The sequence below is a fragment of the Elusimicrobiaceae bacterium genome, from assembly GCA_017520185.1.
Classification (GTDB): Bacteria; Elusimicrobiota; Elusimicrobia; order Elusimicrobiales; family Elusimicrobiaceae; genus Avelusimicrobium.
Genome location: JAFXGO010000030.1, coordinates 1 through 56,773 on the forward strand (window position 1 = coordinate 1; position 56,773 = coordinate 56,773).

A 56,773-nucleotide genomic window follows, 5' to 3' on the forward strand; every position below is an offset into this window, starting at 1 on the left:
CGGAGATGTATGAGCGATAAAATAGAAGTAGAAGGCAAAGTCTTGGAATCCTTGCCCAACGCAATGTTCAAAATTGAAATTCCGGGCGGCAAAGTGGTTTTAGGACACATATCCGGGAAAATGAGAGTTCATCATATAAGAATTCTGCCCGGAGACAAAGTAAAGCTTGAATTGTCCCCGTATGACTTAACCAAAGGCAGAATCACTTATAGGGAGAAATAAATGAAAGTCAGAGCTAGTGTAAAGAAAATATGCCAAAAGTGCAAAATCATTAAGCGCAACGGCGTGGTACGTGTAGTGTGCGAAGTCGCCAAACACAAACAACGCCAAGGTTAATTTAGAGGAGTTCTATAAAATATGGCTAGAGTCGCAGGTATTGATTTACCGAAAAATAAAAGAATTGATGTAGCGTTGGAATACATCTATGGTATTGGCAAAAAGAATGCGAAAGAAGTACTCGCTAAATTGGAAGGCCAAATTGACCCCGCTACCAGAGTAAAAGACCTTACCGAACAACAGGCCGGTCTTTTGAACACCATCTTGCAAAAAGAATACAAGGTGGAAGGTGAATTGCGCAGAGAAGTAGCCCAAAACATTCACCGCTTTATTGAAATTGGTTCCTACAAAGGCCAACGCCACCGCAGAAACTTGCCGGTCCGTGGTCAACGTACCAAAACCAATAGCAGAACCCGCCGCGGCAGAAGAAAAACCGTCGGTTCTAAGTCTAAATAACTTTAAATTTTAGGATTTAACATATGGCAGAAGAAAAAGAAATTAAAACCGCCTCTGCTGCTCCTGCGGCAAAAGGCAAAAAGAAAAACGCCAAAGCTCCTGCATTCGGCGTGGTGCATATTTATTGTTCTTTCAATAACACCATCGTGACCGTCAGCGACGACAAAGGCAACACCATTGCTTGGTCCACCGCCGGTTCTCATGGTTTCAAAGGCACCAAAAAAAGCACTCCGTTTGCTGCTCAAATTACCTGCAACAAAGCTGCTGAAAAAGCCGTTGCTTTGGGCATGCGCGAAGTAGCCGTAAAAGTTTGTGGCCCCGGTCAGGGACGTGAAACCGCTGTACGTGCTGTACAACAAGCCGGCCTTACGGTTTCCTCTATTAAAGACGTGACCCCCATCCCGCACAACGGATGCAGACCCCCTAAAGCCCGGAGAGTATAAGATTTATGTCTAGAAATACTGAAGCTAGCTGCAAAAAATGCAGAAAATTAGATTGCAAATTGTTCCTTAAAGGAACCAAATGCTACACCAACTGCGTTATTGATAAATTGGCCTCTGCCAAAGTACGCGGTGGTAAAGGTGCCGGCAAAGTGCGCCGTGCCAAATTGTCCGAATATGGCATTCGTTTGCAGGAAAAACAGAAAGCCCGCTTTCAATCGGGTATGTCTGAAATTCCGTTCCGCAATATGTTTGATAAGGCTTCCAAATTGCAAGGTCAAACCGGTGAAAACTTCTTGCGCTTGTTGGAAACCCGCTTAGATAATATCGTGCGCCGCTTAGGTTTTGCCGTATCTTTGAAAACGGCCCGCCAAATCGTATTGCACGGTTATGTGACGGTAAACGGAAAACCTGTCAATGTGCCCTCTTTCCAAGTAAAACCCGGTGATAAAGTGGCCTTGAGTGCTGCTTTGGCCGAAAATACGCAAGTAAAGCAAGGATTGGTAGAAACGGAAAAACGCAACCAACGCCCCAGTTTCTTGGAATTTGATGCAGAAAAATTGACTGGTAAGCTTTTGAGATGGCCCGACAGAGCGGAAATGTCCTACCCTGTCAATGAGCAGCTCATCGTAGAATACTATTCTAAATAGTGCGGAGGCTGAAATGGCTTTTAATGAATTAGTTCTTCCCCAAAAGATACAGCTGGACGAAAAAACTGCTTCGGATCGGTATGCAAAATTTACCGCCGAACCGTATGAAAGCGGCTATGGTCACACCGTAGGCAATTCTTTGCGCCGCATTTTACTTTCCGGTATGGAAGGTGTTGCGGTGACGGCTGTGCGCATTAAAGGCGCCGTGCATGAATTCTGTACTTTGCCCAACGTGCGGGAAGACGTCATCAACATCTTGCTCAATTTGAAACAGTTGCGCATTAAGATGGACGGCAAAAACCGTGAATATGTCACTTTAAACGCTGCTAAACCCGGCGCAGTGACCGCTGCTGATATCGAAGAAGTAGACGGTGTCAGCATCGTAAACAAAGATTTGCAGTTGGCCACTTTGGAAGTGGGCGGCAGCATTGAAATGGAAATTGAAATTTCCCGCGGTAAAGGCTATGTGCCGGCTGAAGACTTGGCCAAGATTCAACGCCCTGCCGGTTTTATTCCGGTGGATGCCTTGTTCTCTCCCATTGTCAAAGTCCACTATGACGTTGAACCTGCTCGTGTTGGTCAAAAAACCGACTACGATCGCTTGATTTTGGAAATCACTACCGACGGTACTTTAGAACCTTCTCGTGCTTTGCACCGCGCTGCGGTCTTGCTCTCTGGTTCTTTACATATCTTCACCATCGAAGGTGAAGAACCGGGTACTGTGGCCGTCAGCACGGCCGCCGATATGGTTGAACCGATTTCCACCACCGGCAGCGTCAGCGGCGCTACTCCCGTCAATTCTAAACTTGACGAAGTGCTTAACCAGTCTATTGAGTTCATTGAACTCTCTTCTCGTTCCATTAATTGTTTGAAATCCGAGAACGTAAATACCGTTCGCGATTTAATCAAAATGACGGAAGATGATTTGAAAATGGTCAAAAATTTCGGTGCCAAATCTATGGACGAAATTAAAGAAAGACTGGCCGAGATGAATTTGTCTCTGGGCATGAAAATTTAGGGTATTACCCGTTATAAGGACTGTAAAAGATGATTAAGAATACTGGATACCGTAAACTCGGCAAAACTTCTTCTCACAAGAATGCCATGCTTAAAAATATGGCTACCAGCATTATCTTGCACGAAGAAGTAAAAACCACTCTGCCCAAGGCCAAAGAAGTTCGCCGCGTGGTGGAAGGTTTGATTACTTTAGCCAAAGCCAATGATCATTTGGCCGTTAAAGATACCTTGAAAGATAAGAACGCCTACAAAAAATTGTTTGATGTGTTGGCGGCTCGTTATCAAAATCGCCCTGGTGGTTTCACTCGCATTTATCGTGCCGGTGTACGCCAAGGTGACAATGCCCAAGTGGCTATCATTAAATTGGTGGACTAAATGGTTATTGACTATCTGGGGGGGCTGTTTTCCTCTGACCTCGGCATGGACCTCGGCACTGCCAACTGCTTGATTTACGTCAAGGATAAAGGCATTGTGCTCAGAGAACCCTCTGTCGTGGCTGTGGAACGCGAAACCGGCGAGGTAAAAGCCGTCGGCGCGAAGGCCAAGCAAATGTTAGGTCGCACGCCCGCGAATATCATTGCCGTTCGTCCGATGAAAAACGGTGTAATTGCCGATTTCGAAGTGACGCAGGAGATGATTCGCTACTTTATTCGTAAGGTACATAGCCGCAGCAGTTTGTTGCGCCCTAGAATTGTCATTGGCATTCCCTCTGATATTACCGGTGTAGAACGCAGGGCCGTGGATGACGCGGCCCGGCAAGCCGGTGCTCGGGAAGTCTACTTGATTGAAGAACCTATGGCTTCAGCCATGGGTGCAGATTTACCTATTGCAGAACCCCACGCCAGTATGATTGTAGATATCGGTGGTGGTACCACAGAAGTGGCTGTGATTTCCTTGGGCGGCATGGTGGTGGCTAAATCCATCGATGTGGCCGGTGATGAGTTGACCGAATGTATCGTGCAGTATTTCCGCAAGAAATACAATTTGATTATCGGTGAAACGACTGCTGAAGAGGTAAAAATCAATTTAGGTTCTGTCTATCCGCTTAAAGAAGAAAAATCCATGGAAGTAAAAGGACGTGATCAAACACAAGGGTTGCCGCGTACATTGACGGTGACTTCTGAGGAGATCCGTCAGGCTTTAATGGAACCTGTTCGTTTGATTATTGATGTAATCAAGAGCACCCTAGAAGAAACCCCACCCGAACTAGCGGCCGATTTGGTCGATCGCGGTTTGGTGGTTGCCGGCGGTGGAAGTTTGTTGCGCGGTATTACCGATTTGATCCGCAAAGAAACGGATATTCCGGTGCATCGTGCTGCAGACCCCTTAAGTTGTGTGGCATTGGGGACGGGTAAATTCTTGGAGCAACTGAACGAAAAAGGATCTCGTTTCTTTGGAAGCAGAGGTAAATCTTACTAAGTTTTTTGCTACAATGAGCGGACAGGGTTCTTAAGCCTGAGAACTTTGTCCGCTTTTTTTTGAAATTTTATTTATGCAACGAAAAAATAAACGCAAAATGAATGTGACTCAGGGAAGCCGCAGACGTAAAATTCTGCCGGTGGTTTTTTTGTTGCTTTCCTTGTTTTTGATGATTTTGCCTTTGGAAAGTCCCGTTGCTTCTGTAAAGGCTATTTTATCTTATGTCTTTATCCCTCAAATTCGTGCCGCTCATGGAACAGTAGAATATGCCGGAGAAGTAAATCAAACGGTACAAACACTTTTAAATGTTCATCAAGAAAATGAACGTCTGAAAGAAGAAATGGAGCAATTACGCTTAGAAAATGCCCAAGCTAAGGAGATTATGGCGGAAAATGAAAGATTGACGGCCTCTTTGCAATTGAGTTCTCCGCAGGGGTGGAGCGGCATTTGGGCAAAAACTGCTTATCGTGAGCCGACACAGTGGAACAGTGTTATTATTGATAAAGGCACTTCTGCAGGCGTGCAAGAAAGGGCGGCTGCTATTGCTTTAAAAGACGGCGTACCCGTGTTGGTGGGGGTCGTTATAGAATGTGCAGAAAATACGGCTAAGGTGCTTCTTTTGCAAGATGAAGATTTTTCAGCTGCAGTGTATGCGTTGCCTTCAAAAGAAGAGGGATTGATCAGCGGAAGCGGAAGCGGTCTGTTGAAAATGCAATATTTATCTGTCTTGTCCCAACTTCAAAAAGGAGAAAAAGTGTATACTTCTTCTTCCAGCACTATATTTCCTTCCGGAATTTTGGTAGGAGAAGTAGAACAAGTGGAAAAGGAAGTGGAAGGTGCCACTGCCCCGTTGGCTAGGGTGATTCCTGCGGCCAATGCTTCTTTGGTGCGGGAATTATTTATTTTGATTGATCAGAAAAAGAAAGTGAACAAATGATAACGATTATTAAACTTTTAATTTCATTTTTTTCGGCCACTATTTTTCATTGGGCATTTATGGCCATTTTCGGTGAAGTGGGAATCACTGTCAATATTATGCTTATTTTTGCTATGGTGATTTGCGCCTATTTAAAACCGGAGTTTGGATATCCGACGGCCTTTTTGAGTGGTCTGTTTTTAGATTTTTTCGGAGTTAAACTATTTGGTTGTAATGCTTTTATTTTTACCTTATGCGCTTGTGCAATTTACGGTATGGAGAAGCGTTTGGATTTTGACGGAGTAATTCCGCAGGTTTTTAGTATATTCTTTTTAACAGTAAGTGCTTCTTTGCTTAATTTGTTATTGCTCAAAGTTTTTACCGGTTTTTCGGCTTGGAGTGGTTTTTGGCCATGGATAGGCGGGATAACTTTAAATGCGGTACTGACGCCTTTTGTCTTTAAAATTTTGCACCGCATTTTTGCTATAGAAATCAAAATTTCCTAATGGCAACTACTAAAATTTGTTTTAATAACCGCTTAAAATCTTTGCTCATCGTGGCCTTTTTGGCAGGAGCGGTGGTGGCATTGCGTTTGGCGGATATACAGTTGATACGTCATACGCATTATCTTCAATTGGCGGAACAAAACCGTACGCAAGTATTGTATCAGACGGCTCCTCGCGGTCGCATTTTTACTGCAGATGGCAAAGCCGTAGCCGCCAATGCCCCTTCTTTCAATTTGTATTACTTATCCGCAGGTCCTAAAGATAAAGAATATTTAGAGCGTTTGTCGCAGGATTTTGCGCCCTTATTGGGGGCTGAACAGAAAGTCTTGTTGGAAAAATTAAACAAAGGGGTCCGCAGCGGAAAAGCATTGGCTTTGGCGGAAAATCTCTCTCCCAAAACGGCTATTTCTTTAAAAGAATTATTGCTTTATTATCCCGGTCTTTATTTAATCGAAGAAAACAAACGTGTTTATCCATACGGTGCTTTTGCCAGTCATTTGGTGGGGTATCTGGGGAGTATGGAAGGAAAAGAATGGAAAAATAGAGATTTGTCGTTGGATTATCGTTTGAATGCCAAAATCGGAAAGAACGGGCTGGAAAAAAAGTTTGAAAAAGAAATGAAAGGACGTGACGGGGGCGTATATTTAGAAGTAGATTTTCGCGGACGGGTGAAAAGGGTAATTGAAGACCGCAAATGGCGTGCTGGACATGATGTGTATTTGACGTTAAATCACAATGTGCAGCAAGCAGCAGAAGAAGGATTAAAAAAATCTAAAACGGGACGTGGAGCCGCTGTGGCAATGGACCCGCGTACGGGGGCTATTTTGGCTTTGGTTTCAGCACCGGCCTTTAATCCGAATATGTTTATCCCCTACTCCGACGAGCCGGAAGTGAAATCCAAAAGAATCAACGAATATAATTTGGCCGTACAAGGGATTTATCCTCCCGCATCCACCTTTAAAATCATTACCGCTATCGCCGCGATAGAAAAAGGCGATTTTGATCCTCATAAAATTATTGGTTGTCCCGGTCATTATGATGCCGGATCTCGATTATTTCGTTGTTGGAGTACACATGGTCCGGTGGATTTTTTTGGCGCCATGGCCGGATCTTGTGATGTTTATTTCTACACAATTGCCGCTCAAATGGGTTCTGCCGTGATAGAAAAAGTGCAAAGGATGTTTCAGTTCGGGCAACCGACCGGAATTGACTTGCCCGGTGAAAAAGCAGGCAACTTATATGGTCCTACCAAACGTGCGCGCAACCGTTCATATTGGTTTATCGGAGATACATTGAATTTATCTATCGGACAAGGAGAATTGTTGGTGACTCCGATTAAAATGGCTCAGTTTGCCAGTGCAGTTGCCAGCAAAGGAAAATTATGGAAACCCTATTATTTAGACCGCTTAGTGCATAGTCAAACGGGTAAAGTGTTAGAAATCGGAAAAAGCCGGCAAATAGGAACTGTAAGTATCCAAAAAAGTACTTGGGATTTAATTTTTAAGGCCTTGAAACATACAGTGGATACCGGCACAGCCGCACGTGTAAAAATAAAAGGGTTGGACGTTTATGGCAAAACAGGAACGGCCCAAAATCCGCATGGGCCGGATCACGGTTGGTTTATGGCTTTTGCCGCTCCTGAAGGGAAAGAGCCGGAGATAGCCGTAGCGGTATTTGTGGAATATGGAGAGGGTGGATCTTCTGCGGCAGGCCCGATAGCCAGAGAAATGTTAAAGGCATATTTTTCTATTCAAGATCCCGTTAGGAGATTGAAAGTCGCCCCCGCTCAAAAGGAACAGGTGGCAGGAGGAAATGCATGATAGGATATAAATCTTCTTCCCGCAAAGGAAAAATAGATTGGGTTTTATTGGGGGCCATGTTGGGGTTGGCCTTCTTGGGGGCTTTGTGCATTATGTCTGCGGTGAATGCTTTGTCTTTGTCTAATGCCGTAGTGCGGACTCATTTGGTTGCTTTGCCTTTAGCGTTGGGCGTTTTTGTGACGGCTTGGAGTTTTAATTATCAAATTTTTGATGAACAGTGGAAGCCTTTGTATGGAGTTATTATGGCTTTACTGATAGGGGTATTGATTTTTGGTACCTATCAGCGGGGGAGCAAATCTTGGTTTGTTTTGCCTTTCTTTTCCATGCAACCGGCGGAAATTTGCCGCGTGTTAACTATTTTGGTGGCAGCGGCTTTTTTGGATAGACAGGGCAGGCGTATCCGCGATATGCGCACATTGATTTTATTGGGGGTATTGGTGGGGCCGATTTTTGGCTTGATTATGATGCAGCCGGATTTTTCTTCTATTGTTATTACCTTTCCGGCTCTGATTGCGCTTTTGTACTGCGCAGGGATTAATGTCTTTTATTTGGCACTGATTGCCGTTTTTGCTTTGGTAGCCGGATTTTTTACCATTACTTGGACATATTTATACTTGCATCCTGCCTTGTTGGATTATAAGATTCTTTCTGTTTTTTATAAACTGTCTTCCTCCGTATGGTATATGGGAGGATTTTGTTTGTTATTGGCGGTGGGGGGATATGTTTTTTGGTGGATGTTTAAGCAGTTGCGCGTTTTCTTGCCTTCTTTTTATTTTGTATTGGCTACAATGGTTGTAATGGCCGGCTTTTTTGCAGGGGTTTTTGTGGACCACCAAATGAAACCTTATCAACGTAAACGTGTGGAGGCTTTTTTGGCACCGCAATCAGATCCGCAGGGGGCCTCTTATAATGTTTTGCAGGCTCAAATTGCGATGGGGTCCGGCGGGGTATTGGGAAAAGGATTATTTTCCGGTACGCAATCGCGCTTGGGCTTTGTGCCTGAAAAACATACTGATTTTATTTTGGCGGTAGTGGGGGAAGAATTAGGCTTGTGGGGGACGTTAACGGTGCTGGGTTTGTATTTGTTGATTTTATGGCGCATTGCCATGATTGCCTATTTGTCCAGCGATCGGTACGGTTATTTGGTGTGTAGCGGCATTTTTGGTATGTTTTTGACGTATATGTTGATTAATTTTGGCATGTTGATTGGTCTTTTCCCGGTGGCAGGAATTCCGCTGCCGTTTATTTCTTACGGGGGGTCCAATTTAGTGTCTAGTATGCTGGCTTTGGGTGTAGTACAATCAGTATATGCCCGCAGGATTACTTTGGTATAAGAAAAGACTATGAACAATGCCCCAAAAATTTATAAAATGCGAGTAGTGTTTACTGTGTCCGGCACGTGGGATCATAAGCGTATTTTTGCAGCTTTACGCAATATGGTTTTGCGCAGCGGATTGCCTTTTGAACCGGCAAAAGTGAACAAAAATTGGCCCAGACTTGCCTATGGCCCTGCTTTAGGATATGGGCAGTTTAGTTTGGCAGAATATGCGGATTTATATTTTTCTTCCCCCGTCAAGGAAGAAGCCGCCTTATCCGCATTAACCAAGTCAGCGGCAGGGATTCGTGTTTTGCATGTAAAAAGAGTTCCGTATGCGTTGCCTTCGGTTAGTCAGTTGGCGGAAGTAATGCAATATGCGGTGGAGGGGGATTTTAGTCGCTATACTCCCGTTCATTCGCTCGAAGCGTTTTTTGGCGGAGAACATATATATTTAACCGCACAAGCTCCTAATTCTATGACGGTTGTGCAAGATTTAAAACCGTTTGTTTTATCGGTTAGGCAGGTGCGTGCGGACAGGTTGGAACTGCTTTTGCAACGGCATTTTGACAAAACGGCTAAGCCGGAACATCTTTTGGCGGCATGGCTGAATATGGTAGTGCCAACGGAAGCAGAATTTACAATAGAAGGTTTAAAATTTACCAGAGAAGAGTTGTACTGGCGTGACGGACAAGGAAATTTACACGTCATATAGCTAAGAGGATTTGTATGAGCAATATTTTAGAAGAAGCGCCGAAGGTAGAGGTGATTGTAAATACCTCTTTTGAAGAAACGCGCATCGCTATTTTAGAAAATGACCGTATCAATGAACTGATGTGGGAACGCAGAGGTTCTTTGAATATTGTGGGAAATATTTACAAAGCAACCGTAGAAAATGTGTTGCCGGGTATTTCCAGTGCTTTTGCCAATATCGGATATGAAAAAAATGCCTATTTGTATATTTCCGATATTTTAGGTGCAGACCGTAAAAATATTGAAAAAGTACTCAAAAAAGGCCAACAAATTATGGTGCAAGTGGTCAAAGATGCCATTGGTACCAAAGGTATGAAAGTGACGATGGACGTCACTTTGCCGGGTCGTTATTTGGTGTTAACTCCGCATCAAAGTTTTGTAGGAGTATCTAAGAACATCGAAGATAGCGAAGCCCGTCACAAACTTAATGAAGTTATGCAAGAATTGGCCGAAAAACATTTGAACGGAATGGGTTGTATCGTGCGCACAGAAGCCGAAGAAGCCACCAAAGAGGAATTGGAACGGGAAGTTAAATACTTGTACCGCCAATGGCAATCGATTTTAAAGAAGTTTGATAATTTGCCGTCTCCGGCTTTGTTGCACGAAGATATGGATGCCGTTTTGCAGGTGGCGCGTGACGTGCTGAGTGAAAACGCCAAAATTTATTTATTAGACAATAAATCTGATTATGAACGCGTGCGCGATTTCGTGAAGAAAAATTCTCCGGAGTTGGAAGACAGAGTACAACTTTATAAAGGGAAAACCCCTATTTTTGAGGCTTATGGAATTGAGCCGGAAATTGATAACTTGCGCAAGACTAAACTTCCGCTTCCTAACGGGGGCAGTATTATCATACAAGAAGCGGAGTCTTTGTGTGCTATTGACGTCAATACGGGCAAATTTACCGGAAATAAATCTCAAGAAGAAACCGTCACTCAAACCAATATTGAAGCGGCGCAAGAAATTGCACACCAATTACGTTTGCGCAATATCGGCGGGATTATCGTGATTGACTTTATTGATATGCGCAAAGCCTCCAGCCGTCACCGCGTGGTAGAAGCCTTAGCCAATGCCGTACATGGGGACCGTGCCAAAATCCGCATTTTACCGATTACCCGTTTGGGGCTAGTGGAAATGACCCGCGAAAGAAAACGCGAAAGTACGGGCAGTTTTATCAGTGAGGAATGTCCGCAGTGTCATGGTTCGGGACGGGTGCTTTCCGCGGAAAGTATGCGTATTAAAATTCAGCGTGAAGTGTATGATTTGACCAATGGCCGACCCGGTGGTACTTTGCGCGTGGTTTTACATCCTGTTTTGGCAGAAGCCATTAAACAAAAACAGGCCGATATTGAGGAAAATATTCATCGTTCCCTCAAAATACAGTCTGACCCGCAGTTGGCTTGGGAAGACTATAAAATTGTCTTAGAGTAGTATATTTGTCTCCGCGCAGAGAAAGATCTGCGCGGAATTTTATGAAAAAAATCCTTTTATTTTTACTTTCGTTTTTTTTCTTGTCTGCTCCGGCTCTTTATGCACAGGGGAAGACGGACGTGTCCGTGCTGGGTAAAAATAAAGGGGTTGTATCTTCTATTCAAGTCAATGGTAAAGTGTTGGTGGATGCCAGAGCAACTGCCAAAAAATTGGGTGGGAGTGTGGAAGTTTTTTCCGCTGCCAAACAAATTAAAATTGCTTTTCCGGGCATGTATGCCATTTTAAGTGCACCGCTTAAAGAGGCCATTGTTAACGGAAATACGGTTGCTTTAAAAACGGAAGTGGTGGCTTCCGGCGGTAAAATTTATGTTCCGGTTTCTTTCTTTACCCTTCCTCAAATAGAAAAAGCCTTAGATCGCCAAATTACTTTTGAAAACAATACACTTATTGTAGAGAAAAATTATAATTTGGCTTTTGTAAAGAAAGAGCAAAAAGATAAGTACGACCGTTTGATTTTTGATCGTAAGGGGGATATTTCTTTTTCTTCTGAGCAGCCCAATAAACATACGGTGAAAGCTCTTTTCCCCAATACCGTTCTAAAACGCAATATTACACAAAGAGTAAAAGACGATTTTGTGCGTTCTTTCTCTTTGATTCAGCGCGGAAAAGATGTGGAACTTAAAGTTATTTTAGCCAAACAAGGTAAGCAGTGGGCTTTGCAAGAGGAAGGGGGAAAACTTGTTCTGTCTGTAGCGGCCCAAGCCTTGCCTGCAGAGGCACCTGTGATATCAGCCGTTTCGGAAGAAGCGGAAGAACTAGATTTAGAGGAACCGCAGTTGGTCCCTTCTGTGATAGCAGAGGCCAAGGAGTCACCTGCCGAGCCGAAGATGGTGTTAAAACCTGCTCCTGTACCGGTTATGACGGATGCTTCTCCTATTTTGAAAGGACCGCGTAAAATGCGGATTATGATAGATCCCGGACATGGCGGAAAAGATCCCGGTGCCGTTCGCCGAAAAAGCCTGAAAGAAAAAGATATCAATTTGACAGTAGCAAAGCACTTATACGACTATTTGAAAAAACAAGGCTTTGAAGTTAAAATGACCCGCGACAATGATTCTTTTGTCACATTAGCAGGCCGTAGCAAAATGGCTAACGAGTTTAAGGCAGATTTGTTTGTTTCCATTCATACCAATGCCGCCAAACGTACGGCTGCGCATGGGTTTGAGGTTTATTTCCGATCTGACAAAGCTACCGATAAAGAAGCCGCCGAAGTAGCCTCTTTTGAAAACGAAGCCTTACAATACGAGGAAACACATTATAATTTTGTGGATATGTTGTTGCAATCTTTGGCCAAAAACGAATATATGAATGAAAGTTCTAAAGCGGCAGGGCACGTGCGTAATTATGTATATAAAGAGCCGGGAATCGGTATTGCTGTGAGTCAAAACAATTCTATTCGCCAAGCAAATTTCTATGTATTAAAGGGTGTACAATCTCCGGCTATTTTGGTGGAAATGGGTTATATCAGCAGTCCGAAGGACATTCTTCGTTTAAACAATAAATCAGCACAAAAGAAAATAGCTGTTGGCATCGGAAAAGGCATTTTATCTTATGCTAAAGCAGAAAATTGGATAAAGAAATAGTAGATTTAAATAAAAAAGCCGAGTCGTAAGACTCGGCTTTTTGTTTGCTTTTTTATTTTATAAGAGAGGCTAAAATTTTTTCTATTTCTTTTTCTGCTTTATCTTTTGCTTCTGCTTTTTTTTCTTGTTCCGGCTGTTTGTCATCGGCTGGATAACCCTCTTGAGGGTAGCCTTCTTGAGGATATCCCGCTATCTGTTGAGGATAACCCTGCTCAGGAGTGTTTGCTTGTTGAGAGGGTTGCTCTTGTGTGCGATCTTCGCCCTGCCATTCTTGAGATAACTTTTGGGCCGGCGCCGGAGTTGGAGAGCCGGGGCAGACTGTAAATCTGTTGGCTTTATTTTCTGCTCCTTGTACTGCAGTTTTAGCAGGGCAAGTTTCTGCTTCAGTGCCGGCAGGCCAAGTATCCTGTGCAGAAGGCCAAGTGGAAGCGGTGTTTTCCGCAGGCCAAGTTTCTGTTTTTGTGTTAGCTGGCCATGTTTGGCTTTGAGCAGCATAAACAGTAGTGCCTAAACCGATCATTAATAAAAATATCCAAAATTTTTTCATAAGAAATCCTCATCAAAATACAAAAGGTATCTTTATAGTATAACATAAAACGAAGCAAAAACAAGACCCTAAAATAGTAAAATACAGATATGAAATTTTATTGGGAACTTTTTTTTATTTTTTTTAAAATCGGCGCTTTTACTTTGGGCGGCGGATATGCCATGTTGCCTTTGATGGAGGCCGAATTGGTGAGCAAACATAAGTGGATCAGTAGAAAAGAATTTTTGGATATAACGGCTATGTCCCAATCAGCACCCGGTATTTTGGCGGTCAATATGGCTATTTTGTCCGGATACAAACTGCGCTCTTATTCGGGGGCAGCAGTCTGTGCATTGGGCGCGGTGCTGCCTTCTTTTGTCATTATTTTAATAATTGCTCTATTTTTTAAAAATTTTAGGCAAAACTTATGGGTAGAGCGTATTTTTGCCGGTATCCGTCCCGCGGTGGTGGCTTTGATTGCTGTGCCGGTATTTCGCTTAAGCCGTTCTGCCGGTATCACTTGGAAAAGTCTCTGGTGGCCTGTATTGTGCGCTTTGATGGTATGGCTGGGCAAAGTATCCCCTGTTTATGTGGTATTAGTAGCGGCAATAGGGGGATATGTTTTTTGTCGTGGGGGGAAGAAATGATTTATTGGCAAATTTTTAAGACTTTCTTTAAAATCGGCCTATTTAATTTTGGCGGCGGATACCCCATGATTTCTTTTATTCAAAATGAAGTAGTGTTGAAATATGGTTGGCTTTCCAATGGCGAATTTACCGATATTGTGGCCGTAAGCCAAATGACTCCGGGTCCGGTAGGAATTAATATGGCTACTTACACCGGATATGCCGCCACTGATACCGTGTGGGGTGCTTTTTTAGCCACATTTGCCGTATGTCTTCCTTCTTTTATTGTCATGATTTTAGTGGCTCGCTATTTTTTGAAATATCAGGATAAACCTGCCGTACAGGCCGTATTTAAAGGGCTTCGTCCTGCTATTATAGGGTTAATTGCTGCTGCTGCCTTAGTCTTATGCGACGGGCAAAATTTTATAGATAACAAAAGTTATCTGATTTTTATTATTTCTTTTCGTCTGCTTCTGCGTTTTAAACTGCACCCGATAGGGCTGATTTGTTTGGCCGGCATAACGGGAATCATATTTTATTAATCCTCAAAATATATTGTGAAATTTTTGTCGTCGTGTAAAAAGTTAGGCAAACCTAAAAATATTTGTTAGTTTGGCCTAACTTTTGGTATAATATGTAATTAAAAGGAGAAAAAGATGAAAAGAATTTACATGAATATATTGTTGGGTTTTATTGTCATTACAACCCCTGCTTATTTGACGGCAAACGAAAACCAAACCCCCTTGTTAACTAAAGTTTATGCTCAAGTGGAGCGCGCTTCTGCTCAAGCGGCTCAAGAAAAACGAAAGGAAGATGAAAGAAAGAATGGATATGTTTCTGTTGTGTGGTCTGTGCAAAAAGCCAAACAATATCGCATCAGACGTTTTGGAGGTTTAGGCGGAGGCAAGATGAAACTCGGTTGGGGGGCTGCTAGGCAAGAAAAACGAAGATGTTTGGGGGAGATTATAGAAAACAGAGGGGTAGTGGTAGAAAAAGACTGCATTTTGCCGGAGAATTATCAAGATAAAAGTTTTTCGTTGATTTCGGCTCAAGTGCAACACAAAGAAACCGGAAAAATTGTACGTTTAGGGAAGTTGAAGCGTCATGCAAACAAGCAAAATCTAAGAGTTTTTTTGTTTGAAAACTAAAGAAAATTTGTCATGGAGTAGAGGCGTTGGCGCGTTGGCGCATGGGATCTGCGCCTCTCCTAAGAATATGCCGCACTCTTTTCAGGGGGGTGCGGCATTTTTATTCTGCCGGTTTTTCTTCCTGCGCAATGTATTTTAAATCCAAATTGGCAAATATAGCCCCACGATTGTCATTAAGCCACTTGCGGCTATTTTTATATTCGGGGCAGAATTGAGCCACCAACTGCCAATATTCCGTACCGTGATTCATGTGTACTAAGTGGGAAAGTTCGTGTATGATTAGATAATCTCTAATAGCCTCAGGCATCTTAATAATGCGGTAAGTATAATTGATGTTTTTTTTGGCAGAGCAACTGGCCCAAAGCGTTTGTTGGTCTTTTACGACAATATTATTATATTCAACACCCATTTTTTGGGCCCACTGAGCCGTTTTGGCACGCAATACTTCGGCTGCTTTCTCTTTTAGCCATTTTTCCGCCATAGCATTGACGTCTGTTTGCGGATTCTGGATATAAATATCAAACGAATCCCCGGCGAAATCAACCCCTTCTTCTTGGTCGGGAGTTAAGTGAATGCGAACCGGCAATAAACGGCCTTGATACAGGATTTTACCGGATTCGGTTTCCGCATTGTCAGACGTAGTGCCAAAAACTTCCGGCAAGTCTTTTTTTAGCCGTTCAATAAATAATTTTACATCACTGATAACGCTTTGAGTATCGCTCATATTTTTATTATAGCAATTTCATTTTTCGGACGGAAAAACAATCTTGTAGTTTTGAAGGGAATATTTATACAATAATCCTATATCAGGAGGCCATGTTGTGACTTTAGATACCCTCAAGAAAACGCCCTTGTGGCAGGCTTGCGAAAAAGCAGGCGGAAAGATGGTGGATTTCCACGGGTGGTACTTGCCCGTGCAGTTTAACAGTATTATTGCCGAGCATAAAGCCGTACGTGAAAAAGCGGGAATGTTTGACGTGTCTCACATGGGGCAAGTATTTGTAGAAGGCCCTGATGCTTGGGCTTTTTTGCAATACATCGGCACCAATAATATCAAAAATACTCCTCCTTGCGGCACTTATTTTCATATTACCAATGAACAAGGTTGTATTATTGATGATGCTATTTCGTTTTGTTTAACGTCCGAAAAATTTTTAGTGGTAGTCAATGCCGCTTGTATTGATACGGATGTGGCTTGGTTTGAAAAACATGCCGCTAAATTTAATGTTAAAATCACCAATGACAGTGCCCGTTGGGGTATGATAGCCTTACAAGGTCCTGAAGCGGTTTGCCATGCGGAAAAGTTAATTGCCGGTGTGGAGGCTATGCCGCGTTTTACCATTAAAGAGGTGGAACTTTTCGGTGCAAACGGCTACGTGACGCGTACCGGCTATACCGGAGAAGACGGTGTAGAAATAATGTTGCCGCAGGACCATATTGTAAAAGTGTGGGATTGTTTGCTTCAAGACGGGGTCCTTCCCTGCGGATTGGGTGCCAGAGACGTGTTGCGTTTGGAAGCGGGCTACTTGTTAAACGGGGTGGATGCTGAAGGCACTCAAACCTCTTATGAGGCAGGTTGTGGCTGGGTGGTAAAACTCAGTAAAGAAAATTTTGTAGGAAAAGCCGCTTTAGAAGCGCAAAAAGCCGCCGGCTTATCTAAACGTCTGACGGGTTTTGTGCTGACGGGGGCCGGTGTCCCCAGAGGCGGTTGTAAGATTTGGCAAAATGGAGCAGAAATCGGTTATTTAACCAGCGGTACGTACTCTCCGCTTTTTAAAGGAATCGCAGTAGGCTATGCTCCGGCAGATTTAGCCGAAGGAGCCGAAGTAGAGATAGAAGTGCATGGGCGGAAAATTCCGGCCAAGAAAGTGAAAACACCGTTTTATAAAAATCGGGTATAAAAATTAAGGAGAATCTTATGCATACAGCAGAAAACAGTAAATATTCTAAAACCCATGAATGGGCTTATTTGGAAGGGGACGTTGCTACCGTAGGTATTAGCGAACATGCCCAACAAGAAATTGGAGATATTGTTTTTGTGGACTTGCCCAAAGTAGGCCAACAAGTGACGGCCGGACAGAATTGTTGTGTTATTGAGTCCGTTAAGTCCGCCTCTGAAATTTATGCACCGATGAGCGGTGAAATTGTGCAAGTCAATGAAGCCTTAAACACAGATCCTGCTTTGGTCAACCGTTCTGCTCATACGGACGGCTGGCTCTTTAAAATCAAAGTCTCCGCTCCGGCAGAGTATGATGCTTTGTTAGACTTAAAATCCTATCAAGAAACGCTTTAATGTGTTTTTATTTTCCCCCGTCTGATCGGCGGGGGTTTTTTAGAGGTGCTTATGTTTACGTCCAATACCCCCGAAAATGAGAAAGAAATGCTGAAAAAAATAGGTGTTTCTTCTATCAAAGAACTTTTTAAATCTATTCCCGAAAATTTATTATATCCCTCTTTTTCCATGCCGTCTGCTTTGACGGAGGATGCCTTGCACAAACATCTGCATGCTTTGGCTGGCAAAAATAAGTCTTATCTTAATTTTATCGGTGCAGGCTGTGAGGAACATTTTATCCCAGCTGCCGTTAATGCTTTGAGTTCACGTGGTGAATTTTTGACGGCGTATACTCCTTATCAGGCAGAGGCCAGTCAAGGCACTTTGCAAACTATTTATGAGTTTCAAAGCAGCATTTGTGCTTTGTTTAATATGGATGTGTGCAGCGCTTCCCATTATGACGGAGCCACCGCTTTGGCAGAGGCCTGTTTGGCTTCTGTGCGTGTAAATAATAGAAAGAAAATTTTGTTCTCTGCCGGTCTTCATCCGCATTATAAAGAAGTTTTGCACACGTATCTGAAAAATGTGCCTGAAACTGTATTGCAGGAAGTTCCTCTTAAAGATGGACTGACCGATATTCAATCTCTGCAGACGGCTTTGGGAGAGGATACGGCTTGCGTAGTCATAGCCGGCCCTAACTTTTTAGGACAGTTAGAACCCATGCAGTCTTTAAGTGATATGACGCATCAAGCGGGAGCTTTGTTCGTGGCGGTAGTAAATCCTTTGTCATTAGGTGTCTTGCAAACACCGGGTGAATATGGAGCCGATTTTGCCGTAGCCGAAGGCCAAAGTTTAGGAAATGCTATGCATTTTGGCGGTCCCGGATTGGGTATTTTTACCTGCAAACAAGCCTATGTGCGTCAAGTGCCGGGCCGTATCGTAGGTATCGCCAAAGATAAAGACGGCAAACGTAGTTTTGTCTTGACCTTACAGGCGCGTGAACAACATATTCGCCGCGAAAGAGCAGCCTCTAATATTTGTTCTAATGAAGCCCTATGTGCGCTCAATGCGGTTATTTATCTAACTTTGGTCGGTCCGGAAGGGCTGAAAGAAGTATCCTCTTTGAATTTATCGCATGCGCACGAATTAAAAGAAATGCTTGTAAAGGGTGGTCATAAAATAAAATTTACGGGTCATTTTTACAATGAGTTTGTAGTGGAGCTAAACACTTCTGCCCAAGAAGTGATTGAAAAATTAGAAAAGCAAGGAATTGCTGCCGGTTATGATTTGGGGCAAATTTGCGATAGTCTAAAAAACTGCTTATTGGTATGTGTGACGGAAACCAAAACTGCAGAAGATTTGCAGAAATTTGCAGAAGCATTGAGGGGGTTTTAATATGCAAGAAATCATGAAAAAAAATACCTTAAGCATAGAAAAATCCGTTGTGGGGCGTCGTGGAATACGCTTTGAAAAAGCTGCCCTTGCTCCCCAAGATATCCTGCCAAAAGAACTTTTGCGTCAACACGCACCGAGACTGCCCGAAATGAGCGAATTGGATACAGTGCGCCACTTTACCAATCTTTCCCGACAGAACTATTGTTTGGATAGCCACTTTTATCCTTTGGGGTCTTGTACGATGAAATACAATCCCAAATCTTATGATGTTTTAAGCAGTCTGGAGGGCTTTGCTACGGCACATCCTTTTGCTCCGCAAACGGGGCTGCAGGGCACGTTGGAACTGCTGTATAACTTGCAAGAGTTGCTCAAAGAAGTGACGGGCCTGTCCGCTTTTACCTTACAGCCGGCTGCTGGCGCACATGGCGAATTGACGGGCATTTTGACGGCCAAAGCCTATTTTCAGGCACGTGGAGAACATCAACGTACGGAAGTCGTTGTCCCTGATACCGCACACGGCACCAACCCTGCCACCTCTAATATGGCAGGATATAAAGTTATAAATATCAAGTCCGGTGCTGATGGGTGTGTGGACAAGGAAGCATTGAAGAATGTTTTGTCTGAAAAAACGGCGGTAGTGATGCTGACCGTACCCAATACGGTGGGCCTTTTTGAAAAAGATATTTGCCAAATTGCCGAAATGGTGCATGCAGCAGGTGCTTTGCTCTATATGGACGGGGCCAATTTCAATGCCATTATGGGTGTGGCTAAACCGGCTTTATTTGGGGTAGATATGATGCATCTTAATTTGCATAAGAGTTTTGCCGCCCCTCATGGAGGCGGTGGACCCGGTTCCGGTCCGGTAGGAGTGGCAGCCCATTTGGCTGAGTTCTTGCCTAAGCCAACGGTGATGAAAAAAGACGGAAAATTTGTTTTGCAGGAAAATATGCCACGTTCTTTAGGCAAAGTCAAAGCCTTTTACGGTAATATTGCCGTATGCATCAGGGCTTATTGTTTCTTGCGTCAATACGATGAAAAGACGCTTCATCAAGTGGCCGAACAAGCGGTGTTAAATGCCAATTATATCCGCGTGCTATTAAGGGACTATTTCCCTGCATTTTTTGATGCTCCCTGCATGCATGAATGTGTGCTGACTTTGCAAAAAGACAAGATGAACGGCATTCGTACGGCGGATATTGCCAAACGATTGTTGGATTACGGTTTTTACGCACCGACCATTTATTTTCCGCTCATTGTACCGGAGGCCATGATGATTGAGCCGACGGAGACGGAAAATAAAGAAATGTTGGATTTATTTGCAGAAGCGATGAAAGCCATTTTTGCAGAAATCGTTTCTCAACCGCAAATCGTGCATGATGCTCCGCTACAACAACCCGTCAAACGCATTGATGAGGTAAGTGCAGCACGCGAGCCTAATCTGCGCTGGTAATTTAGAACGGCGCGGCGATAAACCGCGCCGATTTTTTATGGCTGATAACTTATTAACTCCCGCTTTAGATGTATATGAACAAATGGCCTTAGATGAGGTATTGGTGCATGCGTCACTGCAGGGGCCGGTGTTGCGTTTTTACCATTGGAAAGAAGGACCGGCGGTGACATTTGGCTATGCTCAATTTTATCAAGAAGTGTCTAAGCAATGCTTTGCTACAGCAGGTCCGTTGTGTCGCCGTCCTACCGGTGGGGGAGTGGTGTTTCATGGGGAAGATTTAACTTTTAGTTTGGTGTTTGAAAGCAAGTGGTCCCGCCCAAAAGAAATTTATGCACAGTTGCATAGCAGTATTGAAAATATACTTTTACAAAAAGCCTCTTTTTTCAGCAGCCGTCAAGAAGCGGTAGATTGCCAAGCATATGCTCCCAGTCATCAAGGAAAGGCGATGGGTTGCTTTGCAAATCCGGTGGAGGACGATTTGCTGGCTGGTGGCAGGAAAATTTTAGGCGGCGCTATTCGTCGATTTGGCAACAAAGTTCTTTATCAAGGTTCTTTGCAATGTGAGCAAGCCCGAACAAAGCCGATATTTAGGCATTGTGTGGCAGAAGCAATAGGAAAGGCATTAAATGTTTCTTTTCGGATCAATCCTGTTTCTTCGGATATTTTACAACAAAGTAAACAATTGTCCGAACAACAATACCGCACTAAAAATTGGAATCAAAAATTTTAATGAAAAATTTTATTAAATTTCTTTTGGCTATTGTTTTACTGCCGCTTGCTTTTTTTGCGGTGGCGGAAGTTTTTGGTGTTTGTTGGCATGTTTTTGCCGATTTGCAAAATACCGTCGGCTTTTTAAGCGGAGCCACTTTATACGCTGTGATTCATTTTTCAATCTATAAATTTGAACGGATGTATGTTTTTGGCCATGAGACGACGCATGCGGTGGCGGCGATGTTCTTTGGGTTTAGAGTTCATGATATGTCTGTAAAAAAAGACAGCGGTCACGTAAAAATGGATCGTTGCAATGCCGCAGTGGTGTTGGCCCCTTATTTTGTTCCGTTTTATGCCGTTATTGTGGGCCTTATTTATGTAGGGTGTGGGCTTTTTTGGCCGGTAGAGCAGTATCGTTCAATTTTTATTTTTATGGTAGGGTTTTTTATGGCATTTCATGGGGTGCAAACGTGCAAGACCCTGTGGGAAACGCAGCAACCGGATTTAAAAATGGCGGGTGGAAATATTTTTTCTATTGTAATTATTATTCTGTGTAATATGCTGGTGCTGGCTTTGGTTTTGAAATGTTTATTTCCGCAAAGGGTCGAACTTTTGGAAATGCTGCGCGGAATGATTAACAGTACCTATAATTTGTGGAAAATTGTGATAAACTATATAGTAGACCTTCTAATAACGGCGCATCGCTAGGATTTTATGAGCAAAAAAGAAAAAAAGCAAAAAAAAGAAAGCGGAAAAAAGCGTTCTAAAATATTTCGTTTTGCCAAAGGAACGATTTCCTTATTTTTCCGCACACTGTTATTTACGGTTATGTTTCTGTTTTTGCTATTAATGGGTTTGTGGATAGCAGCTCAGAAAATGTTTAATGCGCAGCAAATCAGTGAACTTTTGGTCCATCAACTACAAGAATTGTTTGATAGACCGGTGGTGATCACCTCTTTGGATTTAAAGTTTTTAAATACGGTTCAATTAAACGGATTTGCCGTATTGGATACAGAAGTATTGCCGTCAGAGCCGTTTATTGCGGCAGAATCTGTGACCATTCGTTATAAAATACTTCCTTTGTTGGAACATAAATTGATTATTGACGAAGTGACTCTCAATCGGCCACGTATCAGTGTAGTGCGCGGGCCGGACGGCAATTATAATGTGCCGCCGGTGCGTGCGGCAGAAACGCAGAAAAATTTTGTCAGTCAAACCACCGGAGAAAAAATAGATATCAGTATTGAAGATTGGCGTATCCATGACGGTGTGCTTAGTTATAAAGATTTAGGGCGCGGTGTCAGCCATGCGGTGTATGGGTTGGATGTTCACTTCCCTAAATTAAAATTTGATGAATTATCCCGCTTTAGAATGGAAACGGTATTAAGAAATCGCTGGGGAGAAAATATTTCCGATTTGGAAATACGCGGAAACGGACAAGTTAATTTTGCCAATTTTGATTGGAGCAAGTTTGCTCTGCGCAATTTTAAGACGCAGGTGTCTCTGTTTCAAAAACCGGTTAGTTTGACGCTGGATTTGGATAATTTACGTACACCGTTTTTTAATATTTTGCTTTCCGCCCCTGCTTTTGATAATCAGGATTTATCCGTATTTCATAAAAATTTGCCCACGTTTCGGGCTCCGACCAGTAAGATTTCTGCCAGAGGCGTATTGACGGAAGGGTACAGCTTTTTGACCATCAATGAGTTAACAAGTAAGACGGATAATTTGAATTTTACCTTATCAGGAAAGGCCGATTTTTCTGCCAAACCTATTAAAGCAGAATTTAATCTTAAAACTGCTTGGAACGATTTGGCTATACTTAGCAAACGCTGGCCGTCTTTATCGCGTTTTGCGATGAAAGGCAAGGGCGCACTTTCGGCATCTGTCAAAAGAGAAAAAGGGAAGTTCTCTTTACCTTTAGTAGAAATAAGTACTAAAGGAGTTTCCGGAGATTTTTGGGGATTTTTGGTTTCTGAATTAGATGGAAGTTTTGTAGCCAAAAAAGATTTTACGGATTTATATGTCCAAACGACCAACGGACAGGTAAAAGTGGCCGATACTTTGTTTGATGCATTAAAAATGACCGGTTCTTATCGAAAAGGCGATGTATATGCATTTATTTCTTCGGCTCTTTTAAATCAGGTTCCGCTAAAAATGCGCTTGTCTATTGATAATATTAAGAGCAAAAAACGCAATATAGACACTTCCATTTATTTGCAAAATTTTGAACCGATGAAATTTATTGCTACGGTCATGGATTTTGTAGAGGTTATTTTGGAAATTCCCAAAAAGAAACATAAACCTTTACCCGTTCAAACCGGAGATTTGGCTTGGATGCGCAATTTTAGAGATCGTTTACCTCAATTTATGCCTAATTTTTCGGGTACTTTGTTTGCAGATACTTTTACCAGCACTGTTTTGTCCGGAAATCGTTTTAATGCTGAATTTGCCTTTACAAATATGGTGGCCGGTGCAAAAGAACTAAACGGTACTTTAGACATGAAACTTGAAGAAGGCATTATCCATCAAATGGAAAAGTTGGCCGAAGAACAACAAGCCCTCAATATTACTTTTACGCCCTTTATTATGATGCATCGCATGGAAAGAAGCGGAAGTTTTAAAGTAGGGGAAGTATTGAAAGACGTTGCATTTAATGAAATGGCTGGCTCTGTAGACTTTAAAAACGGTACAATGATTATTAACAATGCTTTTACGCAAGGGCCGGTGATATCGGCTGCTGTATCCGGTTGGGTAGATTGGGTGCGTGAAAACTTTGAGTTAGTGATTTGGACGATGTTTACTCCGTCCTCTAAAAAAGGTGGTATCTTGGCGGAAAACTTGACCGATGAGTCTGGCAATCCGGCATTGGCATTTAAGGTTTCTTCTTCTATGTTAAAGCCTAAATTAGAGATGTTGCGTGCCAAAAAAACCAAAGAACAAATAGATACCGCCCGCCGACGGGGATTAAGAACAGATTTTAATAAAAGCCGCGATTTTTTGAAAGGAGAATTCAATGCTAAAAAATAACCTAGACCTCTTGTCACTTTTGCAGGAACATGGAGCCATTGTGGAGGGGCATTTTGTCATGCCTTCCGGCTTTCATAGTCAGACCTACATTCAGACATCACTGCTTTTGCAACACCCTAATTTAGCGCAAAAAATCGCACAGGCTATGTCAGATAAATTCTCTGCCAAAGCCGATGTGGTAATGGCGCTTACTCCGTCTAACTCTGTACTTGCGCAAGAAGTAGCGCGCGTACGCGGGGCTCGGGCTATTTTTGCTTCTCCGGCCGGAGACGGAAAAATGATTTTAAAACATAATTTTGTCATCAAACCCGGTGAAACGGTACTTTTGGTAGATGATGTGACTGTGGGTGGACGCAAAGTATTGCGTGCTGAGGAAATCGTTAAAGCGGCCGGAGCGAAAGTGTTGGGCATTGCTGTTATGGTGGACCGCTCTATGGGTATTTTGCCTTTGGAAATTCCGCTTCGTGCTTTGCTTTCTTACCCTATTCAAACCTTTACGGCTCAGGATTGTCCGTTATGTGCTTCCGGTGTGCCTGTAAATGAAGTAGATGATTTAAACAAGGAACTTAACTGATGATTGAAATCAAATTAAAACCGAAAGAACACCGCCGTATTGCGGCAGGACATTATTGGATTTTTTCTAATGAAATTGACGGGTTGGACACCTCTATCGAGCCGGGCAGTTTGGTGCGTGTATTAGATAGTGATGGCAATTGCGTGGGTACAGGCTTTTTTAATCCGCACAGTTTGATTGCTGTGCGCATGATTCAAAAGGGGCCGGAGGAACTGCCGGAAGATTTCATTTTTCAAAATTTAGATACGGCTTATGAGTATCGCAAAGAAATCGGTGTGCGCAAATACGGCCGTATGTGTTATGGCGAGTCGGACAATATGCCGGGACTTATTGTGGATCGTTATGGCGATGTGCTGGTGGTAGAAATTTTGACTGCCGGTATGGAAAAACAAAAAGAAGCCATTACTGCCGCTCTTAAAAAGATTTTTAAACCCAAAGGTATTTTGTACCGCGCTGATAGCGCTTTTCGCACGTTGGAAGGATTGGGTAATACACCTGAAATTGTGGGAGAAGTGCCCGATACGGTGCTGATTGAAGAAAATAAAGTGAAGTATGAGGTTCCCTTGCGTGTAGGTCAAAAAACAGGTTTTTACTTTGACCAACGTGAAAACCGCGAATTTTTAAAACCGTATTTCAAAGATAAATTAGTGGTGGATTTGTACTCTTATATTGGCTCTTTCGGCATTACGGCCGCTTTAGAAGGGGCTGCTCAAGTGTGGGGGGTGGATTCCTCCGCCGCGGCAGTGGAATTTGCCAATAAAAATGCTGAACTCAACGGTGTAAAAGATTTGGCCGTATTCCGCAGAGACGATGCCGAGCGTATTTTGTCTGCCATGAAGAAAAAGGAACTGCCTGAGCAACCAGATTTTGTGCTTTTGGATCCGCCGGCTTTTGCCAAAAGCCGCAAAAATTTGCCGCAAGCGGTGGGTTTGTATGTGAAGTTGGTTAAGATGGCCTTAGAAGGCTTGGAAACGGGCGGTTATTTGGCCTTTTCCACCTGTTCTCACCACATTTCACGCGAACTGTTTGTAGATATTATCCGTCAAGGCGTCAGTAAATCCGGTAAACGTGCGGTGATGTTGGAACTGCGCGGACAGGCCAAAGACCATCCGGTCCTAATCGGCATGCCGGAGACGGATTACCTGCATTTTGCTTTACTCCAAGTGAGATAAAAGGAGGAAAAAAAGAAGTACTCGCAGTTTTTGCGAAAAATAAAATTTAATCTGTTTTTGGAACCATATTCAGATATGGTGTATGCCGAGTAAAATCGGCACGCAAACAGGCCAAAAACAGTCGTTTTAGGCACAAAGTAAGCGGACTAATTACCCGATTATTTTGTGCCGAGTGTTTGCCGTCCTATGGGCGGCAGACCACGGCTGTTTCTTAAGGGCTACCTGTTTGCGGCTCTGGGAAAACAGCCGTTTTTGTTTTTTGGGGCCCGACAAAAGGAGTGGAAAATATGAAAAAAGGTTTTACGTTGATTGAACTACTGGTTGTTGTTTTGATTATCGGCATTTTGTCGGCAGTTGCTTTGCCGCAATACACCAAAGCAGTCACCAAAACACGCTTTGCCGAAGCAATTACTTTGCTGAAAAGCATTAAAACAGCCAAAGATGTGTGTTTTTTAGAAAAGGAGAATGAATGTTCCGAGTTATCTGAGTTAGATATAGAAGTTCCCAGTGAAACAAAGTATTTTGAATTTTTTGCTTCGGATCCTCAAAGTGGTCTTTTTGGTCCTTCTGTTGGATATAAAAATGAACAAGTTTGTATATGTTATTACGATGAAGAAAATCCTGAAAGCGGTCAAAATGCTAAATTGGTGTTGTCTCAAAATCACGAATGGTCTTGCTCGGATACTCCGGCAAGTTTTGACTATGCTAAACTATTAAATATTCCTGAAGTTTCTGAAGAAGACTGTGGTTGTTGTTAAGAAATTAAAAAGGAATGTTTTCAAACTCATTTATTTTTGTTATAATATATGAGTAATGCCGAGGTAGCTCAGTGGTAGAGCACTGGTCTGAAAAACCAGGTGTCGACAGTTCGATCCTGTCCCTCGGCATTTCTTTTTTTACTATTACCGCGCTTTTTATAAAAGCGCGGTTATTTTTTGTAATTCTTGGCTATCTTGTAAAGAAAATCTGTTTTCAGTCGGAGAATCTATATCCAATACACCCCATATTGCCCCGTCTTTAAATAAAGGCAACACGATTTCACTTTTAGAAGCACTATCACAGGCAATGTGCCCCGCAAATTGATGTACGTCAGGCACAATTAATATTTTTTGTTGAGCCACTGCTGTTCCGCAGACCCCCTTGCCTATTTCGATTTCGGTGCAGGCGGGCTTTCCTTGAAAGGGGCCTAAGCGCAGAATATCGTCATCTAATATATAAAATCCGGCCCAATTAATATCCGGCATATATTGATATAAAAGCGCCGATAAGTTGGCCATGTTGGACAAACGGCCATACTGAGGATTTAATAAAGTTTTTGCATGGGAAAATAATAAATAATAATCTGTTTTTTGCATAAAAATATTTTAACAAATCATCTTTGTTTTTTATTGCATATCTGCCTGTAAAAGACATATACTTTAAGGGAGTCCTTTTCAAGGAGGCATCTTATGCCTAGAATAGAAGTAGATGTAAACCGCTGTAAAGCCTGTTATTTATGTGTGAATGCATGCCCTAAAAAATGCTTGGGTAAATCTACCACCATCAGCAAAAAAGGATATTTCCCCGCTGAAATGCAACGGCCGCAAGATTGCATCGGTTGTACGATGTGCTATATGATGTGCCCCGATGTGGCCATCACGGTAATCAAGGAATAAATTTGAGGATTTTATGACAGAGAAAACTTTAAGAAAAGGCAATGAAGCTTTGGCCGAAGGTGCTATTCGGGCCGGAGCTCGTTTTTTTGCCGGATATCCCATTACTCCGCAAAATGAAGTGCCGGAATATATGTCTGCTCACATGGCAGACGCCGGCGGTGCTTTTGTGCAAGCCGAGAGCGAAGTAGCTGCTATCAACATGGTCTACGGTGCTGCTGCTACCGGTACACGCAGTATGACTTCTTCTTCATCACCTGGTATCAGTTTGAAACAAGAAGGTATTACTTATTTAGCCAGTGCCGATTTGCCCTGTCTGATTGTCAATGTAATGCGCGGTGGACCCGGTTTGGGCAGTATTAACGGAGCGCAGGGGGATTATTTTCAAGCCACTCGCGGTGGCGGTAATGGGGACTATCGTGTCATTGTTTTGGCCCCGAACTCTGTGGAGGAATTGGGTAATTTTCCGAAACTAGGATTTGAATTAGCCGAAAAATACCGCATGCCTTGCATGATTTTAGCAGACGGTATTTTGGGACAAATGATGGAAAGTATGTCTTTTAATTTTGATCCCATTGATCCGAACCGGTTGGGTAAATTGGATTGGGCAGTGGATATTGAAAAGAACGGCCGGCCCAAAAGAAAAGTATTTTCCTATAAAGGCGATAATCTCATCGCTGATGTTGAGCAACGTGCCAAACGCTACGGCTTGATGGAAAAAACAGAAGCTCGCTGGGAAGAAAGAAATGCCGAAGATTGCGATGTTTTATTAGTCGCTTATGGTTTGTCTTCTCGTGCTTGTTTAGAAGCTGTCAACAAAGCCAAAGAAGAAGGGCTGAAGGTAGGGCTTTTCCGCCCGATCACCTTATGGCCTTTTCCGTCCAAACGCTTGGCGGAGTTAGCCGCAAAAACAAAAGCCGTTTTAACAGTGGAACAAAGTTTGGGACAATTGGTGCAAGATGTAAAATTGGCCGTAGGCGGTGCCGCTACAGTATATTTAAATGCATATCCGGCCGGAGGTCAACCGGACGGGAAAAGTATTTTGACGGCTGTTCAATCTTGTCTAAACGGTGAGAAGGAAGGCTTGTTTGACCTGCAGGATCATGCAGGAGATTTTGCTTACAGTTGTGAGCGCGACACGTCTTTGGGTGTGCAAGGCGATTGCAAGGGGGGCAAATAAGATGACTATTTTAGCTAAAAAACCGCAAAGTTTAACCGATATTCCCATGCATTACTGTCCCGGTTGCGGGCATGGTATTGTGCACCGTTTAATGGCAGAAACCTTTGACGAACTAAAAATCGCAGATCGCGTGATTGGTGTAGCACCGGTTGGTTGCGGGGTGTTTGCCGATGATTATTTTGCTTGCGATATGGTGCAGGGAGCGCATGGTCGTGGCCCGGCCATTGCCACAGGCATTAAACGCTCTAAACCGCAAGCGATTGTGTTTTCTTATCAAGGTGATGGAGATTTGGCCTCTATCGGTATGGCCGAAATTGTGCATGCGGCCGTTCGCAGTGAAAATATTACGGTGGTCTTTATCAATAATGCTATTTACGGTATGACCGGCGGTCAAATGGCTCCGACTACATTAGTTGGTCAAGTGGCTACTACCGCTCCTAAAGGACGCGATCCAAAATTGCAAGGTTGGCCGATTAACATGTGCGAAATGCTTTCCCAAATTACCGGTGCTAAGTATTTAGAACGTGTGGCCGTAGATACACCCCAACATGTGATGGCCGCTAAAAAAGCCATTAAAAAGGCTTTTGAAAATCAAGTGAAAGGAGTGGGCTTTTCTATGGTGGAAGTGTTATCTCAGTGTCCTACCAATTGGCATGCCAGCGTAGAGCAAGCCTTAGAATTTGTGCGTACACAAATGATGCCGCAATATCCTTTAGGCGTGTTTAAAAACGAGGAGGCTAAATAATGTACCAAGGAATTAGAATAGCCGGTTTCGGCGGACAAGGGGTTGTTTCAGCCGGTATTTTATTAGCCCAAGCCGGAGTGGAAGACAAGAAAAATGCCAGCTGGTTGCCCTCTTACGGGCCGGAAATGCGCGGCGGTACAGCCAACTGCTCGGTGGTGGTGACTGACGGTGAAGTTTACACTCCTATCGTTTCGGCACCGGATACGGTGATTGTGATGAATGAGCCTTCTTTACCTAAGTTTGAACCGTTGCTGAAAAAAGACGGTGTGTTGATTTTAAACAGCTCGCTTATTAATTCTCGTCCTACTCGGACTGATATCAACGTGTTTTGTGTGCCTTGCAACCAAATTGCTGAAGAATTGGGCATGGCCCGTATTGCCAATTTGGTGGCTTTGGGTGCTTTTATTAAGTTGACAGGAGCGGTAAGCCTGCAAAGTGTGGCTGATGCGATGAAAAAGGTGTATAAACGCGCCAAGCCTGAAATGTTGGAACTGAATAAAAAAGCCTTACAAGCAGGATATGATTTCGTGAAATAAGAAACGAGAACATTTAAAAGCCGCTCTTTTGAGAGCGGCTTTTTTATTATTCAGCACAATCTTCTGCGTAGTAGCGGATTAAACGGCCCTCAGCACGGGCAAATTTGGCGGCATAATACATAAGGATACTAGCAGGCAGCATCACCGCAGAACAACTTAAAACGGCGATTGCAAGGCCAAAAGCATCTGAAATACGGCCTATTAAAGCAGGGGAGATGGCATCGCCCAGCGCATGAATTAAAAAGATGTTCAGTGCAAAAGCCATAGAGCGCACTTTTCTTCCACTTAAAGCCACCAAAGAAGCGCTGATGGGCCCCAGCGGCATAAAGATAAAGGTAATAGCTAAAAAGAACGAAAAAATGGTTAAAGGCAAAGAAGAACTGATGACCCCGATGGCGGCAAAAGGGATAAAAGTGATAAAACTGGCCAAGATAACGATAAAATGGGCGGAATTGGTTTTTTGCAGGAATTTATCAGAAAGTTTTCCTCCGATGAAAGTGCCCAATGCACCGGCCAAAATAACCATTATTCCAAATAATGTGCCCGCTTGTGCAATGCCTAAATCAAAGAAACGGTGGAAGTAAGTCGGCATCCAGGCAGATAGACCGCCTAAAGTAAAAGTTTGCATGGCATGGCCCAAACAGAGCAACAAAAAAGGTGTATTTTTCAGTAGTGTAAAGTACTGAGATAAACCCGGTTTTTTACGCTTTTCCAAATGGCGATGCTCCCGGTCTTTAATGTGGAAGAAAGTCAATAAACCCAGCAAAAAGCCCGGCACCCCCACAATCATAAAGGCTGCTCTCCACCCCCAACCGGCTCCGATAACGGCCCCCAATAAATAGCCTAGCGCACTGCCGGCGGGTAAGGCTAAACCGAAATAAGAAAGGATAGTAGCCCTTTTGTTTTTAGGATATTGTTCCGCCAAAAAAGGTTGGGCAATGGTGGTGAAGCCTCCTTCTCCGATACCGATAAAAGAACGCGTTGTTAAAAGAGAAGTGTAGTTTTGGACAAATCCGCTTAAAAAAGTAGCTCCGCTCCAAATAAGAGCGCTGGAAGCAATCCAATATTGGCGTGGGTGCCTGTCGGCAAAGAAACCTACAATCGGCGCGTAGCACATATACACCACCATAAATACAGAGGCCAAAAAGCCTAATTGAAAATCCGAGATATGCAATTCTTGCTGAATAAGTGGGAAGACGGAAAAAAGCACTTGCCTGTCTATGTAGTTGAACAGGTTGAGAAAAAATAAAATCCAAAAAAGTTTGCGAACGTTCATTTACTTATATTTTATAAAAAACAGCTGTCCGTGTGCTCTCAAAATGAACAGAGAATGCAAAATAATATTGATTTGCTATAATAAAAAAAGATTATGGAGGATATTTTTATGACAACCGAAAACTATGGAATGTGGGACCAATATAAATGGCAGCTTTCTACAAAATTTCCTGCTTTGTTGGAGCAGTTGGCCCCGGGTGCCGATGAAGAAGCTATTAAACGCGCCGAAGCGGAAATGGGTATTTCTTTTCCGGAAAGTTTGAAGAATGTTTATCGCAAAAACAATGGTGAAAAAGATTGTTTTATTTGTGGAGTGTTATTGGGGTTTCCGTTATACAGCTTAGATCAAATGGTACAAGCGTGGAAAGAATGGCAAGCCGTGAAAAAAGATTTGAGCGAAGAAGATTTAAAAGATATAGAAGAATTCGCCACTTCCGTACCCGAAGGGCACATTAAAAAGAATTATGTTAACGCAAAATGGATTCCTCTTTGTGACGATGCCGGCGGTAATCATATCGGGGTGGATTTAGACCCGGACACGGAAGGGAAAGTAGGACAAATTATTACTTTCGGCCGCGATGAAGATGAAAAAATAGTAGTGGCGGAAGATTTAGATGCTTTCTTTTTAAGAATGTGCGGCATTGTGGCCAGCAATCACTTTGCCATAGAAGATTATGAAGGAAACAATGTTATTATTTTAAATGGTCATGCACATTTGATAGACTATTTAAAAGATGAAGAATCTTTATAAGGAAGAAGAAATATGAAAAAAGGATTTACGTTGGTAGAACTTTTAATTGTTATGGTAGTAGTAAGTGTGTTGGCCACGTTGGCGGTATCCAAATACAAGGTGGCAATGGAAAAAGGACGCGGGCTGGAAGGTCTGCATAATGCCGCCGCCATCAGTGATGCTTTGAATGCTTTTTATATTCAAGATGGCAATGTATATAACTGGGAGCGTGTTCCTTGGGCGTTGGATGCGGCAGCTACAACGAAAAGCAAGTATTTTTCTTGTGAAATTAGAGATGGAAATACGAATTTTCAAGATGTTTTGTGTGAAAGGACCACCGGCGCTTATAACCTTTATTTTACGAATGAAGAAGGAGAAACAACAAAGAAGATTTGTACCGGGACGCAAAAATATTGTAAAGCATTAGGTGCCATACAATCTGTGAAGCTTGAATCGGGAGAAACAGGGTGGAGTTTTTAATAAAATAAAAACCCGACTTTAAGTCGGGTTTTTATTTTGTCTATTTGCAATATTTGGTTTGCCGTAAGGCTTCAAAAAGCGTAATAGCGGCCGATGAAGACAAGTTTAAAGAGCGAACGGGGCCCGTCATGGGAATAGTAAACAAACGGTCTTGGTACGTTTGGTAAAACTCTTTAGGAAGACCACAGGATTCTGCACCAAAGCACAAAAAATCCCCATCTTTAAACTGTGCCTGAAAATAACTTTTTTCTCCTTTGGTGGACATAAAAAAAAGTTGTTCTTGAGAAGGGTTATTTTCCTGTAAAAATTCTTCCCATTTTTCATATCTTTTGTAGTCCAAGTTGGGCCAATAGTCCAGCCCCGAACGGCGGATTTCTTTGGACTCTATTTTAAAACCCAACTTTCCTACCAAGTGCAGGCGCGTTCCGGTAGCCACACAGGAACGGCCAATATTGCCGGTATTAAAAGGAATTTCAGGATTTATCAGTACAATGTTTAGCATGCCATGTGTTAAGATTTTTTCAATCTTCGGGGGTCTAAAAATAAGCGGACGAAAGGAAAATATTTTTATGGAAATAACTGTAAAATATCCTTTCGCCCGCTAAATTTTTGGCTGCTTTATCGACAGAAAAAGCAGCGAAGAACTATTCTTCCCAGCGGATAAAGAACGGCGTTAACACATTGGGGATTTTGTCACAAGCAGGCAAAATGCGCAAGACATAGTCTTGGCGACCGCTGTTAAACGGAGAGATTTGCACTTCATAAATATAGGCATCTCCCTCATTTCCTACCACGTGCATATTGACGGCGTTTTCTTTTTCAATTCCGCCCAAAGTACCGCGAGTACCCAAGTAAAGTTCTACTTGTACATCTTCCGGAGCCAAACCGCCTAAAAATACGCGCGCGCGGAAAGTAAGCTGGTCTCCCATCAAAATGGCTTTATCAAAGGCCGGCGTAATATCGGTAATGCTGACGCGATACCAATTTTCCGCAATTTTTTTGCGCCAAGAAGAAACATTGGCTGCTGTTTCACCTTGATTTAAAATTTGGCCAAAGTTGTTGGCTCCTACATAGAATTTCTCGTAATATTCTTTTACCATGCGGTTGGTATTGAAGAAAGGAGCAATTTCCTGAATGGATTTCTTCATCAAAGCCAACCAGGCAGCAGAGAAACCTTTCTCATTTTTAGCATAGTAAGAGGGAGCAATTTCTTGTTCAAGCAAGTTGTACAAGGACTCGGCTTCCACTGCGTCGCGTTCTGCTTCGGAGCCATACTTTTCGGCTCCGCCGATGGACCACCCAAAGTCGCACGGTCCCACTTCGTCCCACCAACCGTCTAAGATAGAAAGCATTAAGGCGCCGTTTAACGCAGCTTTCATGCCGGAGGTGCCGCTGGCTTCCATCGGGCGAATCGGGTTATTAAGCCACACGTCCACGCCTTGCACCATATAACGGGCAATGTTCATATTGTAGTCTTCCACAAATACGATTTTGTTTTTGAAACGCGGGTCGTTTTGGGTTAATCCGTAAATAGTTTTAATGAACTCTTTGCCTGCAGTATCGGCCGGGTGGGCTTTACCGGCAAAGACAAATTGAATCGGGCGCAAGGGATTGTTGATGATTTTATCCAAGCGATCCAAATCTTTAAACAAAAGTGTGGCACGTTTGTACGTGGCAAAGCGGCGTGCAAAGCCAATGGTCAGCACGTCCGGTTTTAAGACATGGCTGGCTTTATTGACCGTCATCACATCAAAGCCCTGACGTTTTAGCTGGCGTTTGATGCGAGTGCGGGCCATATTGATAAGTTTTGCTTTGCGTTGTACGTGAATGTTCCAAATTTCTTCGTCGGGGATTTCATTTACTTTGTCCCACATCGGTTTGTCGGAGGGGTCAAACTCACCCAATTGATTGCCGTTTAATAAGTATTTGCGGAACAAGTCGTTCATTTCGTGAGAAATCCAAGAAGCACTGTGGATACCGTTGGTAATGCTGCCGATGGGTACTTCATTTTCCGGCAAGGTCGGCCACAAATTGGCCCACATTTCGCGGCTTACTTTTCCATGCAATTTGGCTACGCCGTTAGCATAAGCGGTCAAGCGCAAAGCCAAAACGGTCATGCAGAAAGTGGCAGAGTCTTCTTTTTCTTTACCCAAAGCCAAGAATTCATTCCAAGAAATACCCATTGCTTGTGCATAATATTCCATATATTTGCGCACGAGTACAGGATCAAAGTGTTCATTACCTGCGATAACGGGCGTATGGGTGGTAAATACAGAGGATGCCCACACAATCTCACGTGCTTGAGCAAAACTCATTTGGCGTTGGGTCATAATGTCAATGATGCGTTGCAATAAGAGGAAGGCACTGTGCCCTTCGTTAATGTGATAAACGGTGGGATGGAGCCCCATTGCATTTAAAGCCTTTACACCGCCGATGCCCAAAACAATTTCCTGACGGATACGATTTTCACGATCGCCACCGTACAATTTTTCGGTGATTAAGCGTTGGGCGGGGGTGTTTTCTTGCAAGTTGGTGTCTAATAAGTATAAATCTGTACGACCCACTTTTACACGCCAGACACAGGCTTTTACGGTTTCGTTAAAACCTAACGGAATATCCACTACGATTTCGTGCCCGTTTTGGTCTAACACATGCTCTACAGCCATGTGGGCCCAATCGTTATCGGGGAATTCTTCGTTTTGCCAACCTTCGCGGTTTAAGAGTTGTTGACCATAGCCTTTTTTATAGAAAAGACCAACGCCAATGATGGGAAGGCCCAAGTCGCTGGCGGATTTAATATGATCTCCGGCCAACATACCCAAGCCGCCAGAATAAATGGGCAAACCTTCACCAATACCGTACTCCATAGAGAAATAGGCTGCCAACATATCGCCCTGTTCTTGCTTGTGTTGTTTGTACCAGGTATTGGAATTGTTTTTGTAGTTATAATAAATTTCTTTTACTTTGTTGACTTGTTCTACAAAAGCAGGGTCTTTGCTTAATTCTTCAAATCTTTTTTGAGGAACGCACCCGAGCATCCATTTGGGGTTGCGGTTGGAGTCGTTCCATAATTTGGCATCAATTTGTACAAAAAGCATGATGGCCGGCCAGTTCCAAGTGAACCACATATTATTGGCTAGTTCTTCTAAGAACTTGATATTTTCCGGCAAATTGGGTTGTACGTTGAAAGAATGAATTTTCATGTATTCTCCTTTTAAAGTGTATTTCCTCAATATTATATTAAAAATAGGAAATCATTACAGAATGATGGTCAAAGCAATGAAATAACCCACCATGAGGACAACCCCCAAAGGTAAAGCGGCTTTAGCCCATTCTTTACTTTTAATTTTGAGTTTAGAAGCACAAATAATGTTGGGGATATTGCCAGGGATTAACATACCGCCGGAAATAATTAAACTCAGTAAAAGGAACATTAAGTTGCGCAAAGAAATGTCGGGTGTGATTTCAATAGCAGCCAAGGTTGCATTATCTAAAATAGCGGAAAGCATATTGATAAAATACAAAACATTGGAAGACAAGTGAGAAATGGTTTTTTCAGCCAGCGGCTTCAAGCCATCACCCAACATAACCAAAGCCATCACGAAAAGATATACTTTGGCAGCGCGTACAAAGATATTTTTGATGCTGTGTTCTGTGACGGATACTTCTTTTTTGGATTCGATGTTTTCTTTTTGTTCTTCACATTTAATGCGAGAGGCTAAAACAGCTAATAAGACGTTGCCGGCTAATACGTACCATCCCAAATGTTCTACTAAAAACCAGAAACCGGCATTATAGGGTTCTCCCTTGAGTTTGGAAAGAACAATCGTTCCCAAAGGTTCTCCGATAGAGGTGAGCACCGCGCCCATACCGATGGCATAACAACAATAAACAACCAATTGAATGCGGGCTTTGCGTTGCAAGGGAAGTAAAAGGACAATTTCAGACAAAATAAGTGCAGCGATGATGGCGGTAATCAAACTAGAGGTTATACCCAATAAGAAAACAGTCAAAGCCATCGTGGCGCGCAAGCCGATGAAAGCAACGGTTTTATGTGTAAGAATTTGCAACAGTTTGTGGCTGAATTTAAATAAAAGACCGGCCACAAAAACGGCAACAGTAATAGTGATAGGGTCTTCTAAAGCAGTTGTAATCAGGTGCCAACTCCAACTGTTGGTGACGGTGACGGCAAAAGCACCACAGCAGAAAAGGAAAACTTCCAAATTTTCCTCTACCTTATGTACGGACAAAGGTAAGACCAACACTAATAAAATTAGTGCGTAAAGCAAGACATTTTGTAATACAGACAGTTCCATTTTATTTCTCCATTCAACAAAAAAACCCGGTAAAACCGGGTTAAAAACCCTAATTTGTAGGGTAAAAGAACGTCCCGTACGAGATTCGAACTCGTGATCTCCGCCTTGAGAGGGCGGCGTCCTGGGCCGCTAGACGAACGGGACTGAACACTTATATTTTAGCAAATTATGACAAAAGATGAATAGTAAAAGAAAAAAATGGCTCCACGCGGCAGGGCTTTTTATGTTTTAAAATGGTAAAATAGATATATATCTTGAAGTTTTATTCCTACCTAAGGAGATTTTCATGGAAATTGGTATCGTAGGACTGCCCAATGTAGGCAAATCCACCCTTTTTAATGCACTTACTTGTGCCGGCGCAGAAGCCAGCAATTATCCTTTTTGTACCATTGAGCCCAATGTGGGTATCGTGGCTATTCCGGACAAACGGTTGGACCAATTGTTTGATATGTTTAAACCTCCCAAGAAAACGGCTGCTTTTATCAAATTCGTAGATATTGCCGGTATTGTAAAAGGGGCCAGCCAAGGAGAGGGACTGGGCAATAAATTTTTGGCCAATATTCGTGAAGTGGACGCCATTATTCATGTGGTGCGTTTGTTTGAAGACGAAAATGTCACCCATGTTATGAACTCTGTAGATCCTTTGCGCGATATTGAGGTCATCAATACGGAACTTATGTTGGCTGATTTGGAATCTGCCAGCAAAATTTGCGATCGTTTAGGCAGTAATGCCAAAAGCGGCAAGAAAGAAGCAGTGGCTGCCTTTGAAACCATGAAAAAAATCAAAGCCGCATTGGAAGATGGAAAACCGGTGTCTGCTTTGGGCTTAGAACCGGAAGTCTTGCGCGAATATCAATTTTTAACGGCAAAACCCGTTTTGTATGTGGGGAATAACTCTGAAACGCGCAACGTGGCCAATGCTGAAAAAGTGGCCCAATATGCCCAAGAAACCAATGCCGGATTTGTGGAACTTTCCGTAAAATTTGAAGCCGACATTGCCGAATTTTCTGAAGAAGAAAAGAAAGCCTTTTTAGCCGAAACCGGCAATGATTACACCGGTTTGGAGCGTGTGGTGCGCGAAGGCATGAAATTGTTAAACCTTTGTACCTATTTTACGGCAGGGCCGGAAGTGGAAGTGCGCAGTTGGCTGATTCCTGTAGGTTGTACCGCTCCTCAAGCGGCGGGAAAAATCCACAGTGATTTTGAAAAAGGTTTTATTCGCGCCGACGTTTATACTTTTGACGATTTGGCTAAATACGGTGATGAAAAGTCTTTGCGTGAGCATGGGCTGATTCGCTCTGAAGGAAAAGAATATATTGTAAAGGACGGCGATGTCTGCCTGTTTAAAGTCAATGCCTAAGATTACTTGCAAACATTTCAAACAATGCGGCGGTTGCGCCATGTTGGATTTGGCTTATGAAGATCAAGTAGCCAAAAAACAAGAACGTTTAAAAGAAATTTTAAAAGATTTTTGGTCTGCGGATATCCCCGCTACCAAAACGGACAATCCCGTTTTCTTTCGCAATAAAGTGGAGTTGGGCTTTTGCCGTCAGCCCATTTGGAAAGAGCCTTTTGATAAAAAAGTAAAGCGCGATAAAACCGTTCCGTTGGAGTTTGAGCAAACTTTGGGTTTTAAACTCAAAGGCCGTTGGGACCGCGCAGTAGATATTGAGCAATGTTATCTTTTTGATGAGCATTTAATTCCGCTTTTGCAAGCGGTACGCGCATGGGCCCAAGCGGAAAATTTGGAGTATTACGATCACCGTAAACATACGGGTATATTGCGCCATATTATGTTGCGCGTGGGAAAAAATACCGGTGAGGCGATTGTAGTCTTGTTTGTGACGGACGACGTGCCCGAAAAAAGTTTTGTAAATGCGGTAGAAAGCGTTTGGCCTGAAGCGAATATTATGATAGCGGTCAATACTGGCTTAGCCGATACGGCCGCACCGGAAAGTTTGCGCGTATTGAAAGGGAAAGACTTTATCAGTGAAAAAATTATTTTATCTTCTCCCGCCGGCAAACAAGAGCGTGAAGTGACGTTTAAACTTTCTCCGCAGTCTTTCTTTCAAACCAATACGTTATCTGCACAGAAGATGTACTCTCGCGTGCGGGCTTTGGTCAAAGAAATTTCCCCCAAAGTGATTTATGATTTGTATGGCGGAGCGGGCAGTTTTTCACTTTCTTGTGCCGATTTGTGCGAAAAAAGCCTGTGTGTGGAGTCTGTAGCACCGGCTATTTACAACGGTATTGAAAACGCCAAAATCAATGACGTCAAAAACGTGCAATTTTTCTGCGCTAAAGTAGAAGATTTTGTAAAGCAACAACCGTTGGAACGCAAAGACGTGCTGATTATTTTGGACCCTCCTCGCTCGGGCATGCACCCCAAAGCAGCCAAAGCGGTGGCCGAATCTGGCGTAAAAAATATATTGTATATTTCTTGCAATCCCGTCACTTTGGCGGCAGATTTAAAAATCCTGACTCAATATTATGATGTAAAAGATGTGGAAGCCTTTGATTTCTTTCCGCATACGGACCATATTGAAACCTTGGTACAACTGAAACTGAAATAAGAAGGAATTATGCAGAAATCAAATTTTTGGCGGTTATTTGGTGCATATTTGGTCGATTTTGTGCTTACTTTTTTTGCCACTTGGTTAATGTGGAAACTTTTTGAGGCATGTTTCCCTCAAGCATTAATTGGTAAAAATGGCGCTTCTGTGTTTTTTTGTGTTCTTACAATGTGCGCTTTTATTCCTAACTTATCGTATTTTGTGTGGAGTGAATACTTGTGGAAAAAGACTCTTGGGAAGAGAGTGCTGTGTATAGAAGTGCTCGAGGGGAACCGACGGCCATCCGTAAAAAAATTATTGAAAGCATATGGGATAGATTTTTTACTTTCCATTCCTGTGACGACCGCATGTATCATGGTAGGGTTATTTTTGCAAGCTATCATTATTTTTGATCGTCGTATGAATACTCTTGATTATTGCATAATGCTAGGAATCGTACTATTGTTTTTGAGTATGATTGTGTTATATTTTTCCATTTGTGAAAGTGTATGGGGTAAAACCCTCGGTAAAAAACTAATGGATTTGCAAGTGGTGCAAGCTGCCCCTGCTAAAACTAAATTCTTATGACCATACAAGAAGCTTTAAAATCTTTAAATCCGCAGCAACTTTCGGCCGTAGATTACAATGAAGGGCCTTGTTTAATTGTGGCCGGTGCCGGTACGGGTAAAACCAAAACCTTAACCACCAAAATTGCCAAACTTATTCACGATGGGTATGCACCGTACCGCATTTTGGCGGTGACGTTTACCAATAAAGCCGCCCAAGAAATGAGGGATCGTGTGGAAGTTTTAGTGCCGGGTCAAAGCCGCAATGTATGGATTCACACATTCCACTCTTTCGGTGTACGTCTTTTGCGCCAAAACGCAGAAAAATTGGGACTTACGCGTGATTTTGCTATTTATGACGATAATGAACAAAAGAAACTCGTCACCTTGCTTTTAGAACAAATGGGCGTCAAAGACCCTAAAAAAGAAGCAGGTCAAATTGTGAGTTTGATTTCTCGTGCGAAAGACGATTGTATTTCTCCGGAAATGCTTTCCACTTCCGCCACAGCCAGCGGATTAGATTTTAAAATCCGCGCAGCTGAGATTTACAAACGTTATGAGCAAAAACTCAAAGAGGCAGGAGCTTTGGATTTTGGTGATTTGCTCGTTAAAACTTTGCAACTCTTGCGCGATCACCAAGACATTCGGGAGTATTACCAACAGTTTTTCCAATATATTTTAGTCGATGAGTATCAGGATACCAACCATACCCAATACCTCATTACGCGTATGCTCGCTGAAAAGCACCGCAAATTGTGCGTAGTGGGAGACCCTGACCAAAGCATTTATTCTTGGCGTGGTGCGAATATTCGCAATATTTTGGAATTTGAAAAAGATTTTCATGACGCCAAAACCATTACGTTGGAGCAAAACTACCGCTCTACCAAAGTGATTTTGGATGCTTCCAATAAACTGATTGCCAAAAATAGCAAGCGCAAAGAAAAAAGTTTGTTTACAGACAAACAACATGGCGATGACATCGAAGTACATCAATCTGCCACCGAAGGACAAGAGGCCGTATGGGTGGCGCAAAATGTGAAGGCTTTGGTGGGGCAAGGGGGATATTCGCTAAATGAAATAGCCGTTTTTTATCGTACCAATGCGCAGAGTCGTAATTTTGAAGACACATTCCGTCGTTATCAAATCCCCTACCGTTTAATCGGTACGGTACGTTTCTATGACCGTAAAGAAATTAAGGATATCCTGTGTTATGCGCGGCTACTGATTAATCCGCATGACGATATTAGTCTGTTGCGTGTAATCAATACACCGACGCGCGGTTTGGGTAAGACGGCGCAAGAACGCTTGCTTGCGTATGGGCAGACCAACGGACTTTCTTTGTATGGGGCACTAAAAGCAGTGCAAAGTGTGCCGGATTTAACACCGATGGCCAGACGTGCGGCAGTGGAATTTGTACGTTTGGTGGAAGGGTGGCGCGCGGATATGTTTATCGCCACACCTACAGATGTAATGGATAAGATTTTAAAGACGTCCGGTTATACCAAAATGATCGAGGCCGAGATAGAAAAAGACCCCGAAGCCGAAAGTCGTTTGCAAAACTTGGACGAATTGATGAACGCAGTAAAAGAGTATGAAGACCGTTGCGCCAAGTATGACAAAGAGGCCTCTTTATCTGATTTCTTGCAAGAAATTTCTTTGTTAACGGGTACAGATGAAACCCAAGTGGGCGAGGGCGGTGCCGTCACTTTAATGACGGTACACTTGGCCAAAGGGCTTGAGTTTAACGGAGTTTTTGTGACGGGTCTTGAAGAAAATCTATTTCCTTTAGACCGTGATGATAGTGATGAAATGGAAGAAGAACGGCGTTTGTGTTATGTGGCTATGACTCGCGCGCGGGAAAAACTATTCATGACCTATTCGGCCCAACGTCGTAAATACGGTAAAACGTATGAAAATATACCGTCACGTTTTTTGTTTGAGAGCGGGCTTTTGAGTGAAGAAGACCGCGAGCAATTTGAGCAAAGCCAACCCCGCTACGATAATTTTAAAACCAAATACGGCTTGTATGGGCAAGGCGGCGGTTTTTACGGTGGAAGTAAAAATAAAAGCGGCTATCAGGGCAGTACGGGCCGCAGCAACAGTAGTTATAACGGATTTGAGGGTTTTGTCAGCCGTAGCCAATTCCAAAAAAAATATGATGAACACGGCTATGAGGTGCAAGACAATGATTTAGATTATACATCTTCTTCTTACAAGCGTTCTTCAGGTTTAGGTTCTTTGTATGCCAGCGGTTCTTCTTATGGCGGCAGAGGTTTTTCGTCTTCTGACAATCGCCGGCAGTTTCCTACCGGTTCCTCTTACGCCTCCGCCGCACCTAAACAAGAAAAAGGTACTTCCACTACTGCAGGAAATGGCAAGACGGTGGTCGTGGGGGGAAAAGTGAAACATGGGGCCTTTGGCGAAGGAACGATTACGGCAGTGGCCGGTTCAGGCGATAATTGCAAAATTACGGTGGTGTTTAACAATCGCGTAAGCCGGACATTTATGCTCAAGTTTGCTCCGCTGGAAATATTGTAAAAGTTAAACATTACAAAACCCCACGTCATGACGTGGGGTTTTGTTTCGGTAAATCTCCGTCCAGATTTACAAAGCGCTGATTAGAGCCGCCAGACCAGCTAATATTGCACCCCCGAAGAAAATGAATAAGAGAACGGGTATCAATACCGCCAAAACGGTAATCCACCCGAACAAGCCGGCCCAAAATGCAGTATTTCTTGCTTCCTCCGTCCGTCCTTGCGCCAGTTGATCTTGTACGCGCAAAGAAAGGATCAGCCCCCCCAACGCCAGCGGAATGGCAAAAAACCCTGTAAAACAAGATAAACACACCGCCACTACAGACAGCGCAAAGTGCGTATTGACGGGCTTGCCATTATGGCAAGCACCGTCCTGCAATTGGTCGTTTACCGGCAAGGCGCCCGGTTGTGTTTTTTTGAAATCTTTGTTCATAGTTTTTTGCCTCCGTATATGTTCAGCGCAACCCTGTGCGGGTTATTTTTTCTTGCCGATATCTTTGTCTTTACCGCATCCACATCCGCATCCCATAACGGCACCTCCTTGATTGGTATAGTCAACTTCAAAATTATTATATAAAATGTAATTTCAAAGGAGTCTTTCAAAATGAGATTAGATGAAAAACACGCCACGACGTGCGCACGCATGGTCAAAATGGCACTAACTGAAAAAGAGGCCCAAAAATATCAGGCCGAACTGCAAGAACTTTTTGCTTGGGTAAAACAACTTTCTGAAGTAGACGTAAGCCAAGTGCAAACGTCTGCTGCCGTACGTGCGGCTTATTTACGTCCGGACGTTGCTGTCACCGATGAGGCTTTGTCTGAACAATTGGTGGGTGCTTTCAGTGCTCAGGAAGGGCACTGTGCTAAAGTGAAGAAGGTGCTTTAATATGAAAACTGTTTTTGAAATTGCTCAAGCCGTACAAGCCGGCACTTTAAGCGCGCGTAAAGCGGTAGAAGATGCTTTGCAAAAAATAAAAGAATTAAACCCTCAAATTAATGCTTTTGTAGAAGTGTGGGCAGACGAGGCTTTGCAAAGAGCCGACGAAATAGATGCCCGTCGTGCCAAAGGGGAAAAATTGGGACCATTGGCCGGAGTGCCGATTGGCATTAAAGATAATATTTTATACAAAGGCCACAAGGCTACTTGCTGTTCTGAAATGTTGGCCAACTATGTAGCTCCGTATAACGCAACGGTGGTGGAAAAGTTGCTGGCGGCCGATGCCGTAATTGTGGGGCGTACCAATATGGACGAATTTGCTATGGGTAGCAGCAATCAAACTTCTGTGTATGGCCCTGTGCATAATCCGATAGATTTTGACCGTGTTCCAGGCGGAAGTTCCGGCGGAAGTGCCGCCGCTGTGGCAGCCGGTATGGTGCCTGCTTGTTTGGGCACTGATACAGGCGGTTCTGTACGTCAACCGGCTTCTTTCTGCGGTGTTGTCGGTATTAAGCCGGGATACGGCCGCGTATCGCGTTATGGGGTGGTGGCGTTTTCTTCCAGCGCTGACCAAGTGGGCGTGCTGGCCTCTGATGTAAAAGGGGCGGCCTTAGTTTTGGAAACTTTGTGCGGAGTAGATGAAAATGACTCCACTTCTTTGGAAAATGAAGTACCCGCATTTAGCCAAAATTTTACGGCAGATCTGAAAGGTTTAAAAATAGGTATGCCCAAAGGATTTTTAGATGACTTGGGTGCGGAAGTAAAAGAGAAAATTTTAGCCTCAGCGGAAAAATTTAAAACATTGGGTGCAGAAGTTGTGGAAGTGGATGTTCCGCATGCCAAATATTCTGCCTCTTGCTATTACATTATCACCAGTGCCGAAGCCAGCTCTAATTTGGGCCGTTTTGACGGACTGCGTTATGGATATAATGATGATCAAGCCACAGATTTAAATGCCAATTACGAGTCAAACCGTTCCGTTTTTGGCGAAGAAGTCAAAAAGAGAATTATCATCGGGGCTACGGCTTTAAAATCTGAAAATTTTGAAGAATGTTATATGCAGGCCTTCAAAGTAAGGGAACTGATTAAAAAAGATTTTGAAAAAGCCTTTGCCAATGTAGATATTATTTTGACACCTACTTCTCCTACGACGGCTTTTCACTTGGGAGAACATAAAGATAATCCGCTGGCTGTTTATTTGGCTGATTTGTACACTTGCCAAGGCAATATGGGCGGACTGGCTGGCATCAGCATTCCATGCGGAGAAGATAAATTGGGCTTGCCGATAGGTTTGCAATTATACGGACCTATTTTGCAAGAGGAAAAAATACTTAACGCAGCTTATCATTTTGAGAAAGCATTATGATTGTTTCGGAATTTTCTTGCGGCGGCGTGATTTTGGACGGGCGCAAAGTGTTGCTTGTGCAAGTCAAAAACATGAAAGGCCGAAAAATTTGGACGTTTCCCAAAGGGCATATTGAACCGGGGGAAACGCCCCGTCAGGCCGCGTTGCGTGAAGTGTTGGAAGAAACCGGTTATAAAGCCGTTATCGTTCGTCCGATGATTCGTGTGAAATATGCATTTACGTTTCAAGGTAATTACATCAAAAAAATGGTGCAATGGTACTTGATGAAAAAATTGGGCCGTATCGGCAAGCATGACGCGTCTGAAATTTTGGCCATTCGTTGGGTCTCTTTGGCCAAAGCAAGAGAGTTGGTGCAGTACCCCAGCGATATTAGGTTAGTAGAGATGTTGATGTCGTCTATGGGGGTGGCGCCGGCCACCGAAGAGCCTGAAACGGAGAATGAAGTGGAATAAAAGGTTTTGCAGTTGCTTGTTTTTTGAACACCGCGTAAAACTTTATGTTTTACGCGGTGTTTTTTAGTTATTTTTCCGACGGAAAAAAGAAAAAGACTTGACTTGTTTTTTTTTTTTGCTACAATTTCAGTGTTGCCCTCAGACCCAAATTCTACGTGTTGTTTGTTGGGTCTTAAAGCCATGTAAAAGGAGAGAAAAATGAAAAAAGGTTTTACTTTGATAGAACTTTTAGTAGTGGTGTTAATTATCGGTATATTGTCATCGGTTGCGCTTCCGCAATATACCAAAGCGGTGCATAAAGCGAGACTTTCTGAAGGTGCAACCGTCTTAAAAAGTATTTATGATGCTTGTGATTTATTGATGTTGGAAAAAGGATTTTCTTCTTGTGATGATAATGTAGGATCAAATCTAAATCTTTCTGAATTAAGTATTGAAGTTCCCGGTACATCTACAGATGATTGGACCAGCGAAACAAAAGATTTTTTGTACTCTTTAGGCTCACCGTATGGCAATCCAGCAGCTTATTATAAAAAATTAAATAATAGTCTTTGTTTTATTAGGGTTGATAAACAAATGATTTGTGACTATGATACCGAAGAAGCGGAAAAACTTTGTAAAACGACAGGTTTTGTCATGGGAGACGGATCTTATTGTTGGTAAATGACACACCCCGTCAATTGGCGGGGTGTTTTTTTATAAACTTATTCAGCCGTTATCTTAATTTTTTGGCGGCTTTTTCCAGGCCGTCGGCGGCTTTGTTGCGCAAGTCTTCAGTTTTTTCTTCCGCAATTTGTTTGAATTCTTCAGCTTTTTCACCAAAGCGTTCTTTCAAAGCGCCTGCCCGTTCGGCCAAAGCCTCTTTGGCTTGGGATACTTTGCCTTTTACTTCTTCTGCATGGCCAAGTACTTTGGCTTTTAAATCTTTGGTGTGTGACAAAAATTCGTCTTTGCCGTCTTCATAGGCATTCTCGGCCCATTTTTTGAGTTTTTTGCGAGTAGTTTCCCCTTTTGCGGGCGCAAACAAAACTCCCACCGCCGCGCCAATCAAAGCACCTAATACAAAAGTAGCCAATCCTTCTCCATGTTTATTGCACATAACCCCTCCTATCTTGCTATTTTATTATATATTGTATAACAAATCTTTGTCTTTTCAATATACTATAATAAATATACGGGATTTTTTGTATTTTTCCCACTGTTTTTTTAGATTAGGAGATAAAATATGCCCAATCCGTCAGCCCCGCGCCAAAACGGTCATCAGCAAGAGCCGTCTGTGCGCAAAAATAATTTTGAAGAAGTAGCCCATACTTTTACTAAAGAGGAAGCCTTGTTAGAGGCGGAGCGTTGTTTAAATTGCCCTACGCACCCTTGCCAAAATTCTTGTCCTGTCGGAGTTCATATTCCGGCTTTTATTGCTAAGATTAAAGAAGGTGATATCGGCGGTGCTGCCAGTGAAATTATGAAAACCAGCCTTTTGCCGGCTATTTGTGGCCGCGTTTGTCCACAGGAGAAACATTGTGAAGGCCACTGTGTGCTTAAGGCTAAATTCGGCTCTGTTAATATTGGCGGATTGGAACGTTTTGTGGCCGATACCGCACGCGCGCAAGGCCTTTTGAAACCGCCTACACCAGCTGAAAATACGGGCAAGAAAGTGGTTTGTATCGGCTCGGGTCCGTCTTCTTTGGCTTGCGCGGCCGAGCTTCGCCGCGCCGGACATGACGTCACCGTATTGGAGGCTTTGCATGCTTATGGCGGTGTGTTGCGTTATGGGATTCCTTCTTTCCGCTTACCGCGTGAAGTAATTAATAAAGAAGTGGAAACGGTGCAACAAATGGGTGTGAAATTTAAAACAGATGTGTTGGTAGGGGCGACTATTACCTTGCCTGAACTTTTAAAAGAGTATGATGCTGTTTATATCGGCTCAGGGGCGGGACTGCCGATGATGTTGGGCATTAAAGGGGAAAATGCCGTAGGCGTTTACAGCGCCAATGAATTTTTAACTCGCGTAAACTTGATGCAGGCTTATAAATTCCCGCAAACCGATACGCCGATTAAAGTGGGCAAGAACGTGATAGTATTAGGCGGAGGGAATAGCGCTATGGACGCGGCGCGGTGTGCGATGCGCTTGGCTCCGGAAACGGTGACGATTGCGTACCGCCGAAGTAGCGAGGAAATGCCTGCTCGTGCCGCCGAAGTGGAACACGCCCAAGAAGAAGGTGTGGTATTTGAATATTTGGTGACGCCTAAAGAAATGGTCAAAGATGACAACGGACACGTGAGAGGAGTGCGTTTTACACGCAATGAGTTGGGCGCACCTGATGAAAAGGGACGTCGCCGTCCGGTAGAGATAGTTGGATCAGACTTTGTGATGCCTGCCGATACGGTGATTGTGGCTATCGGTCAACGTCCTAACCCTACTATTACCAAAACAACGCCGGATTTAAAAACAACCGAGCGCGGAGTTATTGCTTTAAACGAAAAAAGGGAAACCTCTTTGGAGGGTGTGTTTGCTGGTGGAGATATTATTCGCGGCGGAGCTACGGTGCTTTTGGCAATGAATGACGGTATTGCCGCAGCGGGCAAAATCAATGAATATTTGGAGAGAAAATAAAATGCAAGAAAATGAAATTTTGCTCAAAGAACAACTTAATGAAGTAGTGGTCAAGTTTGTTATTTATAAACCGCTTATCGCCAAAGCGGCTAAGGCGGGCCAATTTGTTATTTTGCGCGGTAGAGAAGGCGGAGAACGTGTGCCCGTCACCTTAGTAGATTGGGACGCGCAGAAAGGCACGATTACCGTGATTATTCAATCTATCGGTAAATCTACCTTTATGTTTAACTCTTTAAAACAAGGGGATCGTTTTTTAAATATTTTGGGTCCCTTAGGTACACCGGTGGAAATTGCCAACTACGGCACAGTGGCCGTAGTGGGTGGCGGAGTGGGTATTGCCGAAGTATATCCCATCGCCAAAGCCTTGAAAGAAGCCGGCAACAAAGTGATTTCCATTTTAGGGGCGCGCAGTAAAGATTTGGTAATTTTGGAACCGGAAATGAAGGCAGTGTCTGATATTATTTTGCCCTGCACCGATGATGGCTCTCATGGACAAAAAGGCATGGTGACCGATGTGCTTAAATCCGTAGTAGGGCAGGGGGAAAGAATAAATGCAGGTTTTATTATTGGGCCGATCCCGATGATGAAATTTACGGCTAAACTAATGTTGGAGTTAGGTGTTGAGCCGTATGCCAGTTTAAACCCCATTATGTTAGACGGTACAGGCATGTGCGGCGGTTGCCGTGTGACGGTGGAGGGGAAAGTGCGCTTTGCCTGTGTAGATGGCCCGATGTTCCCTGCACGTACGATTGATTTTGATGAATTAATTCGTCGTACCGGAGAATATAAAGACAGAGAGAAAGCGGCGGTGGAACATTACGAAAAAGACCATCAATGTAAATTGGGCTTGCATTAATGAGTTTTTCGGTTAAAACGATTAGTACAAGAGAAACCCGATGCGCAGAGTATCGGGTTTCATTGGCAAAACGTAAGCAAAAAGGCTTTTTATTGATGGGTTGTTTCCCGACGGAGAGAATTTGACAGGGCTTGATTTTTTTTGATAAATTTTATTCGTTGGGAAATATGATATAAAAAGAGGATTTTATGATAAAAAACAAATGTAAAGGCAATATCGGCGGTTTTACACTGATTGAATTATTAGTAGTGGTACTGATTATCGGTATTTTGTCTGCGGTGGCATTACCGCAATATCAAAAGACGGTGCTTAAAAGCAGAACAGCAGAAGCGTGGGCAAACTTAAGTGCTTTAAAAAAAGCCCAACAAGTATTTTGTATGGAAAATGAGGGCTCTACTACTTCTGGACATAGAGTTTCTGATTTGGCAATAGAGGTAGAAGATTCTGCTTATTTTGGTTATACGTTGCCCACTTGTTCAGGTGCGCAATCCGGTGCACACATTTATGCATATTATAAAAAATCTCCTTCCTTTTATTTGGCGATTGGAGATAGCGGAATGAGACTTTGTGAAGGAGACGGTTGTAGAGATCTAGGTTTTTCATCGTATGGTTCCGGAGTTTCTTGTATTTGTGGTGGGGAAGGATCTTCTTGTTATTATATAGAGTAATATCGAATATATAAAAACACCCCGTCAACTTGGCGGGGTGTTTTTTGTGATAAAACTGTTTACAACAGTTTGGAGGCCAAGTCTGCTAAGCGGCTGCGCTCGGTCTTGGTAAAGGTAATGTGCCCATGAGAGGGTTGTCCTTTGAGGCGGTCCACCAGATAGGTAAGGCCGTTGGATTCTACATCCAAATACGGGGTATCAATTTGATACGGGTCGCCCGTCACCACGATTTTAGTGCCTTCTCCGGCACGCGTAAGAATAGTTTTCATCTCGTGCGGAGTGAGGTTTTGCGCATCGTCTACAATCATGTATTGTCCCGGTAAAGAGCGTCCGCGCATGTGAGTGACAGAGGCAATTTCAATTTTGCCGCTATCTAAGAGATAATGGGCTTTTTCTTCTCCCTCGTCAGGATTTTTACGGTCAGCCAAGAAAGCCAAGTTGTCATAAATAGCACCCATCCATGCCTCTAACTTTTCTTCTTTGGTACCGGGCAAGAAACCTAAATCTTTTCCCACAGGTACAATGGAGCGGCACACCACCATACGTCTGTAGGCATTTTCGTCCATCGTGCGTTGCAATCCGGTGGCTAAGGTAATCAATGTTTTGCCGGTGCCTGCTGTACCTACTAAGGTGACAATATCCAAACTGTCATCAAGCAAGAGTTCCATCGCAAATCGTTGCTCTTTGTTAAGCGGTTTAATGCCCCATGCCATCGGCTCTTGTGAGGAGAGCGGTCTTAAGCAAAATTCTCCATGATTAGACACGCGTCCCATAGCAGATTTTTTACTGCCGTCATTGGCTTTTAAAATCAAAAATTCATTGGGAAAATATAATCCTTCTTTCAATGGAAGTTTTTTATCCCGATAAAAAGCATCAATTTGCGCGCTGTCCACTTCCACTTCCGCTACACCGGTGTAGAGTTCATCTAAATTTACTTTGTCGGAGGTATAATCTTGCGCTTGCAGACCTAAGGCCTCCGCTTTTAAACGCATATTAATATCTTTGGTGACTACGATTACGGGGCTTTGGTCTTTTTTATAAGAGCCCTCTTTTTTAGCCATTGTGTAGGCAATGTTTAAAATAGAATTGTCGGACTTGTTGATGGAAAAAACTTGCGGTAAAATGCCGGGTTTATCCAGCTCTATCTTAAGGGTTCCGCCATTATCAAGAGGCACACCCTCATTCAAACGTCCTTTGGCACGCAAAGCATCTAACTCACGCGATACCATACGGGCACATTTGCCACGATTGTCCCCTTCACTTTTAAAAGTGTCCAATTCCTCTATAACAACCATAGGAATAATGACGTGATTGTCTTCAAAAGCATACAAAGAGTTAACGTCATGGAGTAAAACGTTTGTATCTAGGATAAAAGTTTTTTTCATAGTTCACCTCGTCCCGTCTGAAAATGCGATGACTTACCTATAGTATAAAGATTAGAACCAAATTTATCAAGTGTTTTTTCGGCGTAGAAATGTGCAAAACAGGTGTATTAATTGCTATAAGTATATATATGAAATATCTTTGTATTCACGGACACTTTTATCAACCTCCGCGCGAAAATGCCTGGCTGGAAACTGTAGAACGTCAGGATAGCGCTTTTCCTTTCCATGATTGGAATGCACGCATTACGGCCGAATGCTATGGCCCGAATGCTTCTGCCCGCGTACTTAATACGAAGGGGGAACTGACGCATTTAATTGATAATTATTCTTATATCAGTTTTAACTTTGGCCCTACTCTATTGTCTTGGTTGGAAGAATATACACCTCAAGTTTATCAGGCTATTTTAAATTCAGATAAAAAAAGCCAACAGCATTTTAATGGTCATGGCTCTGCGATTGCGCAAGTGTATAATCATATGATTATGCCGCTGGCCAATGCGCGTGATAAAGAAACGCAAGTAAAGTGGGGACTGGCTGATTTTAAAAAACGTTTTGGACGTGAGCCGGAATCAATGTGGTTAGCGGAGACGGCTTGTAATACCGAAACGTTAGAAGTTTTGGCTGAACATGGCATGAAATATGTTATCTTGGCTCCCGGTCAATGTGCGCGCGTGCGCAAAATCGGAGAAAAAAATTGGACCGATGTTTCCGGTGCTAAGGTAGACCCCAAACGTCCCTATTTGTGTGTGCTTCCCAGTGGGCGTAAAATTGCATTATTCTTTTATGATGGGCCGATTTCGCAGGGGATTGCTTTTTCCGATACATTAAAAAGCGGAGAAAACTTTGCCGGTCGGTTGCTCAGCACATATAATAACGTTGCAGAACCGCAGTTAATGCATATCGCTACAGACGGAGAAACTTATGGCCATCACCAACATTTTGCGGAAATGGCTTTGGCGTATTGTTTGAAATTTGTCAAAGAAAAACCGGATGTGAATATTACGATATACGGTGAATTTTTAGAAAAATTTCCACCTCAATATGAAGCGCAGATTTTTGAAAATACCTCTTGGAGTTGTTTTCATGGAGTAGAGAGATGGCGCTCTGACTGCGGTTGTAATTCCGGCGGAAAACCCGGCTGGAATCAAAAATGGCGCGGTCCTTTGCGTGCAGCCTTAGACTTTATCCGAGATGAAATGGCTAAAACCTTTCAGACCAAAGGGGCGGAGTATTTCAAAGACCCTTGGGCGGCGCGTAATGATTATATTGATTTGATTTTAGACAGAAGTTTAGATGCTCAACATCGCTTTTTCTTAAAACATGCTACGGAAAAAGCATGGAATGACCGCAGCGGTGCGCTCAAACTTTTGGAAATGCAGCGCCATTGTATGCTGATGTATACCAGCTGTGGGTGGTTTTTTGATGAAATCAGTGGTATAGAAACGGTGCAAATTTTGCAGTATGCAGCACGCGCCTTAGAGTTAAACCGCAAAATGGGTGGTGCCGAGTTGGAACCGCAGTTTATTAAAATGTTGCAGGCTGCTCCCAGCAACATCAAAGATTTTAAAAACGGGGCGGTGGTATATGAGCGGTTTGTGAAGCCTTCTGCTATGTCTGCAAGTAAAATTGCTTTACAGGCCGTATTGCAAGATTTACCTGCCAAGAAAAAAGCCCCTTCTCAATCTTATTGTTGCGATATATTGGATTATCAACGGGAACAAATTCGTTTCAAAGATGGGATTTTGTGCTTAGGAAACATGAAACTCAAAAACCGTATTACGTTGGAAGAAAACGATATTGTTTTTGCAGTTTGCCAGACGGGTGAAACCCGTTTGACGTGTGGAGCCGGCCAAAGAGAAGATATCAACCAGGCAGATGTTTTTGCGTTGTTAAAAGAAACGGCTCAAAAAGAAATGCCTGCGCAACTGCACCAGCAAATTGAGCAATATTTTAAAGAGAAGTATCCTTTTACTTCTTTCTTTAAAGATGCCCAACGTAATGTGGTGGACCAAGTATTAGAGGGTATTTCTCAAATAACGTCGGAAGAATTTGGCCGTATTTTTGAAAAACAATACCCGACAGTACGCGGTTTAAAATATATAGGAGCTCCGCTTCCGCCTGCTTTTAATACGGTGGCCGATTTTGTGCTTACCTCCGATTTGAAGGCTGAATTGGAAAAAGATCCTATTGATATTAATGCCTTAGAGGAATTAATGGACGATGCCCGCACGTTGGGGTTGTCTCTTAATCAAGAGCAGATTAATCAGGTGGCGCAGAAGCGATTGGTTGCTTATGCAAAGCAATTCTTTGCCTCGCCTACATCGTTAGATACGGCCGTTAAAATGGTGGAGTTTATGAATTATCTGGAGATTTTTGGTTTTAATCCGGATACGGCCCAAGCGCAACAATGGGTTTTTAAAGGTCTTGAAACTCTGCCCCAAGAGAAGCGGGATAAGAGCATATTAAAAGCCTTGTCGCGCAAATTAAAAATCGCTCTTTAAAAAAACCCCGCTTTAAGCGGGGTTTTTTGATAGGAAACTTATTTCGTTTTGATAAGTTTTTTGTCTTGTAATGTGTAGACTACATCTGCAAAGTGGGCCGCGTGTACATCGTGGGTGACCATGAGAATTGTTAAACCGTCTTTGGCCAAAGCGGCAAAATCTTGAAAGACCTGCTCTTTGCGTGCTACATCTAAATTGCCGGTGGGTTCATCTGCCAAAAGTAAGGCAGGGCGATTGCATAAAGCGCGAGCAATGGCTGCGCGTTGCTTTTCACCGCCGCTTAAATCCGCCGGCATTTTGTGGCTGATATTGCCGATGCCGAAATTGGTTAAAAGTTCTTGGGCACGTTTTTTCTTGTCTTTTCCGTTCATAAGACCGGGCATAGATACATTCTCCAAGAGAGTAAACTCTGGCAATAATCCGTCAAATTGAAAGACAAATCCCATCTTGTTTAAGCGCAAATCAGACCGTTTGGATTCGCTTTTAATGGCGGTAATTTCTTGCCCTTGAAAGAAAATTTGCCCTGTAGTGGGTTTATCCAACATGCCTATTAAGTTCAGCAGGGTGCTTTTTCCGCTTCCGCTGGGGCCTAAAAGTACTACAAAAGTACCTTCGGCAATGGACAGAGAAACATCTTGTAATACGCACAAGTTTTCTTTGCCTTGTCCGTAAATTTTAGTTAAATTTTTAATCTCAATAATATCAGCCATAACGTATTGCATCCGTTGGATTTACGCGGGAGGCTTTGATTGCCGGATATAACCCCGCAAAGAAACAGACTAAATAACTGCCAAAAATAACAGCCAGCACATCCATCGTTTGTATGCGTACCGGCACTTTAGTTAAATAATAAATATCGCCCGGCAGTTCTACGATATTAAATGTAGCAATGACCCAGCATAAAAGCAAAGCAAGCCCTACTCCTAACACAATGCCTACGGTGGCAGTCATCATGGCTTCCCACATAAAAATACCACGTATCATTTTAGGGCTGGCTCCCAACGCACGCATAATGCCGATATCGCGCAGTTTTTCGGTGCCGAGCAAAATCAAATTAGACGCGATGTTCAAAGAAGCCACCAAGATAATGAGAAACAAAATAATAAACATAACGGCCTTTTCCAATTTCAGGGCAGCATATAAGGTGCTGTTCATTTGGGCAAAAGTGCGTACAGCATATCCATATCCTACAGCTTCTTGAATTTCTTTGGCCACCGTTTCGGCTTTGTTCATATCTTTTAAGCGTACAGCAATACCGGTGACCCCTTGTTTAAGACCTAAAAAGTCACTGGCATCGGACAAAGGCGCGTAAGCGATGGTATTGTCAAATTCATAATACCCCGTTCGCAAAAGACCACTAACACGAAAGCGTTTCATTTTAGGGAACATACCTGCACTGGTGGAAATAGACTGCGGAGAAATAAGCACCACTTCATCACCTACAAAAGCATTGATGTTGCCGGCTAATTCCGTACCTAACACAAGGGGGGAGGGGGCATCTTCTTCCCAGTCTGAAGGACGGAAAGAACCTTCCACTAAAGAATTGTTCAAATTATTGATTTTGGCTTCTTGCTCAGGGATTAAGCCTCGTATAACTACTCCGATGCTTTGCCCTCGATGCGAAATAATGGCTTGTCCGTAAACATTGGGGGCCGCTCCCACTACTTCGGGCAAGGCCTCTACTTTTTTTATATTTTCCGGATAAACTTCAGCCGCCATACGACCAAAGACTAAAATATGGCTCTGCGCCCCGACGATTTTATCTTTAATATCGGTTTGGAATCCGGTCATTACGGCTAAAGTGGTAATCAGGGCCGCCACTCCCACACTAACCCCTGCTATTCCGATTAAAGTGGTAATAATGGCAAAAAGTCCTTTGCGTTTAAGCATATAACGCGTAGCTATAAATCGTTGAAATTTCATAGATATATTGTACTTAATATGAGGTGTCTTTGGCTAAGGAACAGATTTTGATCCGTATTATGTAAAAAGGGGATTGAAAGAGTAATGAAAAAATAAAAGCCCCTAAGCGGTAAGTGTGGGGCGCTGCATGAACACTTGTTATTGAGAAACGACCCTTTCTCTACCCTTAGAGGATTTAATAAAGAGAAATTTTTCAAGAAAAAAGGCTTAAAAGGTAGGAAGATTTAATGCCGCGTCCTCCATTTGCTGTCTTTCCGCCTCAGTCCAGACTCCTTTTAAACCCTTATTTTAAACCGATTAACTTGGGTGGCCCCCCAAAGGCATAAGGTTGAAACCTTTACCAGTATTGCCCCACCATAAGCCAATCATTGGCCAGCATCCGAGGGGGAAAATTTATGCGTGTCAAATTAATCGGCTTGTAAATATTGTATTTAATAAATAAATATTTTACAAGAAATCTTAAAACCCCCTGCCAATCAGCAGGGGGTTTAAAAATTATTTTTCTTCTTCCTTTTCAGCACTTAATGATTTAAGTGTGGGGAAGAAAATAATTTCGCGGATAGAATCCTGTCCGGTTAGCAACATGACCAAACGGTCAATGCCGATGCCCATACCACCCGTCGGCGGCATGCCAGATTCTAAGGCTTCAATGTAATCACCGTCTAAAATGTCGGCATTTTCAGCATCTTCGCCTTGCGCTTTGGCTTTGGCTACGGCTTGATCTTTCAGACGTTGCAATTGGTCGGCAGGGTCATTAAGTTCGGTATAAGCATTGCCCAATTCTCCACCACATACAAAAGCCTCAAAGCGTTCCACCAATTCGGGATCGTTGGGTTTTGTTTTGCTGAACGGACTGACTGCGGTAGGATAGTCCAACGCAATAACAGGGCAGTTGTAGCCGGCTAACAATTTGGTTTCAAACAATTCGTCAAAAAGTTTACTGTCGGGGTCGGCAGCGGAGAAAGAAATGCCTTGCTCTTTGGCCAACTTAGCCAACGGTTCACGTTTGAACTGACGCCCGTCTAACACTTCGTGAATATCTTGACCGAAGGTTTCTTTCCACGCTTCGGGAATGTATAAACGCTTAAACGGCGGGACCAAGTTAATTTCTTGACCGCGATACATCACCTTTTCTACGCCGATGGCTTTGGCGGCATTACCCACGATTTCTTCAAACAGATCGGCCATCGTGTTTACGTCTCCGTAGGCTTGATACAGTTCCATCATGGTAAATTCAGGATTGTGGGTGGTGTCGATGCCTTCGTTGCGGAACATGTGCCCGATTTCATAAATGCGGTCAAATCCGCCCACGATTAAACGTTTGTGATACAACTCTAAAGCGATGCGCAAACGAAGCGGCATTTTCAGTGCGTTGTGGTATGTTTGGAACGGACGAGCTACCGCACCGCCAGAATCCGGTGTTAAAACAGGGGTTTCTACTTCCAAATAGTTTTTGTCTTCCAATGTGCGGCGAATGGAAGAAATGATTTTGGCGCGTTTGACAAAAATATCCTTTACGTCTTCATTGGCAATTAAATCCAAATGACGTTTGCGAAAGCGCACTTCCGTATCTTGCAAACCGTGAAATTTTTCCGGCATGGGGCGAATGGCTTTGGAAATTAACTCCAAGTGGCTGGCTTTAATGGTCTTTTCGCCGGTTTTCGTCACAAACATATGTCCTTTAACGGATACAAAATCTCCTACGGCCATATGTTTTTTGAAAAAGGTGTAGGCTTGATCGCCTAAATTATCTTTGGCAATATAAAGTTGAATCTTGCCGGAAAAATCGCGCAAATGAGCAAAAGCGGCTTTACCCATCAAGCGAAGTTGTACCAAACGGCCGGCGGTGCTGACTTCGGCTTCTTCAGCGGCTTGTTTTGCTTCGGCACAGGTGTGCGTTTTGTCACAGTGATTGGGATAAGGATTAATACCGGCGGCTTTCAGTTCTTCGGCCTCGGCGTA

At 43.1% G+C, this 56,773-nt stretch carries 57 protein-coding genes, 2 tRNA genes and 2 pseudogenes (1 of these 61 cut by a window edge); 47 read left to right on the plus strand and 14 right to left on the minus strand.

Features of this window, described 5'->3' with window-relative positions; genetic code table 11:
* Positions 1-9: 9 nt before the first annotated feature.
* From infA to IKL48_04940, 15 genes are all read left to right on the plus strand, one after another.
* Positions 10-222: a translation initiation factor IF-1 gene (infA, locus tag IKL48_04870; protein ID MBR3603989.1), complete on the plus strand. Its 213-nt coding sequence runs from the start codon at positions 10-12 to the stop codon at positions 220-222.
* A complete protein-coding gene (gene rpmJ / locus IKL48_04875) occupies positions 223-336 on the plus strand; it encodes a 50S ribosomal protein L36 (GenBank protein MBR3603990.1) in 114 nt (37 codons plus the stop codon).
* Between the two features lie 21 nt (positions 337-357).
* On the plus strand, positions 358-732 hold the full coding sequence (gene rpsM, locus IKL48_04880) for a 30S ribosomal protein S13 (protein ID MBR3603991.1): 375 nt from the start codon (positions 358-360) through the stop codon (positions 730-732).
* Between the two features lie 23 nt (positions 733-755).
* On the plus strand, positions 756-1,175 hold the full coding sequence (gene rpsK, locus IKL48_04885; GenBank protein ID MBR3603992.1) for a 30S ribosomal protein S11: 420 nt from the start codon (positions 756-758) through the stop codon (positions 1,173-1,175).
* A 5-nt stretch (positions 1,176-1,180) separates the two neighbouring features.
* The gene (gene rpsD, locus IKL48_04890) at positions 1,181-1,822 is read left to right on the plus strand and encodes a 30S ribosomal protein S4 (GenBank protein MBR3603993.1); all 642 of its coding nucleotides are present in this window, start codon (positions 1,181-1,183) and stop codon (positions 1,820-1,822) included.
* A 13-nt stretch (positions 1,823-1,835) separates the two neighbouring features.
* The gene (locus IKL48_04895) at positions 1,836-2,840 is read left to right on the plus strand and encodes a DNA-directed RNA polymerase subunit alpha (GenBank protein MBR3603994.1); all 1,005 of its coding nucleotides are present in this window, start codon (positions 1,836-1,838) and stop codon (positions 2,838-2,840) included.
* Positions 2,841-2,869: 29 nt separating this feature from the next.
* Entirely contained in the window at positions 2,870-3,214 is a 345-nt protein-coding gene (gene rplQ, locus IKL48_04900) for a 50S ribosomal protein L17 (GenBank protein ID MBR3603995.1), read from the plus strand.
* Positions 3,215-4,258 (plus strand): rod shape-determining protein, encoded by a 1,044-nt coding sequence (locus IKL48_04905; protein MBR3603996.1) that lies wholly within the window; start codon positions 3,215-3,217, stop codon positions 4,256-4,258.
* A 73-nt stretch (positions 4,259-4,331) separates the two neighbouring features.
* On the plus strand, positions 4,332-5,195 hold the full coding sequence (gene mreC, locus IKL48_04910) for a rod shape-determining protein MreC (GenBank protein MBR3603997.1): 864 nt from the start codon (positions 4,332-4,334) through the stop codon (positions 5,193-5,195).
* Positions 5,192-5,680 carry a rod shape-determining protein MreD gene (gene mreD, locus IKL48_04915; GenBank protein MBR3603998.1) on the plus strand — a complete coding sequence of 163 codons (489 nt, stop codon included), beginning with the start codon at positions 5,192-5,194 and terminating at the stop codon, positions 5,678-5,680. Before mreC ends, mreD begins: the two co-directional genes overlap by 4 nt.
* Positions 5,680-7,500 (plus strand): penicillin-binding protein 2, encoded by a 1,821-nt coding sequence (gene mrdA / locus IKL48_04920; GenBank protein ID MBR3603999.1) that lies wholly within the window; start codon positions 5,680-5,682, stop codon positions 7,498-7,500. Before mreD ends, mrdA begins: the two co-directional genes overlap by 1 nt.
* Positions 7,497-8,834: a rod shape-determining protein RodA gene (locus IKL48_04925; protein ID MBR3604000.1), complete on the plus strand. Its 1,338-nt coding sequence runs from the start codon at positions 7,497-7,499 to the stop codon at positions 8,832-8,834. The genes mrdA and IKL48_04925 overlap by 4 nt, the downstream gene beginning before the upstream one ends.
* Before the next feature lie 9 nt (positions 8,835-8,843).
* On the plus strand, positions 8,844-9,530 hold the full coding sequence (locus IKL48_04930) for a DUF2344 domain-containing protein (GenBank protein MBR3604001.1): 687 nt from the start codon (positions 8,844-8,846) through the stop codon (positions 9,528-9,530).
* A 14-nt stretch (positions 9,531-9,544) separates the two neighbouring features.
* A complete protein-coding gene (locus IKL48_04935) occupies positions 9,545-10,999 on the plus strand; it encodes an Rne/Rng family ribonuclease (GenBank protein MBR3604002.1) in 1,455 nt (484 codons plus the stop codon).
* Positions 11,000-11,040: 41 nt separating this feature from the next.
* Positions 11,041-12,642: an N-acetylmuramoyl-L-alanine amidase gene (locus IKL48_04940; protein ID MBR3604003.1), complete on the plus strand. Its 1,602-nt coding sequence runs from the start codon at positions 11,041-11,043 to the stop codon at positions 12,640-12,642.
* 52 nt (positions 12,643-12,694) lie between these two features.
* Here the strand turns inward: IKL48_04940 and IKL48_04945 are convergent, their stop codons facing one another.
* Entirely contained in the window at positions 12,695-13,189 is a 495-nt protein-coding gene (locus IKL48_04945; GenBank protein MBR3604004.1) for a hypothetical protein, read from the minus strand.
* A gap of 89 nt (positions 13,190-13,278) precedes the next feature.
* On the opposite strand from IKL48_04945, the gene IKL48_04950 reads away from it, so the two are divergent.
* The 3 genes from IKL48_04950 to IKL48_04960 all read left to right on the plus strand — a co-directional run bounded on the left by IKL48_04950 (position 13,279) and on the right by IKL48_04960 (position 14,942).
* A complete protein-coding gene (locus tag IKL48_04950) occupies positions 13,279-13,815 on the plus strand; it encodes a chromate transporter (GenBank protein ID MBR3604005.1) in 537 nt (178 codons plus the stop codon).
* On the plus strand, positions 13,812-14,336 hold the full coding sequence (locus tag IKL48_04955) for a chromate transporter (GenBank protein MBR3604006.1): 525 nt from the start codon (positions 13,812-13,814) through the stop codon (positions 14,334-14,336). The genes IKL48_04950 and IKL48_04955 overlap by 4 nt, the downstream gene beginning before the upstream one ends.
* 114 nt (positions 14,337-14,450) lie before the next feature.
* Complete coding sequence (locus IKL48_04960) at positions 14,451-14,942, plus strand: hypothetical protein (GenBank protein MBR3604007.1); 492 nt, start codon at positions 14,451-14,453, stop codon at positions 14,940-14,942.
* 100 nt (positions 14,943-15,042) lie between these two features.
* Here IKL48_04960 and IKL48_04965 read toward each other — a convergent pair whose 3' ends face one another.
* The gene (locus tag IKL48_04965) at positions 15,043-15,666 is read right to left on the minus strand and encodes a M48 family metallopeptidase (GenBank protein MBR3604008.1); all 624 of its coding nucleotides are present in this window, start codon (positions 15,664-15,666) and stop codon (positions 15,043-15,045) included.
* Positions 15,667-15,763: 97 nt separating this feature from the next.
* On the opposite strand from IKL48_04965, the gene gcvT reads away from it, so the two are divergent.
* From gcvT to IKL48_05020, 11 genes are all read left to right on the plus strand, one after another.
* Entirely contained in the window at positions 15,764-16,843 is a 1,080-nt protein-coding gene (gene gcvT, locus IKL48_04970) for a glycine cleavage system aminomethyltransferase GcvT (GenBank protein ID MBR3604009.1), read from the plus strand.
* A gap of 17 nt (positions 16,844-16,860) precedes the next feature.
* Positions 16,861-17,235 (plus strand): glycine cleavage system protein GcvH, encoded by a 375-nt coding sequence (gene gcvH, locus IKL48_04975; protein ID MBR3604010.1) that lies wholly within the window; start codon positions 16,861-16,863, stop codon positions 17,233-17,235.
* Positions 17,236-17,286: 51 nt separating this feature from the next.
* Positions 17,287-18,609 carry an aminomethyl-transferring glycine dehydrogenase subunit GcvPA gene (gene gcvPA / locus IKL48_04980; GenBank protein MBR3604011.1) on the plus strand — a complete coding sequence of 441 codons (1,323 nt, stop codon included), beginning with the start codon at positions 17,287-17,289 and terminating at the stop codon, positions 18,607-18,609.
* 13 nt (positions 18,610-18,622) lie between these two features.
* On the plus strand, positions 18,623-20,059 hold the full coding sequence (gene gcvPB, locus IKL48_04985) for an aminomethyl-transferring glycine dehydrogenase subunit GcvPB (GenBank protein ID MBR3604012.1): 1,437 nt from the start codon (positions 18,623-18,625) through the stop codon (positions 20,057-20,059).
* A gap of 37 nt (positions 20,060-20,096) precedes the next feature.
* Entirely contained in the window at positions 20,097-20,789 is a 693-nt protein-coding gene (locus tag IKL48_04990; GenBank protein MBR3604013.1) for a hypothetical protein, read from the plus strand.
* On the plus strand, positions 20,789-21,478 hold the full coding sequence (locus IKL48_04995; protein MBR3604014.1) for a hypothetical protein: 690 nt from the start codon (positions 20,789-20,791) through the stop codon (positions 21,476-21,478). Before IKL48_04990 ends, IKL48_04995 begins: the two co-directional genes overlap by 1 nt.
* Positions 21,479-21,484: 6 nt before the next feature.
* Positions 21,485-23,800 (plus strand): hypothetical protein, encoded by a 2,316-nt coding sequence (locus IKL48_05000; protein ID MBR3604015.1) that lies wholly within the window; start codon positions 21,485-21,487, stop codon positions 23,798-23,800.
* Entirely contained in the window at positions 23,787-24,374 is a 588-nt protein-coding gene (locus tag IKL48_05005; GenBank protein ID MBR3604016.1) for a hypothetical protein, read from the plus strand. Before IKL48_05000 ends, IKL48_05005 begins: the two co-directional genes overlap by 14 nt.
* Positions 24,374-25,546 carry a class I SAM-dependent rRNA methyltransferase gene (locus tag IKL48_05010; protein MBR3604017.1) on the plus strand — a complete coding sequence of 391 codons (1,173 nt, stop codon included), beginning with the start codon at positions 24,374-24,376 and terminating at the stop codon, positions 25,544-25,546. Before IKL48_05005 ends, IKL48_05010 begins: the two co-directional genes overlap by 1 nt.
* Before the next feature lie 287 nt (positions 25,547-25,833).
* On the plus strand, positions 25,834-26,304 hold the full coding sequence (locus IKL48_05015; GenBank protein ID MBR3604018.1) for a prepilin-type N-terminal cleavage/methylation domain-containing protein: 471 nt from the start codon (positions 25,834-25,836) through the stop codon (positions 26,302-26,304).
* Between the two features lie 57 nt (positions 26,305-26,361).
* Positions 26,362-26,433 (plus strand) — tRNA-Phe (locus IKL48_05020).
* Between the two features lie 27 nt (positions 26,434-26,460).
* Here the strand turns inward: IKL48_05020 and IKL48_05025 are convergent.
* A complete protein-coding gene (locus IKL48_05025) occupies positions 26,461-26,901 on the minus strand; it encodes a GAF domain-containing protein (protein MBR3604019.1) in 441 nt (146 codons plus the stop codon).
* A 93-nt stretch (positions 26,902-26,994) separates the two neighbouring features.
* Between IKL48_05025 and IKL48_05030 the strand changes: the two genes are divergently transcribed.
* From IKL48_05030 to IKL48_05045, 4 genes are read left to right on the plus strand one after another with little or no spacing between them, the layout of a single operon-like run.
* Entirely contained in the window at positions 26,995-27,201 is a 207-nt protein-coding gene (locus tag IKL48_05030) for a 4Fe-4S binding protein (protein MBR3604020.1), read from the plus strand.
* Positions 27,202-27,214: 13 nt separating this feature from the next.
* Positions 27,215-28,378 (plus strand): 3-methyl-2-oxobutanoate dehydrogenase subunit VorB, encoded by a 1,164-nt coding sequence (vorB, locus tag IKL48_05035; protein ID MBR3604021.1) that lies wholly within the window; start codon positions 27,215-27,217, stop codon positions 28,376-28,378.
* A 1-nt stretch (position 28,379) separates the two neighbouring features.
* Positions 28,380-29,123: a 2-oxoglutarate oxidoreductase gene (locus IKL48_05040; GenBank protein MBR3604022.1), complete on the plus strand. Its 744-nt coding sequence runs from the start codon at positions 28,380-28,382 to the stop codon at positions 29,121-29,123.
* Complete coding sequence (locus IKL48_05045) at positions 29,123-29,659, plus strand: 2-oxoacid:acceptor oxidoreductase family protein (GenBank protein MBR3604023.1); 537 nt, start codon at positions 29,123-29,125, stop codon at positions 29,657-29,659. Before IKL48_05040 ends, IKL48_05045 begins: the two co-directional genes overlap by 1 nt.
* Before the next feature lie 46 nt (positions 29,660-29,705).
* On the opposite strand, the gene IKL48_05050 is transcribed toward IKL48_05045, so the two are convergent.
* Entirely contained in the window at positions 29,706-30,935 is a 1,230-nt protein-coding gene (locus IKL48_05050; protein ID MBR3604024.1) for an MFS transporter, read from the minus strand.
* 108 nt (positions 30,936-31,043) lie between these two features.
* Here IKL48_05050 and IKL48_05055 point away from each other — a divergent pair, with 108 nt between their 5' ends.
* Positions 31,044-31,685, plus strand: coding sequence for an SMI1/KNR4 family protein (locus tag IKL48_05055; GenBank protein ID MBR3604025.1), 642 nt, complete (start codon positions 31,044-31,046; stop codon positions 31,683-31,685).
* Positions 31,686-31,697: 12 nt separating this feature from the next.
* Positions 31,698-32,144 carry a type II secretion system protein gene (locus IKL48_05060; protein ID MBR3604026.1) on the plus strand — a complete coding sequence of 149 codons (447 nt, stop codon included), beginning with the start codon at positions 31,698-31,700 and terminating at the stop codon, positions 32,142-32,144.
* A gap of 40 nt (positions 32,145-32,184) precedes the next feature.
* Here IKL48_05060 and IKL48_05065 read toward each other — a convergent pair whose 3' ends face one another.
* The 4 genes from IKL48_05065 to IKL48_05080 all read right to left on the minus strand — a co-directional run bounded on the left by IKL48_05065 (position 32,185) and on the right by IKL48_05080 (position 36,604).
* Complete coding sequence (locus IKL48_05065) at positions 32,185-32,646, minus strand: tRNA (cytidine(34)-2'-O)-methyltransferase (protein MBR3604027.1); 462 nt, start codon at positions 32,644-32,646, stop codon at positions 32,185-32,187.
* Positions 32,647-32,788: 142 nt separating this feature from the next.
* Entirely contained in the window at positions 32,789-35,347 is a 2,559-nt protein-coding gene (gene glgP, locus IKL48_05070) for an alpha-glucan family phosphorylase (protein ID MBR3604028.1), read from the minus strand.
* Between the two features lie 54 nt (positions 35,348-35,401).
* A complete protein-coding gene (locus IKL48_05075; GenBank protein ID MBR3604029.1) occupies positions 35,402-36,460 on the minus strand; it encodes a DUF1646 family protein in 1,059 nt (352 codons plus the stop codon).
* A 70-nt stretch (positions 36,461-36,530) separates the two neighbouring features.
* Positions 36,531-36,604: transfer RNA gene (locus IKL48_05080), tRNA-Glu, on the minus strand.
* Positions 36,605-36,740: 136 nt separating this feature from the next.
* Between IKL48_05080 and ychF the strand changes: the two genes are divergently transcribed.
* From ychF to IKL48_05100, 4 genes are read left to right on the plus strand one after another with little or no spacing between them, the layout of a single operon-like run.
* Positions 36,741-37,820 (plus strand): redox-regulated ATPase YchF, encoded by a 1,080-nt coding sequence (gene ychF, locus IKL48_05085; GenBank protein MBR3604030.1) that lies wholly within the window; start codon positions 36,741-36,743, stop codon positions 37,818-37,820.
* Positions 37,813-39,033: a 23S rRNA (uracil(1939)-C(5))-methyltransferase RlmD gene (gene rlmD, locus IKL48_05090; protein MBR3604031.1), complete on the plus strand. Its 1,221-nt coding sequence runs from the start codon at positions 37,813-37,815 to the stop codon at positions 39,031-39,033. The genes ychF and rlmD overlap by 8 nt, the downstream gene beginning before the upstream one ends.
* Before the next feature lie 9 nt (positions 39,034-39,042).
* Positions 39,043-39,600 carry an RDD family protein gene (locus IKL48_05095; GenBank protein MBR3604032.1) on the plus strand — a complete coding sequence of 186 codons (558 nt, stop codon included), beginning with the start codon at positions 39,043-39,045 and terminating at the stop codon, positions 39,598-39,600.
* Positions 39,597-42,116, plus strand: coding sequence for a UvrD-helicase domain-containing protein (locus IKL48_05100; protein MBR3604033.1), 2,520 nt, complete (start codon positions 39,597-39,599; stop codon positions 42,114-42,116). The genes IKL48_05095 and IKL48_05100 overlap by 4 nt, the downstream gene beginning before the upstream one ends.
* Before the next feature lie 66 nt (positions 42,117-42,182).
* Here the strand turns inward: IKL48_05100 and IKL48_05105 are convergent, their stop codons facing one another.
* Positions 42,183-42,545, minus strand: a complete 363-nt coding sequence (locus tag IKL48_05105) for a hypothetical protein (GenBank protein MBR3604034.1) — start codon at positions 42,543-42,545, stop codon at positions 42,183-42,185.
* 171 nt (positions 42,546-42,716) lie between these two features.
* On the opposite strand from IKL48_05105, the gene IKL48_05110 reads away from it, so the two are divergent.
* From IKL48_05110 to IKL48_05125, 4 genes and pseudogenes are all read left to right on the plus strand, one after another.
* Entirely contained in the window at positions 42,717-42,998 is a 282-nt protein-coding gene (locus tag IKL48_05110; GenBank protein MBR3604035.1) for an aspartyl/glutamyl-tRNA amidotransferase subunit C, read from the plus strand.
* 1 nt (position 42,999) lies between these two features.
* On the plus strand, positions 43,000-44,415 hold the full coding sequence (gene gatA / locus IKL48_05115) for an Asp-tRNA(Asn)/Glu-tRNA(Gln) amidotransferase subunit GatA (protein ID MBR3604036.1): 1,416 nt from the start codon (positions 43,000-43,002) through the stop codon (positions 44,413-44,415).
* Positions 44,412-44,867 carry an NUDIX domain-containing protein gene (locus IKL48_05120; GenBank protein ID MBR3604037.1) on the plus strand — a complete coding sequence of 152 codons (456 nt, stop codon included), beginning with the start codon at positions 44,412-44,414 and terminating at the stop codon, positions 44,865-44,867. Before gatA ends, IKL48_05120 begins: the two co-directional genes overlap by 4 nt.
* Positions 44,868-45,065: 198 nt before the next feature.
* Positions 45,066-45,182, plus strand: a pseudogene (locus tag IKL48_05125) (prepilin-type N-terminal cleavage/methylation domain-containing protein).
* A gap of 397 nt (positions 45,183-45,579) precedes the next feature.
* Here the strand turns inward: IKL48_05125 and IKL48_05130 are convergent.
* Positions 45,580-45,963 (minus strand): YtxH domain-containing protein, encoded by a 384-nt coding sequence (locus tag IKL48_05130; protein ID MBR3604038.1) that lies wholly within the window; start codon positions 45,961-45,963, stop codon positions 45,580-45,582.
* A gap of 126 nt (positions 45,964-46,089) precedes the next feature.
* On the opposite strand from IKL48_05130, the gene gltA reads away from it, so the two are divergent.
* The 3 genes and pseudogenes from gltA (at position 46,090) to IKL48_05145 (ending at position 48,666) form a co-directional block, all read left to right on the plus strand.
* Positions 46,090-47,478, plus strand: a complete 1,389-nt coding sequence (gene gltA, locus IKL48_05135) for an NADPH-dependent glutamate synthase (GenBank protein ID MBR3604039.1) — start codon at positions 46,090-46,092, stop codon at positions 47,476-47,478.
* A 1-nt stretch (position 47,479) separates the two neighbouring features.
* Positions 47,480-48,334 carry a sulfide/dihydroorotate dehydrogenase-like FAD/NAD-binding protein gene (locus tag IKL48_05140; protein MBR3604040.1) on the plus strand — a complete coding sequence of 285 codons (855 nt, stop codon included), beginning with the start codon at positions 47,480-47,482 and terminating at the stop codon, positions 48,332-48,334.
* Between the two features lie 188 nt (positions 48,335-48,522).
* A pseudogene (locus tag IKL48_05145) lies at positions 48,523-48,666 on the plus strand (prepilin-type N-terminal cleavage/methylation domain-containing protein).
* Between the two features lie 395 nt (positions 48,667-49,061).
* On the opposite strand, the gene IKL48_05150 reads toward IKL48_05145, so the two are convergent.
* Positions 49,062-50,387 (minus strand): PhoH family protein, encoded by a 1,326-nt coding sequence (locus tag IKL48_05150; protein ID MBR3604041.1) that lies wholly within the window; start codon positions 50,385-50,387, stop codon positions 49,062-49,064.
* A 128-nt stretch (positions 50,388-50,515) separates the two neighbouring features.
* Here IKL48_05150 and IKL48_05155 point away from each other — a divergent pair, with 128 nt between their 5' ends.
* On the plus strand, positions 50,516-52,888 hold the full coding sequence (locus IKL48_05155) for a DUF3536 domain-containing protein (protein MBR3604042.1): 2,373 nt from the start codon (positions 50,516-50,518) through the stop codon (positions 52,886-52,888).
* 38 nt (positions 52,889-52,926) lie between these two features.
* Here the strand turns inward: IKL48_05155 and IKL48_05160 are convergent, their stop codons facing one another.
* The 3 genes from IKL48_05160 to lysS all read right to left on the minus strand — a co-directional run.
* Positions 52,927-53,598 (minus strand): ABC transporter ATP-binding protein, encoded by a 672-nt coding sequence (locus tag IKL48_05160; protein ID MBR3604043.1) that lies wholly within the window; start codon positions 53,596-53,598, stop codon positions 52,927-52,929.
* A complete protein-coding gene (locus IKL48_05165; protein MBR3604044.1) occupies positions 53,591-54,811 on the minus strand; it encodes an ABC transporter permease in 1,221 nt (406 codons plus the stop codon). The genes IKL48_05160 and IKL48_05165 overlap by 8 nt, the downstream gene beginning before the upstream one ends.
* A 495-nt stretch (positions 54,812-55,306) precedes the next feature.
* Positions 55,307-56,773: the 3' portion of a lysine--tRNA ligase gene (gene lysS, locus IKL48_05170; GenBank protein MBR3604045.1), read on the minus strand. Its footprint extends 66 nt past the window's final position; the window shows 1,467 of its 1,533 coding nt (coding positions 67-1,533); its start codon lies off the right edge, out of view — the gene reads right to left on this strand; it ends in the stop codon at positions 55,307-55,309.

Coding starts and splice junctions, on each gene's coding strand:
- infA (MBR3603989.1), top strand. CDS start 10: ATGAGCGATAAAATAGAAGTAGAAGGCAAAGTCTTGGAATCCTTGCCC.
- rpmJ (MBR3603990.1), top strand. CDS start 223: ATGAAAGTCAGAGCTAGTGTAAAGAAAATATGCCAAAAGTGCAAAATC.
- rpsM (MBR3603991.1), top strand. CDS start 358: ATGGCTAGAGTCGCAGGTATTGATTTACCGAAAAATAAAAGAATTGAT.
- rpsK (MBR3603992.1), top strand. CDS start 756: ATGGCAGAAGAAAAAGAAATTAAAACCGCCTCTGCTGCTCCTGCGGCA.
- rpsD (MBR3603993.1), top strand. CDS start 1,181: ATGTCTAGAAATACTGAAGCTAGCTGCAAAAAATGCAGAAAATTAGAT.
- IKL48_04895 (MBR3603994.1), top strand. CDS start 1,836: ATGGCTTTTAATGAATTAGTTCTTCCCCAAAAGATACAGCTGGACGAA.
- rplQ (MBR3603995.1), top strand. CDS start 2,870: ATGATTAAGAATACTGGATACCGTAAACTCGGCAAAACTTCTTCTCAC.
- IKL48_04905 (MBR3603996.1), top strand. CDS start 3,215: ATGGTTATTGACTATCTGGGGGGGCTGTTTTCCTCTGACCTCGGCATG.
- mreC (MBR3603997.1), top strand. CDS start 4,332: ATGCAACGAAAAAATAAACGCAAAATGAATGTGACTCAGGGAAGCCGC.
- mreD (MBR3603998.1), top strand. CDS start 5,192: ATGATAACGATTATTAAACTTTTAATTTCATTTTTTTCGGCCACTATT.
- mrdA (MBR3603999.1), top strand. CDS start 5,680: ATGGCAACTACTAAAATTTGTTTTAATAACCGCTTAAAATCTTTGCTC.
- IKL48_04925 (MBR3604000.1), top strand. CDS start 7,497: ATGATAGGATATAAATCTTCTTCCCGCAAAGGAAAAATAGATTGGGTT.
- IKL48_04930 (MBR3604001.1), top strand. CDS start 8,844: ATGAACAATGCCCCAAAAATTTATAAAATGCGAGTAGTGTTTACTGTG.
- IKL48_04935 (MBR3604002.1), top strand. CDS start 9,545: ATGAGCAATATTTTAGAAGAAGCGCCGAAGGTAGAGGTGATTGTAAAT.
- IKL48_04940 (MBR3604003.1), top strand. CDS start 11,041: ATGAAAAAAATCCTTTTATTTTTACTTTCGTTTTTTTTCTTGTCTGCT.
- IKL48_04945 (MBR3604004.1), bottom strand. CDS start 13,189: ATGAAAAAATTTTGGATATTTTTATTAATGATCGGTTTAGGCACTACT.
- IKL48_04950 (MBR3604005.1), top strand. CDS start 13,279: ATGAAATTTTATTGGGAACTTTTTTTTATTTTTTTTAAAATCGGCGCT.
- IKL48_04955 (MBR3604006.1), top strand. CDS start 13,812: ATGATTTATTGGCAAATTTTTAAGACTTTCTTTAAAATCGGCCTATTT.
- IKL48_04960 (MBR3604007.1), top strand. CDS start 14,451: ATGAAAAGAATTTACATGAATATATTGTTGGGTTTTATTGTCATTACA.
- IKL48_04965 (MBR3604008.1), bottom strand. CDS start 15,666: ATGAGCGATACTCAAAGCGTTATCAGTGATGTAAAATTATTTATTGAA.
- gcvH (MBR3604010.1), top strand. CDS start 16,861: ATGCATACAGCAGAAAACAGTAAATATTCTAAAACCCATGAATGGGCT.
- gcvPA (MBR3604011.1), top strand. CDS start 17,287: ATGTTTACGTCCAATACCCCCGAAAATGAGAAAGAAATGCTGAAAAAA.
- gcvPB (MBR3604012.1), top strand. CDS start 18,623: ATGAAAAAAAATACCTTAAGCATAGAAAAATCCGTTGTGGGGCGTCGT.
- IKL48_04990 (MBR3604013.1), top strand. CDS start 20,097: ATGGCTGATAACTTATTAACTCCCGCTTTAGATGTATATGAACAAATG.
- IKL48_04995 (MBR3604014.1), top strand. CDS start 20,789: ATGAAAAATTTTATTAAATTTCTTTTGGCTATTGTTTTACTGCCGCTT.
- IKL48_05000 (MBR3604015.1), top strand. CDS start 21,485: ATGAGCAAAAAAGAAAAAAAGCAAAAAAAAGAAAGCGGAAAAAAGCGT.
- IKL48_05005 (MBR3604016.1), top strand. CDS start 23,787: ATGCTAAAAAATAACCTAGACCTCTTGTCACTTTTGCAGGAACATGGA.
- IKL48_05010 (MBR3604017.1), top strand. CDS start 24,374: ATGATTGAAATCAAATTAAAACCGAAAGAACACCGCCGTATTGCGGCA.
- IKL48_05015 (MBR3604018.1), top strand. CDS start 25,834: ATGAAAAAAGGTTTTACGTTGATTGAACTACTGGTTGTTGTTTTGATT.
- IKL48_05025 (MBR3604019.1), bottom strand. CDS start 26,901: ATGCAAAAAACAGATTATTATTTATTATTTTCCCATGCAAAAACTTTA.
- IKL48_05030 (MBR3604020.1), top strand. CDS start 26,995: ATGCCTAGAATAGAAGTAGATGTAAACCGCTGTAAAGCCTGTTATTTA.
- vorB (MBR3604021.1), top strand. CDS start 27,215: ATGACAGAGAAAACTTTAAGAAAAGGCAATGAAGCTTTGGCCGAAGGT.
- IKL48_05040 (MBR3604022.1), top strand. CDS start 28,380: ATGACTATTTTAGCTAAAAAACCGCAAAGTTTAACCGATATTCCCATG.
- IKL48_05045 (MBR3604023.1), top strand. CDS start 29,123: ATGTACCAAGGAATTAGAATAGCCGGTTTCGGCGGACAAGGGGTTGTT.
- IKL48_05050 (MBR3604024.1), bottom strand. CDS start 30,935: ATGAACGTTCGCAAACTTTTTTGGATTTTATTTTTTCTCAACCTGTTC.
- IKL48_05055 (MBR3604025.1), top strand. CDS start 31,044: ATGACAACCGAAAACTATGGAATGTGGGACCAATATAAATGGCAGCTT.
- IKL48_05060 (MBR3604026.1), top strand. CDS start 31,698: ATGAAAAAAGGATTTACGTTGGTAGAACTTTTAATTGTTATGGTAGTA.
- IKL48_05065 (MBR3604027.1), bottom strand. CDS start 32,646: ATGCTAAACATTGTACTGATAAATCCTGAAATTCCTTTTAATACCGGC.
- glgP (MBR3604028.1), bottom strand. CDS start 35,347: ATGAAAATTCATTCTTTCAACGTACAACCCAATTTGCCGGAAAATATC.
- IKL48_05075 (MBR3604029.1), bottom strand. CDS start 36,460: ATGGAACTGTCTGTATTACAAAATGTCTTGCTTTACGCACTAATTTTA.
- rlmD (MBR3604031.1), top strand. CDS start 37,813: ATGCCTAAGATTACTTGCAAACATTTCAAACAATGCGGCGGTTGCGCC.
- IKL48_05095 (MBR3604032.1), top strand. CDS start 39,043: ATGCAGAAATCAAATTTTTGGCGGTTATTTGGTGCATATTTGGTCGAT.
- IKL48_05100 (MBR3604033.1), top strand. CDS start 39,597: ATGACCATACAAGAAGCTTTAAAATCTTTAAATCCGCAGCAACTTTCG.
- IKL48_05105 (MBR3604034.1), bottom strand. CDS start 42,545: ATGAACAAAGATTTCAAAAAAACACAACCGGGCGCCTTGCCGGTAAAC.
- IKL48_05110 (MBR3604035.1), top strand. CDS start 42,717: ATGAGATTAGATGAAAAACACGCCACGACGTGCGCACGCATGGTCAAA.
- gatA (MBR3604036.1), top strand. CDS start 43,000: ATGAAAACTGTTTTTGAAATTGCTCAAGCCGTACAAGCCGGCACTTTA.
- IKL48_05120 (MBR3604037.1), top strand. CDS start 44,412: ATGATTGTTTCGGAATTTTCTTGCGGCGGCGTGATTTTGGACGGGCGC.
- IKL48_05130 (MBR3604038.1), bottom strand. CDS start 45,963: ATGTGCAATAAACATGGAGAAGGATTGGCTACTTTTGTATTAGGTGCT.
- gltA (MBR3604039.1), top strand. CDS start 46,090: ATGCCCAATCCGTCAGCCCCGCGCCAAAACGGTCATCAGCAAGAGCCG.
- IKL48_05140 (MBR3604040.1), top strand. CDS start 47,480: ATGCAAGAAAATGAAATTTTGCTCAAAGAACAACTTAATGAAGTAGTG.
- IKL48_05150 (MBR3604041.1), bottom strand. CDS start 50,387: ATGAAAAAAACTTTTATCCTAGATACAAACGTTTTACTCCATGACGTT.
- IKL48_05155 (MBR3604042.1), top strand. CDS start 50,516: ATGAAATATCTTTGTATTCACGGACACTTTTATCAACCTCCGCGCGAA.
- IKL48_05160 (MBR3604043.1), bottom strand. CDS start 53,598: ATGGCTGATATTATTGAGATTAAAAATTTAACTAAAATTTACGGACAA.
- IKL48_05165 (MBR3604044.1), bottom strand. CDS start 54,811: ATGAAATTTCAACGATTTATAGCTACGCGTTATATGCTTAAACGCAAA.